Annotated in this window: 49 protein-coding genes, 15 tRNA genes, 1 riboswitch and 1 other annotated feature (1 of these 66 running past the window's edge); of the genes, 13 read left to right on the top strand and 51 right to left on the bottom strand. The window is 36.6% G+C overall.

Annotated features, from left to right (window positions below):
• The 10 genes from dnaI to ytpR all read right to left on the bottom strand — a co-directional run.
• Nucleotides 1–871, bottom strand: partial view of a primosomal protein DnaI gene (dnaI, locus tag IV87_RS06100; RefSeq protein WP_057806425.1) — the 5' portion only. The gene continues 56 nt to the left of window position 1, outside the view; only the first 871 of its 927 coding nucleotides appear in the window; its start codon is at nucleotides 869–871; its stop codon lies beyond the left edge, outside the window.
• A 2-nt stretch (nucleotides 872–873) separates the two neighbouring features.
• Nucleotides 874–2,259: a replication initiation and membrane attachment family protein gene (locus tag IV87_RS06095; protein ID WP_057806423.1), complete on the bottom strand. Its 1,386-nt coding sequence runs from the start codon at nucleotides 2,257–2,259 to the stop codon at nucleotides 874–876.
• Entirely contained in the window at nucleotides 2,259–2,768 is a 510-nt protein-coding gene (gene nrdR, locus IV87_RS06090) for a transcriptional regulator NrdR (RefSeq protein WP_057806421.1), read from the bottom strand. Before nrdR ends, IV87_RS06095 begins: the two co-directional genes overlap by 1 nt.
• Before the next feature lie 20 nt (nucleotides 2,769–2,788).
• Nucleotides 2,789–3,388: a dephospho-CoA kinase gene (gene coaE, locus IV87_RS06085; protein ID WP_074693898.1), complete on the bottom strand. Its 600-nt coding sequence runs from the start codon at nucleotides 3,386–3,388 to the stop codon at nucleotides 2,789–2,791.
• Nucleotides 3,388–4,227, bottom strand: coding sequence for a bifunctional DNA-formamidopyrimidine glycosylase/DNA-(apurinic or apyrimidinic site) lyase (gene mutM, locus IV87_RS06080; protein WP_057806419.1), 840 nt, complete (start codon nucleotides 4,225–4,227; stop codon nucleotides 3,388–3,390). Before mutM ends, coaE begins: the two co-directional genes overlap by 1 nt.
• A 22-nt stretch (nucleotides 4,228–4,249) precedes the next feature.
• Complete coding sequence (gene polA / locus IV87_RS06075; RefSeq protein WP_057806417.1) at nucleotides 4,250–6,913, bottom strand: DNA polymerase I; 2,664 nt, start codon at nucleotides 6,911–6,913, stop codon at nucleotides 4,250–4,252.
• Nucleotides 6,914–7,058: 145 nt separating this feature from the next.
• A complete protein-coding gene (locus IV87_RS06070) occupies nucleotides 7,059–7,760 on the bottom strand; it encodes a Bax inhibitor-1/YccA family protein (protein ID WP_057806415.1) in 702 nt (233 codons plus the stop codon).
• An 88-nt stretch (nucleotides 7,761–7,848) separates the two neighbouring features.
• Entirely contained in the window at nucleotides 7,849–9,180 is a 1,332-nt protein-coding gene (murC, locus tag IV87_RS06065; RefSeq protein WP_057806413.1) for a UDP-N-acetylmuramate--L-alanine ligase, read from the bottom strand.
• 65 nt (nucleotides 9,181–9,245) lie between these two features.
• Nucleotides 9,246–11,216, bottom strand: coding sequence for a DNA translocase FtsK (locus tag IV87_RS06060; protein WP_057806412.1), 1,971 nt, complete (start codon nucleotides 11,214–11,216; stop codon nucleotides 9,246–9,248).
• Nucleotides 11,217–11,234: 18 nt separating this feature from the next.
• Complete coding sequence (gene ytpR, locus IV87_RS06055) at nucleotides 11,235–11,882, bottom strand: YtpR family tRNA-binding protein (protein WP_057806410.1); 648 nt, start codon at nucleotides 11,880–11,882, stop codon at nucleotides 11,235–11,237.
• A gap of 99 nt (nucleotides 11,883–11,981) precedes the next feature.
• On the opposite strand from ytpR, the gene IV87_RS06050 reads away from it, so the two are divergent.
• Nucleotides 11,982–12,305 (top strand): PepSY domain-containing protein, encoded by a 324-nt coding sequence (locus IV87_RS06050; RefSeq protein WP_057806408.1) that lies wholly within the window; start codon nucleotides 11,982–11,984, stop codon nucleotides 12,303–12,305.
• Here IV87_RS06050 and trmB read toward each other — a convergent pair.
• From trmB to IV87_RS06035, 3 genes are all read right to left on the bottom strand, one after another.
• Nucleotides 12,302–12,940 carry a tRNA (guanosine(46)-N7)-methyltransferase TrmB gene (gene trmB, locus IV87_RS06045; RefSeq protein ID WP_057806406.1) on the bottom strand — a complete coding sequence of 213 codons (639 nt, stop codon included), beginning with the start codon at nucleotides 12,938–12,940 and terminating at the stop codon, nucleotides 12,302–12,304. The two genes, IV87_RS06050 and trmB, sit on opposite strands and share 4 nt — an antisense overlap.
• A 66-nt stretch (nucleotides 12,941–13,006) precedes the next feature.
• Nucleotides 13,007–14,224 carry an ABC transporter permease gene (locus IV87_RS06040; protein ID WP_057806404.1) on the bottom strand — a complete coding sequence of 406 codons (1,218 nt, stop codon included), beginning with the start codon at nucleotides 14,222–14,224 and terminating at the stop codon, nucleotides 13,007–13,009.
• The gene (locus IV87_RS06035; protein ID WP_057806402.1) at nucleotides 14,217–14,957 is read right to left on the bottom strand and encodes an ABC transporter ATP-binding protein; all 741 of its coding nucleotides are present in this window, start codon (nucleotides 14,955–14,957) and stop codon (nucleotides 14,217–14,219) included. The genes IV87_RS06040 and IV87_RS06035 overlap by 8 nt, the downstream gene beginning before the upstream one ends.
• 145 nt (nucleotides 14,958–15,102) lie before the next feature.
• Here IV87_RS06035 and IV87_RS06030 point away from each other — a divergent pair, with 145 nt between their 5' ends.
• From IV87_RS06030 to IV87_RS06020, 3 genes are all read left to right on the top strand, one after another.
• On the top strand, nucleotides 15,103–15,546 hold the full coding sequence (locus tag IV87_RS06030) for an HIT family protein (RefSeq protein WP_057806400.1): 444 nt from the start codon (nucleotides 15,103–15,105) through the stop codon (nucleotides 15,544–15,546).
• A gap of 3 nt (nucleotides 15,547–15,549) precedes the next feature.
• Entirely contained in the window at nucleotides 15,550–15,903 is a 354-nt protein-coding gene (locus IV87_RS06025) for a hypothetical protein (protein WP_057806398.1), read from the top strand.
• 122 nt (nucleotides 15,904–16,025) lie between these two features.
• Nucleotides 16,026–16,910 carry a peptidylprolyl isomerase PrsA gene (locus IV87_RS06020; protein WP_057806396.1) on the top strand — a complete coding sequence of 295 codons (885 nt, stop codon included), beginning with the start codon at nucleotides 16,026–16,028 and terminating at the stop codon, nucleotides 16,908–16,910.
• Between the two features lie 66 nt (nucleotides 16,911–16,976).
• Here IV87_RS06020 and IV87_RS06015 read toward each other — a convergent pair whose 3' ends face one another.
• The 14 genes from IV87_RS06015 to asnB form a co-directional block, all read right to left on the bottom strand.
• Nucleotides 16,977–17,936: a 3'-5' exoribonuclease YhaM family protein gene (locus tag IV87_RS06015; protein WP_057806394.1), complete on the bottom strand. Its 960-nt coding sequence runs from the start codon at nucleotides 17,934–17,936 to the stop codon at nucleotides 16,977–16,979.
• A 16-nt stretch (nucleotides 17,937–17,952) separates the two neighbouring features.
• A complete protein-coding gene (locus IV87_RS06010) occupies nucleotides 17,953–20,589 on the bottom strand; it encodes an ATP-binding protein (protein ID WP_057806393.1) in 2,637 nt (878 codons plus the stop codon).
• Complete coding sequence (locus IV87_RS06005) at nucleotides 20,570–21,799, bottom strand: metallophosphoesterase family protein (RefSeq protein WP_057806390.1); 1,230 nt, start codon at nucleotides 21,797–21,799, stop codon at nucleotides 20,570–20,572. Before IV87_RS06005 ends, IV87_RS06010 begins: the two co-directional genes overlap by 20 nt.
• 100 nt (nucleotides 21,800–21,899) lie before the next feature.
• Nucleotides 21,900–22,244, bottom strand: coding sequence for a YlbF/YmcA family competence regulator (locus tag IV87_RS06000; protein WP_057806389.1), 345 nt, complete (start codon nucleotides 22,242–22,244; stop codon nucleotides 21,900–21,902).
• A gap of 84 nt (nucleotides 22,245–22,328) precedes the next feature.
• On the bottom strand, nucleotides 22,329–24,482 hold the full coding sequence (locus IV87_RS05995; protein ID WP_057806387.1) for a PBP1A family penicillin-binding protein: 2,154 nt from the start codon (nucleotides 24,480–24,482) through the stop codon (nucleotides 22,329–22,331).
• A gap of 199 nt (nucleotides 24,483–24,681) precedes the next feature.
• Entirely contained in the window at nucleotides 24,682–25,143 is a 462-nt protein-coding gene (locus IV87_RS05990) for an arginine repressor (protein ID WP_057806385.1), read from the bottom strand.
• Nucleotides 25,144–25,212: 69 nt separating this feature from the next.
• Nucleotides 25,213–25,899 (bottom strand): Crp/Fnr family transcriptional regulator, encoded by a 687-nt coding sequence (locus IV87_RS05985; protein WP_057806383.1) that lies wholly within the window; start codon nucleotides 25,897–25,899, stop codon nucleotides 25,213–25,215.
• A 98-nt stretch (nucleotides 25,900–25,997) separates the two neighbouring features.
• Nucleotides 25,998–27,119 (bottom strand): aminotransferase, encoded by a 1,122-nt coding sequence (locus IV87_RS05980; RefSeq protein WP_057806381.1) that lies wholly within the window; start codon nucleotides 27,117–27,119, stop codon nucleotides 25,998–26,000.
• A gap of 167 nt (nucleotides 27,120–27,286) precedes the next feature.
• Complete coding sequence (gene argS, locus IV87_RS05975; protein ID WP_057806379.1) at nucleotides 27,287–28,975, bottom strand: arginine--tRNA ligase; 1,689 nt, start codon at nucleotides 28,973–28,975, stop codon at nucleotides 27,287–27,289.
• Between the two features lie 216 nt (nucleotides 28,976–29,191).
• Nucleotides 29,192–29,262: transfer RNA gene (locus IV87_RS05970), tRNA-Gly, on the bottom strand.
• A gap of 96 nt (nucleotides 29,263–29,358) precedes the next feature.
• Nucleotides 29,359–30,072, bottom strand: a complete 714-nt coding sequence (locus IV87_RS05965) for an aspartate/glutamate racemase family protein (RefSeq protein ID WP_057806377.1) — start codon at nucleotides 30,070–30,072, stop codon at nucleotides 29,359–29,361.
• 5 nt (nucleotides 30,073–30,077) lie between these two features.
• On the bottom strand, nucleotides 30,078–31,334 hold the full coding sequence (locus IV87_RS05960; RefSeq protein WP_057806375.1) for a carboxylate--amine ligase: 1,257 nt from the start codon (nucleotides 31,332–31,334) through the stop codon (nucleotides 30,078–30,080).
• Entirely contained in the window at nucleotides 31,334–32,878 is a 1,545-nt protein-coding gene (locus IV87_RS05955) for a UDP-N-acetylmuramoyl-L-alanyl-D-glutamate--2,6-diaminopimelate ligase (protein WP_057806373.1), read from the bottom strand. Before IV87_RS05955 ends, IV87_RS05960 begins: the two co-directional genes overlap by 1 nt.
• Before the next feature lie 19 nt (nucleotides 32,879–32,897).
• Nucleotides 32,898–34,778 (bottom strand): asparagine synthase (glutamine-hydrolyzing), encoded by a 1,881-nt coding sequence (asnB, locus tag IV87_RS05950; protein ID WP_057806371.1) that lies wholly within the window; start codon nucleotides 34,776–34,778, stop codon nucleotides 32,898–32,900.
• Between the two features lie 289 nt (nucleotides 34,779–35,067).
• On the opposite strand from asnB, the gene IV87_RS05945 reads away from it, so the two are divergent.
• Nucleotides 35,068–36,210 (top strand): MFS transporter, encoded by a 1,143-nt coding sequence (locus tag IV87_RS05945; RefSeq protein ID WP_057806370.1) that lies wholly within the window; start codon nucleotides 35,068–35,070, stop codon nucleotides 36,208–36,210.
• A gap of 82 nt (nucleotides 36,211–36,292) precedes the next feature.
• Entirely contained in the window at nucleotides 36,293–38,119 is a 1,827-nt protein-coding gene (locus IV87_RS05940) for a heavy metal translocating P-type ATPase (protein WP_057806367.1), read from the top strand.
• Nucleotides 38,120–38,188: 69 nt separating this feature from the next.
• On the opposite strand, the gene IV87_RS05935 is transcribed toward IV87_RS05940, so the two are convergent.
• A complete protein-coding gene (locus IV87_RS05935) occupies nucleotides 38,189–38,848 on the bottom strand; it encodes a deoxynucleoside kinase (RefSeq protein ID WP_057806366.1) in 660 nt (219 codons plus the stop codon).
• 569 nt (nucleotides 38,849–39,417) lie between these two features.
• Between IV87_RS05935 and IV87_RS05930 the strand changes: the two genes are divergently transcribed.
• Nucleotides 39,418–39,501, top strand: a tRNA-Leu gene (locus tag IV87_RS05930).
• A 50-nt stretch (nucleotides 39,502–39,551) separates the two neighbouring features.
• Here IV87_RS05930 and IV87_RS05925 read toward each other — a convergent pair.
• The 5 genes from IV87_RS05925 to IV87_RS05905 all read right to left on the bottom strand — a co-directional run bounded on the left by IV87_RS05925 (nucleotide 39,552) and on the right by IV87_RS05905 (nucleotide 42,728).
• Nucleotides 39,552–39,830, bottom strand: a complete 279-nt coding sequence (locus IV87_RS05925) for a hypothetical protein (protein ID WP_057806364.1) — start codon at nucleotides 39,828–39,830, stop codon at nucleotides 39,552–39,554.
• Between the two features lie 12 nt (nucleotides 39,831–39,842).
• Nucleotides 39,843–40,064, bottom strand: coding sequence for a hypothetical protein (locus IV87_RS05920; protein ID WP_057806362.1), 222 nt, complete (start codon nucleotides 40,062–40,064; stop codon nucleotides 39,843–39,845).
• A gap of 22 nt (nucleotides 40,065–40,086) precedes the next feature.
• Entirely contained in the window at nucleotides 40,087–40,902 is an 816-nt protein-coding gene (locus tag IV87_RS05915) for a Cof-type HAD-IIB family hydrolase (RefSeq protein WP_057806361.1), read from the bottom strand.
• 89 nt (nucleotides 40,903–40,991) lie between these two features.
• A complete protein-coding gene (locus tag IV87_RS05910; RefSeq protein ID WP_057806359.1) occupies nucleotides 40,992–42,101 on the bottom strand; it encodes a glycosyltransferase in 1,110 nt (369 codons plus the stop codon).
• Nucleotides 42,102–42,269: 168 nt separating this feature from the next.
• Nucleotides 42,270–42,728, bottom strand: coding sequence for a universal stress protein (locus IV87_RS05905; RefSeq protein WP_057806357.1), 459 nt, complete (start codon nucleotides 42,726–42,728; stop codon nucleotides 42,270–42,272).
• Between the two features lie 131 nt (nucleotides 42,729–42,859).
• Here IV87_RS05905 and IV87_RS05900 point away from each other — a divergent pair, with 131 nt between their 5' ends.
• Nucleotides 42,860–43,687 carry an NAD(P)H-hydrate dehydratase gene (locus IV87_RS05900; protein WP_057806355.1) on the top strand — a complete coding sequence of 276 codons (828 nt, stop codon included), beginning with the start codon at nucleotides 42,860–42,862 and terminating at the stop codon, nucleotides 43,685–43,687.
• Nucleotides 43,688–43,873: 186 nt separating this feature from the next.
• Here IV87_RS05900 and IV87_RS05895 read toward each other — a convergent pair whose 3' ends face one another.
• Nucleotides 43,874–44,599 carry a pseudouridine synthase gene (locus IV87_RS05895; protein ID WP_057806352.1) on the bottom strand — a complete coding sequence of 242 codons (726 nt, stop codon included), beginning with the start codon at nucleotides 44,597–44,599 and terminating at the stop codon, nucleotides 43,874–43,876.
• A gap of 9 nt (nucleotides 44,600–44,608) precedes the next feature.
• Complete coding sequence (locus IV87_RS05890) at nucleotides 44,609–46,288, bottom strand: putative polysaccharide biosynthesis protein (protein WP_057806350.1); 1,680 nt, start codon at nucleotides 46,286–46,288, stop codon at nucleotides 44,609–44,611.
• 235 nt (nucleotides 46,289–46,523) lie between these two features.
• On the opposite strand from IV87_RS05890, the gene IV87_RS05885 reads away from it, so the two are divergent.
• Nucleotides 46,524–47,198, top strand: coding sequence for a helix-turn-helix domain-containing protein (locus IV87_RS05885; protein WP_057782594.1), 675 nt, complete (start codon nucleotides 46,524–46,526; stop codon nucleotides 47,196–47,198).
• On the top strand, nucleotides 47,195–48,088 hold the full coding sequence (locus IV87_RS05880; RefSeq protein ID WP_057806348.1) for an IS3 family transposase: 894 nt from the start codon (nucleotides 47,195–47,197) through the stop codon (nucleotides 48,086–48,088). The genes IV87_RS05885 and IV87_RS05880 overlap by 4 nt, the downstream gene beginning before the upstream one ends.
• A 90-nt stretch (nucleotides 48,089–48,178) precedes the next feature.
• On the opposite strand, the gene leuS is transcribed toward IV87_RS05880, so the two are convergent.
• Nucleotides 48,179–50,596: a leucine--tRNA ligase gene (gene leuS / locus IV87_RS05875; protein WP_057806346.1), complete on the bottom strand. Its 2,418-nt coding sequence runs from the start codon at nucleotides 50,594–50,596 to the stop codon at nucleotides 48,179–48,181.
• Between the two features lie 53 nt (nucleotides 50,597–50,649).
• Nucleotides 50,650–50,862 (bottom strand) — a binding site (T-box leader).
• 97 nt (nucleotides 50,863–50,959) lie between these two features.
• On the opposite strand from leuS, the gene IV87_RS05870 reads away from it, so the two are divergent.
• Together IV87_RS05870 and mnmM are read left to right on the top strand one after the other, a co-directional pair.
• The gene (locus tag IV87_RS05870) at nucleotides 50,960–51,604 is read left to right on the top strand and encodes a phosphatase PAP2 family protein (protein ID WP_057806344.1); all 645 of its coding nucleotides are present in this window, start codon (nucleotides 50,960–50,962) and stop codon (nucleotides 51,602–51,604) included.
• Nucleotides 51,601–52,167: a tRNA 5-(aminomethyl)-2-thiouridylate-methyltransferase MnmM gene (gene mnmM / locus IV87_RS05865; protein WP_057806342.1), complete on the top strand. Its 567-nt coding sequence runs from the start codon at nucleotides 51,601–51,603 to the stop codon at nucleotides 52,165–52,167. Before IV87_RS05870 ends, mnmM begins: the two co-directional genes overlap by 4 nt.
• A gap of 44 nt (nucleotides 52,168–52,211) precedes the next feature.
• Here the strand turns inward: mnmM and IV87_RS05860 are convergent, their stop codons facing one another.
• Nucleotides 52,212–53,678: an MDR family MFS transporter gene (locus IV87_RS05860; RefSeq protein ID WP_057806340.1), complete on the bottom strand. Its 1,467-nt coding sequence runs from the start codon at nucleotides 53,676–53,678 to the stop codon at nucleotides 52,212–52,214.
• 64 nt (nucleotides 53,679–53,742) lie between these two features.
• Entirely contained in the window at nucleotides 53,743–54,930 is a 1,188-nt protein-coding gene (gene metK / locus IV87_RS05855) for a methionine adenosyltransferase (RefSeq protein ID WP_057806338.1), read from the bottom strand.
• Nucleotides 54,928–55,012: riboswitch (SMK box riboswitch) on the bottom strand. (Overlaps the previous gene by 3 nt.)
• A 217-nt stretch (nucleotides 55,013–55,229) precedes the next feature.
• Here metK and IV87_RS05850 point away from each other — a divergent pair.
• Nucleotides 55,230–55,952 (top strand): hypothetical protein, encoded by a 723-nt coding sequence (locus tag IV87_RS05850; RefSeq protein WP_057806336.1) that lies wholly within the window; start codon nucleotides 55,230–55,232, stop codon nucleotides 55,950–55,952.
• Nucleotides 55,953–56,457: 505 nt separating this feature from the next.
• Here the strand turns inward: IV87_RS05850 and IV87_RS05845 are convergent.
• The 13 genes from IV87_RS05845 to IV87_RS05785 all read right to left on the bottom strand — a co-directional run bounded on the left by IV87_RS05845 (nucleotide 56,458) and on the right by IV87_RS05785 (nucleotide 57,637).
• Nucleotides 56,458–56,532 (bottom strand) — tRNA-Asp (locus tag IV87_RS05845).
• Between the two features lie 4 nt (nucleotides 56,533–56,536).
• Nucleotides 56,537–56,610, bottom strand: a tRNA-Met gene (locus tag IV87_RS05840).
• Between the two features lie 18 nt (nucleotides 56,611–56,628).
• Nucleotides 56,629–56,701: transfer RNA gene (locus IV87_RS05835), tRNA-Glu, on the bottom strand.
• Between the two features lie 9 nt (nucleotides 56,702–56,710).
• A tRNA-Ser gene (locus IV87_RS05830) sits at nucleotides 56,711–56,798 on the bottom strand.
• Nucleotides 56,799–56,800: 2 nt separating this feature from the next.
• Nucleotides 56,801–56,875: transfer RNA gene (locus IV87_RS05825), tRNA-Ile, on the bottom strand.
• 12 nt (nucleotides 56,876–56,887) lie between these two features.
• Nucleotides 56,888–56,958 (bottom strand) — tRNA-Gly (locus tag IV87_RS05820).
• 16 nt (nucleotides 56,959–56,974) lie between these two features.
• Nucleotides 56,975–57,047, bottom strand: a tRNA-Phe gene (locus IV87_RS05815).
• Between the two features lie 5 nt (nucleotides 57,048–57,052).
• Nucleotides 57,053–57,127 (bottom strand) — tRNA-Asp (locus IV87_RS05810).
• Nucleotides 57,128–57,131: 4 nt separating this feature from the next.
• Nucleotides 57,132–57,205: transfer RNA gene (locus tag IV87_RS05805), tRNA-Met, on the bottom strand.
• Nucleotides 57,206–57,215: 10 nt separating this feature from the next.
• Nucleotides 57,216–57,305: transfer RNA gene (locus tag IV87_RS05800), tRNA-Ser, on the bottom strand.
• Nucleotides 57,306–57,358: 53 nt separating this feature from the next.
• Nucleotides 57,359–57,432 (bottom strand) — tRNA-Ile (locus tag IV87_RS05795).
• A 21-nt stretch (nucleotides 57,433–57,453) separates the two neighbouring features.
• Nucleotides 57,454–57,527, bottom strand: a tRNA-Met gene (locus tag IV87_RS05790).
• Between the two features lie 36 nt (nucleotides 57,528–57,563).
• Nucleotides 57,564–57,637: transfer RNA gene (locus tag IV87_RS05785), tRNA-Pro, on the bottom strand.
• Between the last annotated feature and the right edge of the window lie 34 nt (nucleotides 57,638–57,671).

Here is a 57,671-nt window from a genome sequence, read left to right as displayed (position 1 = left end):
TTCTTTCCATCAAACGTTTAGCCTTCAAAGGTTCTGATTCCCCACGTTGATTGACCTGAAGATGTTCTTTTTCCAATTGATCCATTGAAAAATTAGAGCTGAAAAACGTTGGTAATTCATTTTGCATACGATATTCTAAAATAACTCCTAATACTTCGTCACGCACCCAGCTAGACATTGCATCAGCCCCTACATCGTCTAGCATCAAAATGGGTGCTTTTTTAATGGCATTCAATTTTTCCGTTAAATTATTCTCACCAATTGCATTTTTCATTTCAACTGCAAAACTAGGAAAATGAACTAAAGTAGACACAAATTCCTGTGACGCCAGTTCATTAGCAATCGCACCTAACAAATAAGTTTTTCCAACACCAAAACTTCCTGATAAATATAACCCCTTATGAAACTGCTGTGGGTTTGCTTCATAGGCTTGAACAAAATCCAACGCCGCGTTTAGAGCAGATTGACGATTGGCATCTGGATAAAAATCTTCAAATCGTGCCCGTCGAATCATTTTAGGCATATTGACAGACTTTATGCGTGAATTAAATGCACGCTGTTTTTCATCTGCCAACAGCTGTTTACTCGGTCGATATGAAACCTCAATTAAATGATTATTTACAATCAAAATCGGCTGGTATCCTGGCATCAAAGTTGGTTCATGACGATCATATTTATTTCTTTCCTGAACATATTCATATAGCTTAGATGCTGAACGAGCCACACTATCAGGTGATAATTCTGCTTTGTGTTTCTGACAAAATGCTAAAACATCGGGATCCTCATACACAGCAGACATCAGATCCTGAAACTTAGTATCTAGCTTACGTTTGCTCATAAGTTCTTTTAATACTTCGCGCACATTTTCCATGTCTACTTGTCCTCCTTGTGTTGTTTTCGAAGTGCATTTAATCGTTGATTTAACCGTTCTTGATCATTCTTGTTAATGGTCGTTGTCTGCGTAGATTTATCATTTTTTGCCCAGTCAGGTAAGGTCTCTTTAGTCACTATTCTGCGTGCATTTGCCTGTTTTCGCGTTGTTGCTTTAGCTTTTGCAAAGTTTTTAATCTGTAATACAGCCGCCTCTGGAGTTGTGACATGGGCCCGGCTCCAATTATTTGCCATTGTATCAACAAGTTTGTTAGGTAATGTTGTAATTTCACGATCAACCACAATATAAGAAATCAAAATATTAATTACACTAACCGGAAACAAATTACGATCGATTAAATCCTTTAACAATTGTCTTTCACTGTACGTCACATAACCGCCATGAATTGAAAGTTTTAGATTTTCCAAATAAGTTGCCGGTGCATACGCTTTAGCAGCTTTAATTAGTTCTTGATCTTCCTTAGAAAGCTCAGACTTATCCTCTTTACTGACAATTTCTGGTTGCTCGGCTCCGGCAACATACTTCTGTGTTTCCGTACTATGTGCTGTAAAGTCCTTTGAAATCTGCAATTGCAGTTTTTTTATGTTCAATTTATTGGAAATCAAATCAGTGGCCTGTCCAATTTGACGAGCCATTTCAACCTCATCAATTCCATATAAAAGATGCTCACTTAAAATTAATTTTTGCGCCTCATCTACGGAACTCCACTGGGTAAACCCCTTGCTTACCAACTCTTTTAACAGTTTGAAATCAAAATTTGTATTCTTTAAACTTATCTCTGTTGCTTGATTGGTTTGACTAGCTTTTTTAAATTCTGCCTGAGTTTCACGAATTAAAGAATTAGGTTCTTTAAGTGTTTGTTCAGAAATATGAAAAGCCGTTAAAAAATCAGTTGAAACGTTTTTAAGATCTTTGGTATTAGTTTGAATCAATTTAAAATGATCTGCCAATTCTGAAAAACGTCGCTCGCCAACTGCTTCAAGCAATAGACTGCTTAACAAAGCATCTTTGAAAAAACTATCTGGAAACACCGGTTTATCAAGTTGATAAACAAAAAAGTGTCCAAGTGAATCTTCTCCCTCAAACGACTTTAGCAAACCAATTCCTTCAAGTTTTTGACGGCTTGCATAAAATTCTGGTAAATCACAATTTAGAATATCAAATAATTCTAAATGAGATTTTCTTTCTGAACGGATCCCCATTGGATTCATTTCTGTCCAAAGTGTCAAAAACAAACTAAAAGCCTTTGCTCCTATGATTGGCTGATACAAATAAGTCAGTACTTGTTGATCAAAATTACTCAGATATGCTTGTTGGGTAACTAAAAAACCATCCTTGGGACTTAAATTTGCCCACCCTTTGTTCATTACGCTTCGCCACCATCGTTTTTATCTTTGCCTGTGGTTGTCTTCTTTGTATCTTTTTCTTTTGCCATCATATCTTTTAGTTCTTTCATAAAGACATTCATATCTTTAAATTGGCGATAAACACTAGCAAAGCGAATATACGCAATTTCATCTACTTTTGCGAGCAAATTCATGACGTACTCACCAATAATTTGACTTGAAACTTCATTTTCACCTAATCCGCGAACTTTATTTTCAACTTCATCAACAATCTTAGACATTTCATCCGCGCCAACTGGTCGTTTCTCAGCAGCTCGAATAAGCCCACGAAGAATCTTCTCGCGATTAAATTCTTCTCGGGTACCATTTTTCTTAATCACCAATAACGGTGATGCTTCAATACGTTCAAACGTTGTAAATCTAAATCCACATGCTTCACATTCTCTTCTCCGTCGAATAACACGACCATCATCTGTTGGACGGCTATCGACAACACGTGAACCATTATGGTGACAGTGTGGACATCTCATGGGCTACTTACCTCCACTTATTAACGTAACTTACTATTGTCAAGCCATTTTAACACTTGCCGGTGGGTTTCTTCAATAGACGTACTGTTGTCAATAACAACATCAGCCATCAATCGTTTCTTCTTTTGCGACCATTGACTCGAAATTCGTGCTTGTGCTTCTTTCATTGACAACCCATCTCGTTGTCGTAACCGTTGTAACTGAACTGTTGGTGAACTTACTACTACCATAACCTGATCAACCAAGAATTGATAGTTCTGTTCTAAAAGTAAGGGTGCATCCAAAACAATCAATTTTTTTGAACTTTTTTTCAGTTTCTCAATTTGCCGAATAATTTCGGTTTTAATTGCCGGTTGCATTATTTCATTTAGTTTTTTCATATTTTCGGAATCAGAAAACACTAATTGACCAAGTTCTTTTCGATTAAGCTCATCATTATTATCAAATACTTGATCACCAAAAGTTTGTCGCAATTTTTGTGTGGCGATCATTCCTGGCTTCACAACTTCACGGGAAATTAAATCAGCATCAACAACTGGAAAACCCAATTTTCTTAAATACTGACTAACTGTAGACTTTCCTGTTGCAATACTGCCTGTCAGACCTAATACTTGCACCATTAGTCATCAACCTCAACTAATTTTTGACAAAACGGGCAAAAATGAGTTCCACGTTGAGAAACTTTAATTCTTTCAATGGGTGTCCCACACCGTTCGCACGGTTGGCCAGTTCGTTGATAAACGTGTAGTTGATTCTGGAAGCTCCCTGCATGTCCGCTAGCATCTAAATACGAAAAAACTGTCGTCCCTTTGGCGCGAATCGCCAAATCAAGTTCATCAAAAATCTTTTGTCTTAGAATTGCAATTTTATCAACTGGTACTGTATTGGTTGGTTGTAATGGGTGTATTTTGGCTAACCATAAGACTTCATCGCAATATATATTGCCAAGACCAGCAATCATATTTTGATCAAGTAAAAAGGACTTAATCGCCTTATGATGTTTTTTCATCGTTGTTGTTAAATAATCAAGACTCAAAGTTGCTGGTGTTGGTTCAGGTCCAATTGTTTTTAAACCGGCAACCGAATACTCTTCACCAGTTGGTACTACTACCATTCGACCAAATTTTCTTGTATCGTTATAGCGCAACTCTGTTCCATCAGTAAATTCAAAAACAACATGATCATGTTTATTTAGGGGCATTTCATGAGAATGAACAGAGTACTTTCCCTCCATTCGCAAATGAGAAACCATTGACACATCTTGGTCAAAATGAAAAATTAAATATTTACCTCGACGTTCAATTTCTTGAATTGTCCTATTTGTTAATTGTTTAACAAACTCGGTTTCATTAGGCAATACCATTTTAGGATAATAAACATCAATTTTTTTAATTTTTTTACCAGTTACAAGCGCTGTCAATCCACGTCTAACTGTTTCAACTTCAGGTAATTCAGGCATAGTAATTCCTTCTTATTATTTACTATTTAGCATTGTACCAACTTTTTCCAAAGGCACTTTCTACTTTTAAAGGGACATCAAGTTTTATTGCTGAATCCATTATACTTGGAACCAATTTTTTGATTTCTTCTAATTCGTCATTGGGCACTTCAAAAATTAATTCATCATGCACTTGCAACAACATTTTGGTTTTTAGCTTGCGTGTTTCTAATTGTGCCTGCATTCTAATCATCGCAATTTTAATAATGTCTGCAGCGCTTCCTTGAATTGGCGTATTCATTGCCGTTCGTTCCGCAAATGCGCGCTGATTGTGGTTACTTGAATTAATATCTGGTAAATAACGGCGACGGTGGGCAATCGTTTCAACGTAACCCTTGTCACGTGCGCTTTGTACAATATTTTCAATATATTTTTTCACACCCGGAAATTCTTGAAAATACGTATCAATAAAGGCCTTCGCTTGTTTACGCGAAATACCAATATTTTGCGATAAGCCATAATCACTAATGCCGTAAACAATTCCAAAATTAACCGCTTTAGCCTGACGACGAATATTAGGTGTCACCTCAGAGGCATCTTTTAGGCCAAAAATTCTTACTGCTGTACTAGCATGGATATCCTCATCGTTTTTAAAAGCCGCTTGCAGATTTTTATCACCCGTAATGTGAGCCAAAACACGCAGTTCAATCTGAGAATAATCAGAAGAGAAAATTTGTGAATCTGTTTTACTGGGAACAAAAGCTTGACGAATTTTTCGCCCTTCTTCTAGTCGAATGGGAATATTTTGCAAATTAGGATCAATTGAAGACAACCGTCCCGTCTGTGTTAAGGTTTGCAAATAGGTGGTGTGTACTTTTTGATCAGTTGAATGCACCACCTTCAACAAACCTTTTACATAGGTGGATTGAATCTTAGAAATTTGTCGATAAACTAAAATGTTATCAATAATTGGTGCTTGTCCTCGCAATCCTTCCAAAACACTAACTGCAGTTGAATAACCCGTTTTTGTTTTTTTAGAACTTGGTAATCCAAGCTTTTCAAACAAAATCGTCCCCAATTGCTTAGTCGATTTGATATTGAAGGTTTCACCTGCTTCGTTATAAATGGTTTGCTCAATTTCACTTAATCGCTCTGTAAACTCACTTTGCATTTGCTCAAGGCGATCAGTATCTACCTTAATGCCAGCAATTTCCATTTTTGCCAAAACCAATGCTAGTGGCAATTCAATATTGGTGTATAAATCGAGTTGTTCGTTTTGCTTCAGTTCAACCTGAAGTTGAGGAACCAACTGCTGAATTGCCCGTAATTTAGTTGCCAAATGTTTAAAGAAACGTGAATCATCCTCAGGAATATGACGTTTCACGCCAGTGCCATAAACTTCTTCATCAGATTGAATATCCTGATAACCATGGCGGTGTGCTAAAGCACCTAAATCATTTGAATTATCGTTGGTATCCAATAAATATGATTGTAATAGAATATCATTTTTTCCATTTGTAAATAAAACACCTAATCGATTTAAACCCACATAAGTCCGCTTCAAATCAAAAACATTAATTTGTTTTTGAGAATCTGAAAACAGTTGTTTGAAAGTGGCATCTGACAATAGATCTACATTTCGTGAAACATACCATTTTTCATCGCATCCAATTCCAAATCCCGCAAAACTCGACGTATGGTAATTCTTATCAGGCATCTCAAGATAAAACGAAAGCTCACTTGGTAGTTTGGTTACCTCGATTAAATTTTTGGGTGTCAATTCTACGTATGAAATTTCTTGAACTGTTTGCTGATCTTCAAAGCCTTCTGTCGAACGCATTTGTTTTAGAAAAGACTGAAAATTCATTCGTTCATAAAAATCAACCAAAGTAGCCGTATTTTTACCCGAATACTGCAAATCATCTAAAGTTACCTTGATTGGTGCTTGACGATTAATTGTGGCTAATTTTTTACTCAGAAAAGCATTATCACGATCTTCAACAAGATGCTCCTTAAGCTTAGAAGGTTTCATTTCATCTACGTGCTCATAAACACCTTCAACCGTATCATACTGTTTCAAAAGTTTAATTGCCGTTTTTTCACCGACTTTAGTGACTCCAGGATAATTGTCAGACGTATCGCCGGCAAGTCCCTTCATATCGATAATTTGTGCTGGTCGTAAACCAAGCTTTTCTTGCACATGAGCTGGTGTATAATGTTCAACTTCGCTAACACCCTTGATCGTCACCGAAACGGTCGTCTTATCACTGGATAACTGCGTCAAATCACGATCCCCAGTAACAACTGTAACTTCATAACCGGCCTCTTCACCTTGTTTAGAAAGTGTGCCAATAATATCATCGGCTTCATAATTAGCTAATTCATAGGTTTTAATGCCATAGCCCTTTAACAATTCCCGTAAATACGGCATCTGTTCGGAAAGTTCGGGTGGCGTTTTCGACCGTCCTCCCTTATAGTTATCAAACATTTCTGTTCTAAAAGTTGTCTTGCCAGCGTCAAAAGCAACTAATGCATCAGTCGGTTGCACAATTTCTAAAATATGATCCAGCATTTTATTAAATCCATATATCGCATTGGTATGTAACCCATCTTGATTTGTAAATTTACTTAGCGCATTATGCAACGCAAAAAACGCCCGAAAGGCCACACTATTTCCATCAATCAAAAGCAATCTTTTATCGGCCATTGTATTCTCCTTTTGTATTCATAATTCCATTTTAACAAATTCCGGACGTTTATTGTGACTATTCGTTTCATAACTTAGATTGGTCAACTCTTTGTATAAAAAAACTAACCTGCAATAACTGCAAGTTAGTTCTAGTAAACCCTATTTAGTCACGGCTGCCAAAGCCACCAAAGATTTGCAATAAGAATTGGAACAAGTTCAAGAAATCCAAGTACAATTGCAATGCCCCTTGAATAGCTAAGCCGCTCATAGAAACCTGATCACCATATTGTAAGTAAAGAGCCTTCATTTTGTTGGTATCAGTCATTGACAATCCAGCAAAAATTATAACACCCACAAAAGAAAACAGATAGTTAATCATCGCACTTCTTAAGAACATATTGACGAGCATAACAACAAACAAAGCAATCAAAGCTGCAAAAAGTTGATTACCAATTTTTGTCATATCCTTGTGAGTTGTGGCTCCAATCACCGACATCGACACAAACGTAATGGCAGCTGATACAAAGGCTGAGGCAATCGTAGGCAAATTAAACGTTAAAAAGATAAACGAAAATTCTAATCCAAAGAACAAGGCAAACAACGTCAGCATCAGAAACCCTGTACTAGCATCCTGAAGTGCTTTTCTGCTTGCCATTCCACTGAAGACTAATAAGCCAAGTAAGACAATCAAAAAGATAAACGGATGTCCTGAAAGGATTGGCATAACCTGTGCTCTAAACACGACACCACTCAAATAGGCAACAATTGCGGAAAGTGCCACGGCATATCCCATAAATCCATACATTCTCGTCATAAACGTACTGAGACCAACCTCAGTATTAACAAGATTTCGCGGTTCTTGCATACCAAATTCCTTCTTTCATTCAATTTGAATACATTCTATCAGATTAAAAAAATGAATCAAGGGAAAAGGTCAAAATTAGTCAGTTTTTTTAATTATTTTTAAAACTTAAATTACTAAGTAGTTCTTCGTATGACTTTTCATAACGTTGAACATCCCCAGCACCCATGAAAACAACTACAGCATTATGATAATCCAAAAGTGGTGACATATTATCTGCCTGGAGAATTTCGCCGCCCTTATTAATTTTAGCTCCTAAATCAGCTGATGAAACTTTGCCGTTCTTTTCTCGAACTGAGCTGAAAATATCAGTTAAATAAACTTTATCAGCTAAATTCAAACTTTTCGCAAAATCATCTAACAAAGCAATGGTGCGACTAAACGTATGGGGCTGAAAAACAGCAATGATTTCTTTTTCTGGATACTTTTGACGTGCTGCATCAAGTGTCGCCTTAATTTCAGATGGATGATGCGCGTAATCGTCAATAATAGTCATATCTGCAACTTTCTTTTCAGAAAAACGACGCTTAACGCCCTTAAAGTCTAATAATTCATCTTTAATTTCGTTTAAATCAACCTTTTCAAAGTAGGCAACTGCAATAACTGCCAAACTATTCAACACATTATGTTCGCCATACAAATGAATTTGATAATGACCCAGAAATTCATCTTCATGATAAACATCAAATTCTGAACCTAAAGTTGTTCGTTTAATATCACGCGCCTGAAAATCATCATTTTTACCAGTTCCGTAGTAATAAATCGGTACATCAGCTTTTAAGCGACGTAAATTAACATCATCACCCCAAGCAAAGATTCCCTTTTTAACTTGTTGCGAAACATCTTGGAAAGCATGGTAGACATCTTCAATTCCGGTATAGTAATCAGGATGATCAAAATCAATATTCGTCATTATCATATAATCTGGATGATAGGCCATAAAATGACGGCGGTATTCATCTGCCTCAAACACAAAGAAACGTGCATTTGGCGTGCCTTTTCCGGTTCCATCTCCAATCAAGTAACTGGTTGGTGCGACACCGCTTAAGACATGCGAAAGTAATCCGGTTGTGCTTGTCTTTCCATGTGCCCCAGCAACACCAATACTGGTATAACCTGACAACATTTTACCCAAAAATTCATGATATCTAGTGACTGGTAAGCCCATGGCACGCGCTTTTTTTATTTCGGGATGATCATCTGTAAAAGCATTACCTGCAATGACAGTTAAGCCTTCTTTAATATTGTTTTCGTCAAATGGTAAAACTTCAATTCCAGCTTGCTCTAATCCACGCTGAGTAAAAGTATATTTATCAATATCGGAACCCTTTACTGTATAACCTTCATCATGAAGAATTAATGCCAATGAGCTCATTCCAGAACCTTTAATACCTATAAAATAATATGTTGTCTTGTTATCCAATTTTCTCTTCCTCTTTATCAGTTTTGTTAATAGTTTACCACAATAAAAAAGCGTTTTTACCGAAATTAAGGCTGTTCATCATGAATCTTTTTCAAATCTGTTTGAGTAAAATAAACTTCACGTGGTTTTGATCCACGTGCCGGCGAAACGTAATTTTGATTTTCAAGTTGATCAATAATCGTTGCGGCATGATTATAACCAATTGAAAACACTCGTTGTAACTTAGAAGTTGATATCGTATCTTCATCAGCAAGGTACTCTAAAACATCAGGTAATAAATCATCCTGTTCATCAATTTGTTCAACCTGTTTTTTTAACGAATCTGGATCAAATTCGTAATGTGGTTGTGATTCTGACCTAATAAAATTCGTGATTTCGTCAATCTCACCATCTACGTAAGACCCTTGCAGACGAATAGGCGTACTGGCACCATTACCAAGAAACAGCATATCACCGCGACCAAGTAACCTCTCTGCCCCACTGTGATCCAAAATTGTACGTGAATCAATTTGACTTGAAACCATAAAGGCAACTCGAGTTGGGATATTATTCTTTATTAATCCGGTTACCACATCAACACTTGGTCGTTGCGTTGCGATAATCAGATGAATTCCCGCTGCTCTTGCCTTTTGTGTGATTCTTACAATATAATCTTGCACTTCGGATGAAGCCACCATCATCAAATCCGCTAGCTCGTCAATGACAACCACTATATAAGGCAAATAATCAGCAGCATGTCCAGTATTTTCAGCCTTTTGGTTAAATTGTTCAATATTTCGAACACCGGCAGCAGCCAATTTTTCGTAACGTTCATCCATTTCATTGGTAACCCATTTTAAAGCAGCAGATGCTGATTTGGGATCCGAAATAACTGGTGCCAATAAGTGAGGTAATTCATTATATGGAGCTAGTTCAACGGTTTTAGGATCAATTAAAAGTAATCTGACTTGCCGTGGTGTTGCTTTATACAGAATCGAAATTAATAGACTATTAATAAACACACTTTTACCAGAACCAGTAGCACCTGCAATTAGTCCATGTGGCATTTTCCTCAAATCATAAACTCTTGGCTGCCCAAACAAGTCAACTCCTAAAGCAATGGTCAACGGTGATTGACTTTCTTTAAAAGCAGTTGAATTTAGCACTTCCGAAAGCATAACTGGCCGTGACTTAAAATTGGGAACTTCAATTCCCACAGTACTTTTACCTGGAATTGGAGCCTCAATTCGAATATCCTTTGCCGCTAATTGCAGTTTTAAATCATCCGTCAAATTAGTAATTTTATTGACTTTTACGCCGCGTCCCAGTTCAATTTGAAACTGTGTTACTGTGGGGCCCACTGTCCAGTCTACAACTTTAGCATCTACCCCAAAAGCGTTCAGGGCACTATTCAAACTCTGAACTTGAGATTTTAGCCATTCTGATTGTGAACTTGCATCTAGTCGTACTGGTGGTTTTAACAAATCAACGGAAGGAAATTGATATCCTTGAGTACTGGTATCTGAAGATGCAATTACGGGATCCGTTTGACTGGTCGTGGCTTTTTGACGAGACTCAAACTGTCGTTCACTTGAAAAAACTGGATCAGCCTCCACATCAATTTTTGCGGAAGAAACGTTGGCTAAGTTTGCGCTTTGAGAACTTGCAGATGCCCTTTTTGTGACTGCTTTAGTTTCAGATTTAGCTGAACTAAAAGCTTCTGTTTCAAAGTCATCTTCATTGGATTTTGAATAAGATGCTTCCGCCAATGAAGACAAGGAGATCGCCGCACTCTTTGCTTCACTACTTGCCGCACTAGATTCATTTGCCTGATTTTTTACTTCAGCCATCGACTGTAAGATTACTCGTTTATCCAAGTTATGAGGCTGCATTGCAGTAATATCAGGCTTAGTCCGCTCACTATCTAAAAATGGCACATTCGTGTGCGTTTGCTTCTCAATCAATGGTTTCCGTCGTTTTTCGCGTTTTTTATTCACTTGTTTATTTAGTGAATCCTGATCTTTTCGAAAAAAAGCAGGACCATCATAGTGTTTCATAATTCTATTCACCCAACTTTATTTTGTGTTAAATAGTTTTGCACCCCGGACAAAATCAAATGGTGTTCCAATTTTAAAATCATCATTTTCAGGTAAAATTAACGCACCTTTTTTCTGTGGTGCATTTGGTAACTGCAATTCTCTTCCAGAACAAATCATACCAAAACTGTCGACACCACGAAGTTGGCCTGGCCAAATTATTAAACCATTGGGCATCATGGCACCCACTTTGGCCACAACCACTTTAATTTTAGCCTTCATATTAGGAGAGCCACTCACAATTTGTACCCTTTTGTCTTGATCCACAATCGTCTGAGTAATCAACAAATGATCTGAATCAGGATGGGGTTCAGCCGTTTCTACAAAACCAACAATAAATTTGCTTTGAGTGTCTGGTTCAAGTTCTGGTGAAAATTCATTTTCTTTCAAATAGTCATTTAATTTGGCAACCTGTTGAGCGGTCAAAACAATTTGGCCGTTTTTAGTCAGTTTGCCAAGTATCTGAGAAACTTCTTTGAAATTAAACCCTAAAGTAACATTAGTCTTGGAATCAAAAATACGTGTCACGTTTCCTTTTGTTTCTATTGATTGTGTTTCTGAGTCCGGATTTAAAATACAAACTAAAACATCGCCCAGCTCTGTGGGATTATAACTACTGATTAACATGGTTGTTTCCTTTCTACTTTAACTCATTCTGATATGTTATTTTAAGTGATCTTGTTATACTATAACTATAAATAAGATCTTAAAGAGGAGTGATTCATAATGTCAAAACCAGAAACCACCATTACACAACTCACGATTGGCTCTCTTGGGCTAGCCACTGGTGTTTTAGCAAGTTGGTTTTTATTTCATAAAAAACATGTTTCCGCTAACGATATTTTAGAAACCGTTCGGAAAGCATTTCTAAAAGAAGGTCCAATTGAGGGCTCTTGGATTGAGATGAAACAAGCTCCGTTACAAAAATTCGCCATCAAAACCACTGTTTATTACGGTGGAATCACTCGCTATGAAGATGGTAACTTGATTCAATATGAATTTTTGGCAGACGCTAAAACTGGCACCATTATTGATATTTACCGTCTCTAAAAGTGTCCCTTTAATTTATAAATTCGTTGACCTTTTTCACTAAACTTATGTTCATATTCTGTTTCGACATTTTCAAGCGCCTCATCACTATGATGAAGATCCAAATAAACACCATCAAAAATAATTCCAAAATTATTCATACTCAAAAGCGAGTATTCGAATAATCTCTGATTATCTGTTTTTAATTCAATAACACCGTGTTCAACCAAAATTGTACGATAAACCTGTAAGAAAGTTTTATAGGTTAATCGTCTTTTTTCATGTCTTGTTTTTGGCCACGGATCTGAAAAATTCAAATAAACTCGATCAATTTCACCGTTGTCAAAATACTCATTTAAATCTGCGCCATCAGCTAGCACCAGTTGAAGATTGGGTAACGTCTGTGGTAACGCCTTTTTTAAAGCAATAGCTGCTACAGATCGTTGAATTTCAATGCCGATAAAATTTATTTCTGGGTACTTCAAAGCCATTTCAATAATAAAGTGGCCTTTTCCCATGCCAATTTCAATTCGAATGGGTTGAACCTTTTTAAACCGTTTTTGCCAGTTACCTTTGAATTTTGCAGGTTCCGTAATTATCATTTCTGGATGAGCTTCAATCAGTGGTTCTGCCCACGGTTTGTTTCTAACTCTCATTATTTTTCCTCAAATTTTCTTTCAAATTCAGTTACCAATTAATTCTATAGATTGTCCTTAACCCCGTCAAGAATTCATTTTTTTGATTCGGCCAGGAAAATAAAGTTTAATTAAAATCCAAATTTCCACCCCGCCTAATAACAAACTTAAAATAGCTTGAATTAGTGAAATATTAGAAATTCCAACTACTACTGCAAACAAAAGCGACGTCGCAATCAGTAATCTTGCGAGTAACCAGTTAAAACCAGCAATTTTAATTGTATTTTTTATTGGATACAAGTGTGTAAATACATTTTCATTATAATTGACCAACAGTGGAAGTAATTGAAAGCTAATCAGATAAATAAACACCACTTGTAAAAATAGTGACAAATAAAGATTAGGCACAAAAACTAAAAGGAGCATTCCTAGAAGTGTCAAGCGAAAATATAATCCACTGTACACGGTACTACGGAGCAAAGCACGAGAGAACAGATACACATATGTGTTATTAGATCGCCGATTAATCATTGCCAAAATTCCATCCAAGTATTTACGACGATGCACTGTTCCATGCACATTGGGAACATCAGTAAATAAATTGAAGAATCGATAAATTCGTAACATGCGTTGTTCTTCAATCGTAACCGCTAAATGCCAATTCAATGATCTAGTTGTCCACTGCCGGTTTTCTTGAAAAACTTCTATAAAGCTTTGTACTAATGCAAGAATAACTGTCAGCCAAACATTTACATAAATGCCCACAATAAACCAACAAATTGGCAACAACCATCTAGTTCCGACCCATAACCACCAAATAAAGGCATGATTTTGGTACAGTTGATTAAGTTCAATTGAAAGTTCACCAAATTTCAAAATAATCAAAGCAAGGCCTAGACCAGCAACCTGCCAACCAGAAAAATGAAACGCAATCACAATAAAAGGAAATAAAATTGCTGTCCCCAAAATTTCGATGCAGATACCGAAAAACAAACTGTGCAATCGTGCTTGCTTTAAATAAGCATGCATATCGTGTTCACGTGGCAACAAGAAAACAGGATCCGCTTTTTTTAACAGACTCGCTAAACGACCGATTTGTAAAATGATCACTAAGAAAAAAATGATAAGGGGGCCGGCCCACCAACTCGTAGTATGAAAAGTCTTCAAAAAATTTGAATACCCATAGCCAAGTCCACCAACTAAAAACATTAAAGCAATCACAAAATGGTCATTTAAAACGTATCTTAAATATTTCAACATTTCCAGAAAATGAGCATGCTGTCTTCTTTTCCAAAGATCACTCATGCGTTTCACCCTCTCTTGCCAAGCCAAGATAAATATCAGTTAGTGATTGTCCTAATGAAGGATTTTGTTTTCGTAAGGAAGCCAAGTTTCCTTGTGTTTGAATCTTTCCATTATGTAATAAAATGAAACGATCACAATACTTTTCTGCAGTATCCAAAACGTGAGTTGACATTAACACAGCAGCTCTATGTGATTTTCGTTCGTCAATCAGTTTCAATAAATCATCAGTCGCTAACGGATCTAGACCTAAAAATGGTTCATCAATAATATATAATTTAGCCTCCGTCAAAAAAGCACAGACAATCATTACTTTTTGTTTCATTCCTTTAGAAAAATTATCCGGAAACCAATCCAATTTATTAGCAAGCCGAAAAGTTGTCAAAAGCTCATCTGCACGTTGCCAAGCTTTTTTAGCATCTAATCGATAAGCCATAATAGTCAGATCGATATGTTCCTTCAAAGTTAATTCAGGATATAAAACAGGGAGTTCTGGAATATATGCAATTTGTTTTTTATAGGCGTCGCTATCTTGATAGATAGTTTTATCATCAATTGTAATTTTTCCCTTTTGTGGTGTTAGCAAACCAATAATATGATTGATGGTAGTAGACTTACCGGCTCCGTTTAGCCCGATTAGACCAACTAGTTCACCTTCGTGTACTTCAAAATTAATTTCTTTTAAAACAGGAATTTGTGAGTAACCGCCAACCAAATGTTCAATTTTTAAAACCATTTTAGTTTCTGCCTCTTTCAATACTTGATTTGAATTGATTATATCATGAACTCCTTGTTTTCACAGATTTCATGAGCAAGGTTCTTTTGGGCTTCCCCTTAAATATTGGTATAATGAAGCTAATTAAGAAAAAGAGGTAATGAATATGACCAACAAACGTGATGCATCTTGTGTTTTTTGTAAAATTATTGATGGCGAGATTCCAAGTTACACAATATATGAGGACGAGAACATTAAAGCTTTTTTAGACCTTTCTCAAGCTACACCCGGACACACACTGATCGTTCCTAAGACACATGTAAAGGATATTTTTGCATATGATTCAGAGCTGGCAGCTAAAACATTTGCAAAAATTCCAATGATTGCTCAGGCTATTAAAGCTAGTAATCCCAAAATTATTGGCATGAATATTGTCAATAATAATGGTTCAGTAGCTTATCAATCAGTTTTTCATTCTCATTTTCATTTGATTCCCCGTTATTCAGAAACCGATGATTTTAAAATGATTTTTGGTGATCACACAGATTCTTATTCACAAGCACAACTTGGTGAAATTCAAAACGAAATCAAAGCTAATTTAGGAGCGTAAAAAATGGCAAAAAAAAATAAACATCGTTTACTTAAACTTACCTTTCTATCCATCCTTGGATATCATAGTGGTAAATATGTTTTGTCACACCCTAACCTTTTAACTAGTATTCAACAAAGTTTTAAAGAAACCATAGAAAGCATTCGTCAGTTTAGTCGTGCCACTGCCAACCTTAAAAAAAGTACTGAAAATTTACAACAAACAATTAGTGACAGTCAGCCTACCCTAAATGCCATCCAAAAAGATGTGGATCATTTTCAATATAAATTACAACCACGGCTTGACCGCATTGAACAACTAACCCAAGATATTAATAATCAACTAGATTCAGTTGGCAATGAAAAAACTAACAAATAACGATTCGTGAATATAGTTTGAATTTTTATTAAAGATTCATACAGACTTATAAAACGAACTGTTTGTATGTTATGATGGGAATTGAAGTTTTTTCAAACAATTAAGTTAGGATGTGTTTATGGATGAAGAAATGGTTAATTGCATTAGCCAGCGTTTTCATGGCAGTGACTTTAGCTGCCTGCGGTAACAAAACCGTTGCAACAACAAAGGGTGGAAAAATTACTGAAAGTGCTTATTACAGTAGCTTGAAGTCAACTTCGAGTGGTAAACAAGTCCTTCAGCAAATGATCCTGAATAAAGTCCTTGAAAAGGATTACGGTAGTAAGGTCTCTAGCAAGACGGTAACTAAGCAGTACAATGCTTACAAGACCCAATATGGTAGTCAATTCAAGAGTGTATTAACACAAAACGGAATGACAACTTCTAGCTTTAAAGAAGAAATTCGTTCTAACTTGCTTTTGAAGGAAGCCGTAAAGGATAATGATACGATCACAACGGCTGATTTGAAGAAAGAATGGAAGACTTATCAACCAAAGGTTACGGTTGCTCAAATTCTTGTTTCAAAGAAATCAACTGCAGAAACGGTCATCAAAAAGCTTAAAAAGGGCGAAAGCTTTACTAAGTTAGCTAAACAGTATTCTACAGATAGTTCTACTAAGAACAAAGGTGGAAAGCTTTCAGCATTTGACGATACAAACACAACTTTAGATTCAAGCTTTACTAAAGCTGCCTTTGCCCTTGACGAGGGTAAGTACACAACAACTCCTGTTAAGACTACTTATGGTTATCAGGTTATTAAGATGCTCAACAAGCCTTCTAAGGGCAAGATGAGTGATCATACTAAAGCTCTTAAAGAACGTATCTGGGCAGCTGATATGAGCAGCAGTTCTAAGTTAAAGAGCGTTGTTGCTAAGGTTCTTAAAAAAGGTAACGTTTCAATTAAGGATAGCGACTTGAAGAATGTTCTTTCGGATTATCTTTCAAGCTCAAGTTCTTCATCTAATTAGTTTCATTTCATTATAAAAAGCCCGCTGCTTTCATTTTTGAAAGCAACGAGCTTTTTTATTATCTCTTTATTCCGTTTGATGGCCAATTCGTTTATAGAAGTTACGACCATCCATTCCAAAAATACGTTCCGAAAAAGTACCATCTTTCGTATGACTTAATGCTCCTGTAACCATTTGAATAGAGGCATCCAGATCATCTAAGGCATGCAGGACCACCGCTTCTAAAAGCAATGGTTCGATTGGTGAACCATATTCTTTTAAGCCATGGTGAGAAACGATCATGTGCCGCAGTAACAAAATATCTTCACTACTATCACTTATTTTGAGTTCTTGGCAGGCCTTAACAATCTCACCATCCATAATTACAATATGGCCCAGTAAATTTCCTTCAACAGTGTACGTTGTCGAAACAGGTCCTGATAATTCAATTGTTTTGCCAAGATCATGTAGTATAGCTCCCGCATATAATAACGAACGATCTACTTGCGGATATTGATCACTTACATTCTTTGCCAATCTTAAAATAGAAAGCGTGTGAAAAGCCAATCCACCTTGAAAAGCATGGTGATTCGTTTTCGCCGCTGGGTAGGTATAAAATTGTTGATCATATTTCTGAAGCAAAAAGCGAACCACGCGATTCCAATTAGGATTAGTAATATCAAAAAGAAGTTTACTGATTTCTTCTTTCATATCTGCTACCGTCATCGGTGCTTTTTTTGTGTACAAGCTCGGATTATTGGGCTCAGTTTTGGTAGCCAGTCTCATCCCTAAGATTTTAATCTGAGGAGTTCCCTTATAATTTTCGCGTTTACCATTTAGGAAAATAACCTTACCAGCCTCAAAGTTTTGAATATCTTGTGTATTGGCGTCCCAGAATTTCCCACCAATATCACCAGAACGATCTTCAAACACCATAGCCAAAAAGTCTTTACCATTCTTTGCTACCCGAACCTCTGCACTTTTGATCAAAACAAAAATGTTTAAGGTTTCATCAACCGCAAAGTCAAAAAGTTTTCTATTATCCATTTTTAAATGCTCCTTATCAATTTAGACGAATTATTTGAGCTCCTGTATTTGAATTATCACTTTCATCATCCGCGGTAAAGTAAATAACTTGATGCTGTTCACTAATTTGGTCGAGAAGTGTCATCACATTTTGTTTTCGAACTGAATCAAAATTCACAAATCCATCATCAATAATAATAGGTAAATCAATTAAATCTGCCATAACTTTGACAAATGCTAATCGAATTGACACGTATAACTGCTCGGCGGTTCCTTGAGACAGCTCTCCCACTTCATAATTCTGATGGTTTGCATCAAATACAACAATTGTTTCGTCATCGAAACTAATCTTATTGTAACGTTTATTAGTTAACAAAGAAAAATATTGTTCTGCGTTCGCCATAATTCTAGGTAGGCGTCCCTGACTAGCCACCGATAATGTTTCATCAATCCACTGAGCAGCAAGTTTTTCGGTTAACCAATTACGAGTTTGAGCTAAAATTTCCGCTTCCAAATTGGCCTTTTGCTGTTGTAAATTAGCATACGTTTCATCGTTTGCCAATTGTTGCATCTGTGTACCTAAAACTGTTTTTTGTTCAACTAATTTTTCTTGTTCAGCTCTTAACTGACTTAAAAGTTCTTCTTGCGCATTCAGTTGCTTCTGAATCTCTTCTTGAGTATTAAATTTTTGTAGATCAGTCAGGGTTACTTCTCCAAGTTGTTGTTTCAACTGTGCACATTGAGTCTCAAGATGATTTTGTTCAAGTTGCAAGTCTTTGGCAGTTACAAAAGAATGCCAATCTGTTAAAGATAACTTTTGTAATTGGTTGGTTTCTAAATCCTGATTTTTTTTATTTTCAAGTTTCAATTGATTCAACCGATCTTGATAATACTGCAAGTCTTGTTTTGTTTTTTGAAATTCTTGTTGATCATTAGTAATTTCTTTAAAGTAAGTATCAATATTTTCTATTTGTTGATCAATCGTACCCGTTAAAACGACCCAATCTGCTAATAATCTAATTTTTTTAGTGAATTCTGAAATTGTTTGTTGATTTTTTTTAATTTGAGATTCATTTGTTTGCTCTGATTGTGTTAATTGTTTAAAACGTGTTAAATCATTTTGCATGGCTGGCCATGTTTGCGGGTCACTTTGTTCAAGACCCTTTTCCCCTCCAATTTCAGTGATTTGGTTATTCAAATCATTTAATTGCGCCATGATTTCTTGTAGTTGTTTTTTTAAACTTTCCAGTTGTTCATTTAAATCAGCATTCGAAGCTTGTTTCTTATTAGCAAACAAAAAGTGGCTGCCAACAACTCCTAACAAACCTAAAACTAATAATCCCAGTTTTATACCCAAAGAAAGGTTAACTAACCAAGGTACAATAATGACTAGTATACTTATTACTAAAAATATACTTTTAGGTTTTCCGGCGAATTGTCCTTCCCCACTGTTATTGGTCTGCAATAATTTATTTTGTAACTCAACAATTTGTGCCTGGATAGTTTGCTTTAAATGATCCTTTTCATTCTTTTGTTTTAAATCAGCTTGAAGGTTCATAAATTCAGTGTTATCAAAAGGTTCAGGAACTCCTTCCTTGGTACCTATTTGAAGCTGAATTTGAGCTTTTTCCTCGTCAATTTCAGACTGTGCTTTTTTCAAACGGCTAGTTTGTGTTGAAGTATTTTGAATACTCGTTAAATTTTGCTGAATCTCTTTGAGTTGCTGTTGATGACTCCTATAAAATAAGATTCGCGGATTTTCTTGTTTTTCTTGTTCTAAATTATTAATTTTTTCTTGTAAATTTTTAATTACTTGCCTAGTTTCTTCAAGTTGTTGATGCAGATGCTCAATCGTTTCGATTGAATCTGATGGCATTTTTGAAAACTTCACATCCAATTTAGAAGAAATTTCTAAATAGCGTTGATAAGCTTCCCAACCAGATAAATCGTGTTTTAACTTATCTAATTGCGCATTTCTTTCGCTGATTTCTTTCTGCAGTTGAATTAGTTTAGTTCGATTTTCATTAACAGAGGCTAACTGACTTTTATATTCCGCTGTCTCTTTGGCAGCTGTTTGAATTTCCTCGCTAAGAGTTTCGTACTTCTTTAATAATTTATTTAAAGGACGGACTCTTCCTTTGGGGGCATAAATCTTATCAGCACTCTTTTCAAAGGAGCTTTGAAGACCAATCCACTGATCACTTCCAACTGCACCAATTTTTAAAACTCTTTTCCTAAATTCATCTCGATTTAACTGACGAACTTCAGCTAGTTCAGTTTGACTAAAACTAAACATTTCGTTAAAAAGAGTCTCATCAACTGGCCCTAATAAGTTTTCTAAGGTTTCATTAGGTAACACTGCCTGCGCTTTAACGTTTGTAACAGTTAATTTTCCTCCACTTTTTCCTTTTACTCGCGTTATTAAATACTGTTGACCCTGAGCTTCAATTAAAAGTTCACCACCGTATTTTGAACCATTTTTGGGTTCATACCTTAAATAACGGTCAGCACCTCTTTTAGTTCGAAACCCAAATAAAACACTTAAAATAAACTGACGTAAAGTAGATTTTCCAGCTTCATTAGGTCCCGAAAAAACGGTTAAACCAGAGGTCAGATCAAATTGTTGATCCTGCCATTTACCAAATCCATATACATTAATCTTTAATATCTTCATCGTTTTGCTCCTCACGACCACCATTTTCAAGTAGTAAAGTTTCCGCTAATTCTTGAAGTTGCGTATCCTGAGATTCATCATCCAGTGCTTCCGTAATGAATTTATAGTTCAACAACTTTCCCGCTGTTTTATCTATATTTTCTGCAGTAAAAACTTTTTTACGACTCTGCTCCCAAAATTCGCTATCCAATGCACTTAAATTAGAAATTTCATGTGTCGGTACGGGGGCAATTTCATAAACCCAAGACGAACTGCTTTTGAGTAGTTTTTGTTGAACAACTTCTAATAAACTGTCATCTTTAATTCGTATTAAAATCGAGTTCCCTAAGTCTTGCGCATTTTTGATTTTGACATCAACAAAAGTAGGCTTCTTATCAAATAGGTTTTCAATTGCGTTCAAAATCTTTTTAACAATATTATCAAACGAATCTTTTGCTTCGGCATCAATTATTACCGTTTGCCAGTCAACCACTGAAGCTGCAATAAATTCAGGATTAAGCTTTTGGCCTTCGCTTGAAACTAAGTAAAAACCCTTTGCACCCGGTTCATTTTTATGTCGTCCCTGTAAGTTACCAGGGTAGATAATGGCTGGATCTTCATTCAAAATCTGACGTTTATGAATATGTCCAAGTGCCCAATAATCATAATGTAACGCTAATAGTTCACCTTTTGAGAAGGGCGCATAGTTTGCTTCAGGAGCATTAAGGGTGTCCAAACTACCATGAACGGTACCAATTTCAAAATCGGTTTGACTTCTAGATGGAAAACCACCCACAACATCTTCTTTAACTGCCTGTTTATCATAACTAAAGCCAACAATCGTAACGGTTGTACCATCTTTTAAAGTTAGGTATTCTTCTTGAGGTTGCTTTGGAAACACGTGAACATTTTTTGGATAATCAATAATTTCGGTATTTTCATTCAAATAATCATGATTACCATAACTTAAATAAACCGGAATTTGCTGTTGATTCAATCTTTCAAACTGATCATTAACAAACAAATCTGCCCGAATACTGTGTTGAACCTGATCAAATAAATCACCAACAATTAAAACAAAATCAACGTTCTCATTGATTGCGGTGGATACCATATTAGCAAACGCATGGTAAGTTGAATCATGGATCAGATTCCAAATTTGATCTGGTGCTTTGCGCAACCCTTTAAACGGACTGTCCAAATGAATATCTGCTGCATGAATAAATTTCATAAAAAATACCCCTTGATTCATAAAAAAGGGTCAGAACAAATCGTCATCATTTGTCTAACCCTGTTTGTATTAAACTACGCCATATAAAATGTGTTCAATCTTAATCTTGATACAATTCTTGTATTGGTTTAGTGATAATTTGATTAATGTCATTTAATAACTGATTTAAACTACGTTCTTTATCCATCAAAGTTTTAATCACATCAACATTGCCAACTTCACTAGCAATTTCACGCGCATGCTTCATCTCATCATCAGTTAGATCTTCACCGTTCATTTGTTTCTGCTGTAAACTAACTTGAACTTCTTGAAAATCTTTAAAAAGATCATATGCTTTAGGATCTTTTTTCATTTCAGCATATGCTGCAACCAAATTAGTATACTCAGTTGTTTGACGAAGCTCTTCTTCCATTTCGTTTGCAGTATCGTAAATATTAACAGCCATTGTCTTCCTCCTAGATGTTTACGCCTTTTATTATACTGATATTGTATCATACCAAACTTGTTTTGATACCTGCATTAATGAACTTTAGTTCCCACCAAGAAAACTTTTGGCTTTATCTACCCATTCACTAGCTTTTTGTTTAAATGATTCTGTTCCCTTTGAAAAACTCTTTTCCGCACTAGACGTTCCATTTTGAATACTATTCCAGATACCCGACCCGGAGCTGGAACTTTCAGCCGTTGCCAAACTGGAAGCATTACTTGTATTAAAACTAGTGCCAGCCGTATTAGGTAAAATACCTTCCATTTCCGACTTGAACAGAGAACTCAATCCAACACCACTTAGATTCTCCAAATGATTTGTCTTGGTCGTGTCATCAAAGCCTTCCCAAGTTGCCACTACCATGTCTGGCGTATACCCAATCATCCACTCATCAGTTGTGGCGTCACTACTTGAAGAACCATCTAACTCGGTACTTCCTGTCTTACCGGCAATTGTATAACCAGCTGGTTTAGCGTTTACGCCAGTACCATATGAATCACTATAGACCCCAATCATCATACTGGTCATTTCTTTAGCTACCTTTTTGGAAATCACACGCTTAGTTTGCGTCGTATTATTTACAATTGTTTTACCGGATGAATCAACTATTTTTCGAATAAATCCAGTTTGCGCTAGTTCTCCTTCATTAGCAAAAGCTGTATAGGCACTGGCCAATTGATAAGGTGAAATTCCAGTGGTCAATCCACCTAAGGCGAGTGCCAAATTCTTGTCACTTTTATCGACATTTAAACCAAATTTTTGTACCGATGCATAACCTTTTGCAACTCCAATTTTATTGAGTAACCATACTGCCGGTGCATTGCGACTTTCAGCTAATGCCTGATACATTGGTAAAGAGCCGACGTACTGATTATTGTAATTTTCGGGACGATACTTATTTGTTCCATATGACTGTAATTTATCGGTTACCGTTGAATCATAAGAATAGCCACTGGACAATGCCGGTGCATAAACCGCAATTGGTTTGAGCGTCGATCCCGGTTGTCGCTTCATTTGTGTGGCACGGTTAAATCCTCTAAAAACATGTTTGCCTCGGCCACCAACAACGGCAGCAACCCCACCTGTCTTGGGATTAATCGCTATTGAAGCCGCCTGCACTTTCGTCCCATCAGAAGCGTTTGAAGGGAAATAACTGGAATTTTTGAACTTGTTTTGCATACTGGTCTGATCACTTTGATTTAAATACGTATAAATTTTATAGCCGCGATTCATAATATCAGACTCAGTTAGCCCATAGCGACTAATTGCTTCGTTAATTACAGCATCAAAGTAATAAGGATATTTATAATCACTCGTATCTGCATAAGCGTTGCTAGTGATTAAAGTTGTTTTTTGATATGTTTTTGCTTGTGCTGTGGTCAATTTTTTGTTTTCAGCCATTAAACCTAGTACCACATTGCGCCGTTGCTTTGATGCGGCTGGATGATCCACTGGGTTATAAGCACTTGGTGAAGTCAACATACCTGCCAAGACGGCCGCTTGTGGTACTGTCAATTGACTTGCAGAAACTCCAAAATACCGCTTAGAAGCATCTTGTACGCCCCATATACCATTACCAAAATAAGCATTGTTTAAATACATTGCCAGAATTTCTGATTTTGTATACACATTCTCTACTTCAATTGATAAAAATAACTCTTTTGCCTTTCGTGTAAAGGTTTGTTGTTGCGACAAGAAGGCATTTTTAACTAATTGTTGGGTCAATGTACTACCGCCACCACTAATATAGTCACGACCTAAAACTTTGTTCATGCCATATAGCAGCGCTGCTCTTCCAATTCCCTTGACTGAGAAACCGTACTCTTTATAAAATCCTCGATCTTCTGTAGAAATAACCGCATTTTGCACATTTATCGAGATTTTATTTAAACTGACCCAGGTTCCTTTTTGAGAATAGAGCGATCCTGCCTTATTATTTTTAGCATCATAAACGGTAGTTGGTTTTTCGAGTGCACTTTTCAAATCACCAACATTAGCCGTTTTGGCTTGGTAGGTTAAATAGGCACTCATCACAAGAAAGAAACTTAAAAAGAGGATAATCAACCAACGTGTTAACTGAAATCTTCGCCAGTAACGTCCAAAAAATCTACTAGCTTGATGCCAGTATGGTGCTAGAAAATGACCAATTTGTTTAATTATCTTCATAACCGAAGAAAAGAAATTATTAGTTTTCATAAAAGTCTCCGTTTGAAATTGAATGTTAGCTGTATTGTATCACAGTTTAAGAAGCCTTTTGAAATTCTGACCACGACTTAAAAGACCCTTAAAAATCATTCTTTTGTTTTCAAGACAACAAAAACAGAGTAAGACATCAATCTTTTAAGTTAGATAATCATCACTTAAAATTCGATGTCTCACTCTGTCCTTATTAACTTTAGCCTTCTGTAGATAGATACTTACTTAATTTTTGATGCAATTGCGTTGCTAATGTTTCGTTAGGACTAAAAACGACAATCGTATCAAACCCGGCTATGGTGCCAACAATTTCAGTCATTTCAGTGTCATCAAAAACGGCAGCCAGTCGATTTCCATCATTTGGCGTTGTTTTTACAATATTAACAAATTGAATTTGATCAATCTTTTGTGCCGTTTGCTTAAAAGTTTTAAAAAGGATTTCTGTTGGATCCTCATCATTAGTCTCAAAAATCATGTACCGTTGATTTCCCTCATGATCAGCACCCTTAACAATGTGCATTTCACGCATATCACGGGAAATGGTTGCTTGTGTTGCCACAACATCACGGGCCTTTAACAAAGTCATTAAATCATCTTGTTTAGTGACTAATTGATTGACAATAAGATCCTTAATAATATTTTGACGTTCACTTTTTTTCATAATCGCACTTCACTTCCGTATTGACTCTCTCAAGTATAGCAAAATTTAAAAACGCATAACAGTCTGTCCTTAATCAGATTCACTGGACGGAAAGAAAAAGTATTTACGCGAATACTTAAGAACATCTTGTGCAATCAAGTCATGAATTACTTGACCAGCAGTTTCACGAGTTGTTCCGGCAATTGAAGCAATTTCTTTAATTGGCAATGGAAAGGGAATTTTTCTGCCAACCTCTAAATCAACTCCGTGCTTATCATTTAGATTGTATAATACCTGAATAACGCGTGTTCTGGCAGACGAAGTAACTGTTTTTTGAATAAAAATTTCATTTTCCGACATAACTTCTTGCATTTTTCTAATAATAATTAATGAAAATTTATGGTTACTTTGTAATAAATCTTCAAACACTTTGGTTGGAATATAAAGCACCTCAGCATTTGTCAACGCCGTAACCGTATAACAATAAAGGCTGTCCACAAATGTGCCCCTTAAAGGAAAAAGTCTATTGGGACTAAGAAAACTAATATAAGACGACTCTTCATCGGCATCAAACGATTTAATTTTCAGAAATCCTTTTTTTAACATAAAGGTATAATTTCGATCATCATGCTGATCAATGAGATTTTGTCCCTTGGCGACTTTTTTATAACGAAGATTTTTCATAACATTCTTATATTCAGAATTTTCCAAAACATGACAGCCAGGGACATGAGACAAATAATGTTCATATTTCTTTTGTTGCTTGGGGTTAATCATAAAGTTAGCCTCTTTTCAAGAAAATTATAATGTTCCCATTATCCCAGAAACAAGTATAAAAACCAAGTATTATTCTCAAATAAGCTTATTGTTTTATCTTAAGCACACTTTTTAAGAAAATCGGCTAATTTTTGAAGTCCCATCTCTAAAGTCTTAGTATCTGTACAATAACCAACCCTAGCATGACCCGGCATATCGAATCTTGAGCCAGGAACAAGCAACACACCTGTTTTCTTTAACAACTGTTCACAAAAATCCTCATCACTCATTTTAATATTGAGTTTAATACAAGCTGTTGAAACCTGTTCTGGCATGATAATTTCCACTTTAGGCTGTGAAGCAACCCACCGCTTTAAAATTTCATGATTATTTTTCACTAATTTTCCGTTACGTTGTAAAATCGCCTTACGGTTTCGTAAAGTTATACATGCTAAAGTATCGTTAATGACGCCACCTGAAATCATGGTATAATCTCGATATTTTCTGAATGTATCAGCAAGCTTTTCTGATTGAGTTGCAATCCAACCAATACGTAGCCCAGGAACAGAATAGGTTTTAGAAAGACTGTTCACAGAAATTCCTTTTTCATATAAATCGGCGATGTTGGGAAACTGATCGATTTTATCAACTGGCTGATAGACTTCATCCGCTAATATATACGCATCCACTTTTCTTGCCAATTTAACGACCTGTTCTAATAACGGCTTGCCGAGGAGGCTGCCTGTGGGATTTTGTGCATTATTTAGACAGATCATTTTTGTTTTTGGCGTGATCAGACGCTGCAGTTGATCAAGACTTGGTTGCCAGTTTAAATCTTCTTCAAGATCCCATTCATCCACCTTTACACCTAATGATTTAGGCAAATCGTAAAGTTGCTGATAACTTGGATACAAAGAAATTATGTGATCCCCCGGATTTAACAAACTAAACAATGTTAAAAAGTTACCACCGGTTGCGCCATTTGTTTGCAAAATATTTTTACTGTTGACGCGTTTATACAACTGTGCGACTAACTGCTTAAATTCAGGTGAACCTTCAATCCAACCATAATTTAATTTTGTATTTAAATATTTTGTGAATGCTTCTGTTGAATCTTGACCATCAAAGTTAAGTAATTCCCCCAAAGTTAGTGAACTAATTGTACTTTGTGAAATATCAAATTGAGCCGCTTTTTCATTTTCATTTAGCCATTCTTCAACACCGAAGCCTTTAATTTCCATGGTTATTTCCTCCTCAAACTATGATTCGGCTCAATTAATACCTCAACAATTATATTGTATCAGGTCTAAACTTTGCCTGCTTCTTGATTTCGTATTTCAAAATGCGAAATATTTCACATTTTATCTATATTAAAAGCATGAGAAAAAATTTCCCATGCTTATTGAATTTACATTTCTGATGGTGCTTGTACTCCTAAAAGATTTAATGCAATTTCCAACACAATGCTGACACTTTGAACAAGTGCCAAACGGCTGTTCAACTGATCATCTTTCACTAACACTTTAGAATTTGCATAGTACTGATTAAATGATTTTGCAAGATGAAGTGCATATTTCGCAATAATTGATGGTTCATATTCTCTAACTGCTCGCAAAACAGTTTCTGGAAATGCTTGTAAGAATTTCAAAGTTTCCCAAGCATTTGGATCCGATAACTTCAGATCAGCAACTGTTACTTTGTGATCTGCTTTTCTTAAAATACTTTCAGCACGTGCACGTGTGTATTGAACATACGGACCTGTTTCACCTTCAAACCGAACAACTTCATTCAAATCAAAATCAAACGAATTCATGCGTTCATTTTTTAAATCATGAAAAATGACAGCACCAACACCGACTTCATGAGCAACTTGATCAGCATTTTTTAAATCAGGATTCTTAGACTGAATTTGTTGCTTGGCCAAATCAATGGCATCATCTAAAACTTTATCTAATAAGACAACTCGCCCAGAACGAGTAGATAGCTTTTTACCATTTAAAGTAATCAATCCAAATGGAATATGATGAATATCATCCGACCAATCAAAACCCATTTCTTTCAGTACTGCTTTGAGTTGCTTAAAATGATTAATCTGTTCTGCGCCAACCACATACAATGATTGAACAAAATCATAAGTACGTTTACGGTAAATAGCAGCCGCCAAGTCACGCGTAATATAAAGTGTTGCTCCATCCGTTTTTTTAATCAGTGCAGGATTTAAATTATATTTATCAAGATCAACAATTTCTGCACCCTGACTTTCTTTTAATAATTTTTTATCTTCAAGAATTTGAACAACTTCATCCATCTTATCATTATAAAAGGCTTCACCCTTGTATGAATCGAAGGTAATACCTAATTTATCATAGATACGTTTGAAAGATTGTAAAGAAACCGAACGGAACCACTGCCAAAGCTGAATAGCCTCGTCATCACCGTCTTCAAGTTTTTTAAACCATTTGCGCGCTTCATCATCCAGTTCTGGGTGATCTTTATCTTCTTTATGAAAACGAACATAATATTCAAGTAATTTATTAATGGGATCTGCTTTGACTTCTTCTTCGCTTCCCCAAAGTTTGTAAGCTTCAATCAACTTTCCAAATTGAGTACCCCAATCACCCAAATGATTAATTTTGACTGGTTGATAACCAGTTTTTGTAAGCAAATTAGCCAAAGAATTTCCAATCACTGTTGAGCGTAAATGGCCCATTGAAATGGGTTTCGCAATATTAGGTGAAGACATATCAATAGGAACTTTTCCATTATTTCCAACTGTAGCGTCACCATAATGACTATTTTGCGTTAAAACAGTTTGTAAAACTTCATCACTAAACGTATTTTTATCTAAGAAGAAATTAACGTATGGTCCTGCCGCTTCAACTTTTTCATAATTAGTTTGATTGATCTGATCAACCAAATCCTTTGCGATCATTTGTGGTGCCTTGTGTAAGGTTTTAGCTAAGATAAATATTGGAAAAGCATAGTCACCTAAATTTACGGTTTTAGGTACTTCAATTTTTTCATAAACAGCCTGTTCTTCTAACTTATCATCCAAAGCTTTGACAATACTTTGTGCAATTTGTTTCTTATAATCCATTTTTAGTTCCTCCATTTGTAAATTCAAAAAAAGTCTCTTACAAATAAACATTGTAAGAGACGAGTTAACCCGCGGTACCACTCTAATTGATTTTTAAAATCCACTCAATTTTTTAGTTTTAACCATAAAAGCACGTTCGCTAATATTTTCTATTCGGCTTTCACCATTCCGAACTCGCTAAAAGAAAAAGACTTAGGTACTACTCTCTTACGAAAAAGCGGGCAACGGGAATCGGACCCGCGACGCAAGCTTGGGAAGCTTGAATTTTACCACTAAACTATGCCCGCAAACACAAAAGTAAGTATAGCATAATGCCCAATTTTTGTCATGACTGATTTTTGCCTGCACAACTACTTATCCGCCACTTACCTACTTACTTAAAATTAATTATTTTTTCTTAATTTGGTTGCTAATTCGATCGATTTATCAACCAATATCGATTGAGAATCAGCAATTGGTATCTCTAGTTCAGGAGCTAATTCCTGGGCATAAGACAATTCTGTGCAGCCTAAAATCACAACTTCCGCACCTTGTTTTTGTACCATTTGTTTAACAATTTCATGAAAAAGTTCACCATCAACGTAATTTTGGTTCTTAATATCTTCAAAAATCAATTTGGTTGTCAACTTTTGAATTTGATCAGTTGGCTTGATAACCTCTAAATTTTGCTTAATCAGTTCACGATCATAAATGCCATCAGTAGTTGTTCCCTTAGTCCCAATAACCCCGACCTTTTTAACATTAGGATATTTTTCCTTGATGTATTTAACTGTCTCGCGTGGCATATGCACAATCGGTACCGTCGTCACCGCTTGTAATTCATCATAAAAATAATGTGCCGTATTACATGCAATTACAAAGAAACTAGGGTTTAGTTGGCTTTGTTGTTTAATATCTTCCAACAAATCCGGTAATGGACTAGGTTGCGTATGGTCCATTAAATAAGTCGAACGATCCGGAACCGTTGCATGATTTACTAAAACATAATTGAAATAATCTTGATCCTGATGAGCAGGGGTTCGTTTATTTAATAAACGTAAATAACTTTCCGTTGCCGGTGTCCCCATACCACCAATAATTGTAAAGAAATCCTTCATTTAACTCATCCCTTATTCTCTTCAAAATAACGATCGAAGTTTTTAACATAATTATGATTCATCCAGGTTAACAACGCAAATCTTTTGAGATTCATATCTTTTTTATCAAAAGCAGTCATCCCATATCGTTTTTGTTTGATTAGTTGTAATGCAGTTAATTTATCACGATTGTTACGTGCATATTTTTTAAATACTTTGATCGGAACACCTAACCATAACTGATGCGTGTCTTCTGATCGATTAGCATAAACAGTTGGTTTGTTTTTTAAATCTTCACTTACATAATCTTTGACAACCCACTGAGCTAAATTATAACCATTCAAAGTGACAAAGAAACTACTGCGTCCTTGACGTAAATTAATTTCGAACAATTTAAACGTTTGATCACGTGAATCATATTTCAAATCAAAGTTTGCATAACCTGTAAAATTAATTTTTTCTAGAAAATCTTGAATTGTTTTATAAATGGTTGAATTATACTCTGGCAAAATAGCAACATAGTTACCAATTGCCGCTGGAGCAACATCTTCTAGTAATGGATGTCCCAAGCACATCATCTTAACATGATGATACTGATCCACATATGCATTAAGGACACGCATATTACTATCATCGCCCGGAACAAAATCCTGCAAAATTAAATCCGAAGTATAGCCATTATCATAAATTTTCCCGACAATTTCATCAAATTCCGCACGCGATTGAATGCGAAATGCTTTTTTTCGTCCTTCAAAATGAATATCAAGCCATTCAACGCTATTGGCAGGCTTTAAAGCAACTGGATAACCAAATGGTTCTTCAATTTTATCAGAACTCTCATACTCTGCTTTGGTAATAATTCGTGTCTTCGGATAAGGCAAATCGAACTTATCACAAATTTCATAGAAACGCTCTTTGTTATTGAGTTTCCTTAATAGCGTATAATCCACATAAGGGCAGATAAAAGTCTTGGCAAGTTCATCTTTATGCTTTGAGATTAATTCCGCATAGCCATCGCCCATTCCAAGTAAAATAACTTTTTCAGAACGATTTTCATAGCGTTTAGCAATCTTTTTCATTGTTTCGAAAAAAACTGGATCTTCTGAAAAACCAGGAATTAGTTCCAAATCTACAATTTTTGTAAATCGCGTCGGTGCTAATTCTTTTTCAGCAAATGCTTTAACTTTTTTTCCGGTCATTTTGTAAAATGAACGGGCCATTCCATAAGCATTAAAATCACTACCTAATAACACAGGAATATAATCATTTTTTGAGTTTTCCATTACGCCAATCCTTTCAAAACTTCTTTAGCAACCTTCATATCAGTTGGCCATGGCGTATTAACACCCCTAACTTTCTGATAGGGATCCTCCCCCTTAGCCGCTAAGATCACAACATCCTCTGGACGACTAATTGTAATTGCCTGCTTAATCGCTGAATAACGATCAACAATTTTTTTAACCTGCACTTTTTTATGATCAATATAACTATCAATCACTTCTATAATCGCATTAGGATCTTCGAAACCTGGATCATCGGTTGTCAAAATTGCGATATCCGCATGTGCCGTCAATGCTTCACCAAATCCTTTTCGCCGAGAAATTCCTTTATCACCGGGACTTCCTACAACTACAATCAAACGACCATTTGGATACTGACTTCGCAAAAAACTAAGTAAGGCATTCATGCTGGCATAATTATGCGCATAGTCAACGTAAATAACACCGTGATGTTTCGAAACAATTGATTCCATTCGACCAGGAACTTTTATTTTCGTTAATAAGTCGTGTGTTTGTTCATAGGTTGCACCGGCTAATCCCGCGGCAATCAGAGCACTAGTTGCATTACTTTGGTTATAATCTCCCGGCATACTTAAATCATATAGCCCGTCAATATGTAACGCCTTAGCTTTTGGACTAACCTCTTTAACTTCTATTTCAGTCAAACGCAAATCATCACGATCATTGTAATAAACAACGTCAATTGGAACCGCTAAATTAATTTTAGCATTCGCCTGTTTAAATAAATAAATTTTTTGAGGATCTGTTGTTGCTTTAGCTGCTTGATATATTTCTTCAAGATGAGCCGTTTGTGCGTTGATAACACAAACATCTGAGTTAACCAATAATTGCATTTTGCAATGCAAATAGTTTTCAAAAGTTGGATGTTCGTTCCGACCAATATGATCTGGGGTGATATTTAAAAATATCCCTACATCATAATGTAAGCCATATACACGATTTCGTAAATAGGCTTGAGAAGATACTTCCATAACAAGTGAATGCATCCCATTGTTAACTGCTTCACGCATATCGTGAAACAAATTCAGAGATTCTGGCGTAGTTAAATCAGATTTAAACTCTTGGTCTGGTTTTGAACCAGTAATACGATCAATAGTTGAAAATAGTGCTGCCTTATTTCCAGAAATTGATTTTAAAATATGGTGCGTAAAATATGCGGACGTTGTTTTTCCCTTAGTGCCAGTAAAAGCAATGATAAATAAGTCGTTTTGAGGATAATCATAAAAAGCAGCACCAATCAAAGCCATTGCTTTTGAAACATTTGTCACTACGATGCCACACATCTTAGGAACTTCTTCAAATTGCTGTTCTGCAATATAGACCGTTGCACCATTAGTCTGTGCAACTTTTAGATAAGCTGGTTTAAAATTACCCTTACAGAAGAAAAGATCGTTGGCAACTGTGTGACGTGAGTCATATTTAACTCCCGTAATTGTTTGATGATCGCCTTTAACATTATTTACTACCTGTTTTAGCAGATGATGTTCTTTCAAAATCATGGTAATTTCGGCAATCTCGAGTGCCATATTTTCCATCTCCAAAATATTAAACTTGTGTGCGATGAACTAACTTACTTGTTGTGGCTGTAGTATTTTCTGGAAAATAAACTTCATACCACAGAATAAATGTATAAATTGTAAAGATCTTTTGCATACTTGACTTTCCGTTTATATGTTCATGCAAGATATGCATCAAAGCTTCCGGTTTAAAGAAACGTTTAGCAACATCTGAATTAAATGCCGTCTCAATGCGTTTACGATATTTATCCTCTTTAATCCAACTAGCGATTGGGGATGGAAAGCCCATTTTTTCTTTCTTAGCTACTCGTTCCGGAAGTTCACTTTCGGCAGCAGTTCTCAAAGAAATTTTGGTTTCATCTTTATGAATTCGTGTTTTGATTGGCATAGTTGCCGCGAATTTAGCCACTTCTTTATCAACCAATGGTGTTCGTACTTCTAACGAGTTACACATACTCATTCGATCAGCCTTATGCAAGATATCAAAAGGTAACCAAGTATTGATATCAAAGTATTGCATTTGTGTCATTTCATCTTTGCCTTTAACTTCATCAAAGATATGTTTTGTGTAAGCACCAGAATCCACGTTTATACTTGGATCACGTAAGATTTCGTCACGTTCATGCTTATTGAAAACATAGTTAACACGATAATAGCGCTCACTTAATGGCTGCGCACCTCTGACTAAGAAACGTTTGCCATGAAATCTAGGCAAATTTTGAACTAGTCGTGCTAAACCAGTTCGAACAAACTGAGGAACCCACTTTTGATAACGTTCAAAAGGAAAGGCTTCCAAATAAGTATTATAGCCTCCAAAGAACTCATCAGCCCCTTCACCAGATAAAGCAACCTTAACATGTTCTCTGGTTCCTTTGGAAAGGTAATAAAGTTGCATTGCTGAAGGATTAGAAAGTGGTTCATCCATGTAATACATGATCGTTGGCAAGATATCAAAATAATCATCGCCGTCCATTGTTAATGGCGTGTTTTGTTGATGAATTTCTTTAGCAAACTCGGTAGAATAACTTAATTCACTGTATTTGGAGTCATTAAAGCCAAGAGAAAACGATTGAATTGGTTTGAGTTTAGCTGCTTCTGCCAAAACATAGCTTGAATCAATACCACTTGACAAGAAACTTCCCACTTCAACATCAGCTATCATGTGTGCTTTAACGGAATCTTTAACAATTCCACGAATCTTTTTAGCATCTTCATCAATTGTTTGTGATTCGTCAATATGGTCGTAGTTGAATTTGAAATACGTATGGGTTTCCGTTTTACCATCTTTATGCAAGAAATAGGTACCAGGTAAAAGTTTATAAACATTTTTAAACATGGTTTCTTTTGAAGGAATAAACTCAAAACTTAAATGAATTGGTAATAGCCGTTCATTGAATTTCTTATGAAAATTAGGATGCTCTAAAAATGCCTTAATTTCAGATCCCCACAGGAATGAGTCACCATCGTCATAATAATAAAGTGGTTTAATGCCAAAGTGATCACGAGCACCAAAGACTTCTTTTTTCTGGGTATCATAAATTACAAATGCGTACATACCTCGCAACTTCTGTAAGAGATCTGCACCCCAAGCATCATAACCATGAATTAAAACTTCCGAATCCACGTCTGTTTGAAATTTGTAACCTAATTTTTTTAATTCTTCGCGAATTTCTTGATAATTATAAATTTCACCATTAAAGGTTAAAACCTTCGTTTTAGTTGAGTTTAGCATTGGTTGCTTACCATGTGCCAAATCAATAATTGAAAGACGTCTGAACCCTAAAGAGGCTCCTTCATCTTGAAAGTAGGCTTCATCATCTGGACCACGATGTTTAATTCGGTCCGCCATTGATTTAATGACATCAGTATTGACGTCATTTTGGTTAAGATACCCCACAAATCCACACATTTTATAAACTCCCTTTTTTTAAATCAATTAGTTATGTTCAGTAGATAATTTTGAAAATAAAAATGCATTATGAAAAATCACCGTAACACGAATTATTTTACCAAATTTAGCACTAAAATTCTACAGGCAGTCTAATGGTAAAGTTGCCATCTCCTTCTAATACTAAGTCTAAATTCTATTGTCTTAAATGTAGTTTCTGAAAATCATTGAAAATTGCTGGTCTATATGTAATAGTTAGATTAATAAACAATGAGAAAACGATGAGCCAAAAAGAAAGGCGTTAATTTACATGCAAAATAAACCTGTTTTAATCACTAATATGTTAGTTAATATGGGAATTGGTCTTATCATGCCAATTACCACGCTTTACATTCATGGTACGTTGAACAAAAGTCTGGTAACTGCTGGTTACGTTCTTTTTTGTTTTTCTGGTGCAATGATGATTGGTAATTTAATCGGCGGCAAACTTTTTGACAGTTGGCAACAAAAACCACTGATGTATTTAAACGGAACTGGGGTTGTCATTGCTTTATTTTTACTGGGGTTCTTTCCTCAATGGCCAATTTATCCAGTCTTAATAACTTTATATGGCCTTTTCTTGGGTGGCTTAAATTCTTCAATCAACGGCTATATTGCTTTCTTGCAGGTTAAAGATCCAAATATCTTCAATAATGGGTATTGGTTTGCTAGTTTAGGAATGGGCTTGGCCACTTTTTTGTCCGGAATTTTATTCGGTATCAGTATTCGCGTTGTGTTCTTCAGTTCAGCGATTTTATTTCTGCTGACCACTTTACTCATAAAACTAACCTTTCACACTCTCCAAAAACAACCTGTCATGGCAAAAAAAAATGATAAGCAAAAGAAATCAAATCATGCTTTTATGAGTATCCTTTTAATCTGTGTTGTGATGATTATTATTTGGATTTGTTACGAGCAATGGAACAGTAATGTTTCAGTTCTAATGATCGCCAAACATATTTCAGTGCCTAAGTATAGTCTCCTTTTTACGATCAGTACGATAGAAGTTGTTTTAGTTCAGCCATTTATGAATCGTTTCTTTAAACCCAGTTTCAAATCAGAAAAAATGCGAGTTGTTTTAGGACTCCTTTCATTTGCATTTTCTTATTTAGCTATTATTAATACAGGAAGTTACTGGCGTTATGTTTTAGGTATTACACTGGTAACTTTTGGCGAAATGTTGGCACTTATTGCTATTCCAGCCATTCTAAATCGTTTTGCCGATGATCAAAATCGGGGCACAATTCAATCTTTAGGTAGTTTTGCCGGTTCAATGGGAAGAGCACTAGGTCCGTTATTTGGAGGATACTTTATCACCACTTTTAACTATAATTGGACCTTTTTTGGAATGTTTATTATGCACTTGCTCCTTATTTTACCGATCTTTACGCTTAAACTTGGCAAAGCAAAATAGCTTTTCATTTTACTGGTAATTCACAGCAACTTCATCTATAATGTGTTTAGAATCATTCTAAATAAGAAAGAAGTTGCACTGTATGAAACATACGACAAAATTCGCCTTAGTTGTTCTTCTTGGTGTTTTAGCACTTTTTCTAGAGTTTTCATTTCATCTTCATTTAGCCGCTCAGATTATTATCACGGTGGTTGGCATCTTCATTTCAATCACAATGTTAATTGAAATGATCAAAACTTTGCGATCTGGCAAATATGGAGTTGATTTACTGGCAATTACCGCCATTGTTGCCACATTGGCAGTTGGTGAATATTGGGCAAGCATTGTGGTATTGATCATGCTTACTGGTGGTGATTCCTTGGAAGACTATGCTGCTCATAAAGCTGGCAAAGAACTACAGAATCTTCTAGACAATTCTCCTCAAAAGGCCCATGTTTTATCAGATGGACACCTAACCACTAAATCTGTGGAAGCAGTTCAAGTAAACGATCAAGTGGTCGTTAAACCCGGTGAAGTGGTACCCGTTGATGGGATTGTCTTATCCGGATCATCAATCTTTGATGAATCCTCACTAACAGGTGAATCAAATCCAGTCACTAAATCGATCAGCGATGATCTTATGTCAGGTTCCATAAATGGCGATGGTGCAATCACCATGAAAGTTACAAAAATTGCGGCTGATAGTCAATATCAAACCATCGTTAAGTTGGTTAAAGCTTCTGAAGCTCAACCAGCTCATTTCGTAAGACTAGCTGATCGTTATGCTATTCCATTCACGCTCATTTCTTATTTAATTGCTGGAATTGCCTGGTATATTTCCAAAGATCCAGTTCGTTTTGCAGAAGTTCTGGTTGTGGCTTCCCCATGTCCTTTGATTTTAGCAGCTCCAATTGCGCTTGTTTCCGGCATGAGTAGTGCTAACCGTAATGGTATTATTATCAAAAATGGCACAACCATTGAAAAATTTGCGACCGCCAAAACAATCGCTTTCGACAAAACAGGAACTTTAACAAAAGGAATTTTGGCTCTTGATCAAATTAAGAGTTTTCCTCCCTACTCAACTGATCAGTTGTTAGCAATTGCGGCTAGCGCAGAACAACAGTCAAGCCATATCTTGGCACGTTCGATTGTAAATGCGGTTGATAAAAATATTCTTTTACCAGTTTCAGAAATTCAAGAAGTGACTGGGATGGGAATTACAGCTCAAGTTGATCAACATCACGTTAAAATTGGTCGAAAGAAATTTGTCACTACTGAAACATTGGAAACGCCTAAGCAAACCGCCATCTATATTTCAGTAGATGATAAATTTGCAGGTTACATTACCTTTTCTGATCAAATTCGCCCAGAAGCCTCAATTACAATTACGCAATTGAACGAATTAGGCATTAAAAATACATTGATGATCAGTGGCGACCAAAAAGCGACTGCAAACATGGTTGGTAATCAAATTGGGATTGCCAAGGTTTATTCCGAATGTTTACCCAAAGACAAAATCGCCGTTTTAAAAGACCAAGAGAATCATCTACGTCCGGTTGTCATGGTTGGTGATGGGGTTAATGACGCTCCTTCTCTAACAGTTGCCGATGTCGGAATTGCCATGGGCGCTCGCGGCTCAACTGCTGCAAGCGAATCGGCCGATATTGTTATTTTAAAGGATGATCTAGGTCGAGTCGCTCGTGCTTTGAGCATCTCTCAATACACAATGAAGATCGCCAAACAATCCGTATTAATAGGAATTTTTATTTGTATTGGCCTAATGTTAATTGCGGCCACCGGGATCATTCCTGCTCTAATCGGGGCACTCTTTCAAGAGGTAGTAGATACCGTCACTATTCTTTGGGCACTATTGGCTCATCGAGATAATGCTGATTTAAAACAGTTAATTGCTCAACAAAAAAATATTTAATCAATTACAAAAGACGCGGAACAAAGGATTTAGTAGTTATCCTTTACTCCGCGTCTTTACTTTATTTAATTACATTGCTTCTTCAACATCTTTAGGTTGACGAATTTTTGCCAAGGCAGCATCAATTTGTCCCAATACTATTTCTACATTCTTTGGATTTTCCAAATCATATTTTTGTAAATCAATTTTAATTTTTGGACTGGCATCATAGTCACGATACCACTCTTTATATGCTGTCCACATTTTCAGATAGTAATCTTCAAGTTCTGGATTATTATCAAACTGTTCATAATCACGGCCACGTTTTTTAATTCGATATAAAATCGTGTCAAAATCCGTTTCTGCATATACCATCAAATCAGGTGCTTTTTTAGGAAGATCATTTAATTCGTTCATCATATTATCAAGAAGGTTTAAATAAACACCAAATTCAGTATCTGTAATATTACCCTCTTTATTATTTTCTCGAGTAAATAATGCGTCTTCATAAATAGAGCGATCCAAAACGTTATTATCGTCAGAAAGTGCTTTTTTAATCATCGCAAAACGTTTATTTAAGAAATAAATTTGTAGCAAAAAACCATAACTCTTTTGATCAGAATAATATAATGGTAAAACCGGATTGTCTCCAACTGGTTCGTAAAAAGCTTTTGAACCATAATGACTTGCAATCTTGCCAGTTAACGTCGTTTTCCCAACACCAATCATTCCTGCTGTAATTATCACCATACAAGGCCCCTCTTTATCTTTAATCAAGATTTAGTATAGCATATATTTTTAGCATACAACATCTTGCGTTTTAATTAAATTTATGCAGTACTTCTCTTAAAATTTTCAATCCCGTTATTATGCAATTTAAACAAATTAATTTTGATACAAATAACCAATTTGGTTAAATTAAATTAATATAAAAAGCTCTACTGCAAAACACAAAAAACCAACGGCATCAACTGACAACCAAAAACAATATTTTTTTGCTTTTTCAGCTGAAAGTAATTTAATTTGATATTTTTCTTGAATTTCAACAGATTGCTTATTCCAATAATCATGTGTTATTTTGAAATTACTTTTTGTTTACTAAAGGTTTCGTGTCAGTCGATTAAGTGTAATTTAGTACTTTCAAACTTTCATTTTCTAATTTCAGCCATTAAGCATAAAAAATAGGCATGAACTAGCATACCATATTTCAAGTCAATTTTATTTTAACAACGTGTAACATTTTTTATTTTTAAAACTTCAAAGCTTGGCTTAGTCTTTTAATTTTTAAGAATATAGTGTAAAATAATTACTGTTGTTTAGCCCCAGTGGCGGAACTGGCAGACGCGCAGCGTTCAGGTCGCTGTATGGGCAACCATGTACAGGTTCGAATCCTGCCTGGGGCACTAAAAATAAAAAACAGAAATGCGGATAATTTGAAGCATTTCCGTTTTTTTTATTTGTCCAATTTAACCACAGTTCCATATCCAACTACAATTAGAAACTTAGGTGCAACACCTACATTGGCAACCTCTGTATTAAAATGAACGCCAATTAAACCATCACCATCTTTGAGTTCAGCTCTTTTTGTTAATTTCTTTTTGGTTTCTTCAATAAGCTGATCAAACATTTGATATTGATCAATTTCGTCAGCTGCCAGCATAATCCGACTTGTTGCTGAAACAATTCCCACAATTGTGTGACCCACATTGATCTCTTCCGTAGACATAAACATAGCGATCCCTCTTTACTTCTCAGATTTATCTTTCTTTGCCTGGGCCTCTTCTTGCCGCTGCATGGCAAGTAATTTAATTTTAAGCTCAACGACGGTAACTGTAATCATGGCAACTAAAAAGCCAACAATCCAAAGGACAATGATGAGCCAAAATGGTAATTGTGTAAATAACGTAATTAACACAAGCGCTACTGCAATCAAACCAGGAACGCCCACTAATGTAGCCTTTAACATTTTGTTCCTCCATCAATTTAAATTAAAGTACAAACTTGTCAATTGCTTCAGCCACACCAGTTAAATAATTATTTTTGGTCACATATTTGGCTAAGCTCTTTGCTTCCTCGGTACCGTTGGCTACAACCACTGGCATCCCCACTTTACGTAACATTGGTAAATCATTACTATTATCTCCTAGAGCTAAAACTTCATCTTTCTTAATGCCTAAAGACGCTGCCAGTTCCAAAGTGGCGGTACCTTTATCAGTGCCCAAATGATTAAATTCGGCGTACATTCCGGAAGAATAGCTGGCATTTAACTGGTTATCAAAAGCATGCATCACTTCATCATGAACCGGCTCTAACTTTTTTTGATCAGGATTCATCGTAATAACTTTCATGATTTTATCATTTTTGAAGATTGAAAAATCATTATTTTCCATAATCTGGTATTCAACATGACGAGGTTTTAAATACGCCAAATCTTCCTCACGAGGATTGTAGATATACAGCTTATTTAAAGTATATACGTGCGTATCATTATGGGGGTACTTCGATGTAATATCAAATACCCCCTTTGCTTCTTCAAAAGTCATTTCATTAGTTTGGAGCACTTTATTGTTTTTGTTTTCAATAATGGCTCCTCCATTATATGAAATGACAAATTCATTAGGTTCTTGATATAAGCCTAATTTTTGTAATAGAACTTGTACCGATGCAAAGCCGCGACCAGTATTAGGGACAAACTTGACTCCCTTTTTTGAGGCGGCCTTAATAGCTTCAATATTCTCTTGGGAAATTTTTCCATCGCCACCAAGTAAGGTTTCATCTAAATCACTAACGATTAATTTATACACTTTTGATCATCGACTTTCTTATTTACTAACCCTACCATATCGAAAATTGAAGTCGTTTTCAATGTTATTTTTAATATTTAGTAATTCTTTTATTTGGTAGCAGCTGAATTCGAATCGCTTTGCGTCAAAACTGCTAACCATTGTTGTATGACTGTTTCAATTTTAAAAGATTGAATCCGTTCCAATGATTTTTGCGCATAAGCATGTCGCAAAGGTTCACTTACCATAAGCTTATTAAGTCCTCTCACAAAATCTGGCACGTCTTGTGCTTTGGTTAGCAAACCGTACTGATTATGTCCTAAGAATTCTGCTGAACCCGTATTTTCCATTGCCACAATGGGTAACCCAAAGGCCATCGCTTCCCCAATTACAAGAGGCATCCCCTCCCAGCGTGAAGTGGAAACGAAAATCGAAGCCGTTTCGTAATGAGCTTGTAAAGCACTATCTTTCAGCGCACCTCGATAGATAATCTTATCCGCAACATCAAACTTTTCAATTAACTGGCGAAACAACGTCATTTGTTCAGGTACACCTTGTCCTGCAATGGCAATTTTCCAATCAGTTGGTAAAAACTGTGCAGCTTCCAGTAATAAGTCGATTCCCTTGTGTGGAATCGCTATTCGCGCCGTAAACGCAATTAGATGAGATTTTAAATCAGATTGTTTTTCTGGCAATAAGGTTAACGGATTATATATTTTGACCGTGTTGGCATTAAATTGACGATAATTATTTAGATCTGAGTTTGTTAAAACAACAACCGTGTCTGCTATCTTCAAACCACTAACAAATTCTTCACGCATCCGTTGATAATACTGTGTCATGTACGTTTTGTAATTATTGTGCATCCAAACAATTATTTGAAGATTGGGAACCCGCTTTTTTATCAGTGGCGCAAAACTGGTTGTTAAACCAGCAGCCAAAACGACACTTTGAAAGTTTCCATTCTGAATGAAATCACACAAATCCTCAATTTGTTCACTGTATTTTTCATAAGGTTTTTCGCCAAAATAATTCAATACATGTCCTGGAGCAGGACGTTTGGCCACAACTAATTTTGCCTGTAATTCATAGTATGGTGTCACATCTTTCAATGAATAATACGTCACATCAGCATGTTCGGTTAATGCATTGCCCATCACAGTAGCAGCACGTTTAACACCATCCATGACAACATTTTCAAGAACAATTAATATTTTCATAGGTTAGATTACTAAGGACCCTTTCCCCTAGTCTCTCCTCTCCATAATTATTTTTAAACTAGTTAATGCCATAATCTTTTATTTTAAAAAAACTAATGGCGAAATAGTTATTTGCCTATTTTAAACAACCATTCCGCCATCATAAACTAGTTTTCTTCATTGCATTATTTATCTAACTACCATTACATCTGCTAAAGAATGCTCTAAAATATAAGTGGTATTCGATCCTAAAAACATCTGTGCCACTCGGTTTGCACCAGTTGCACCAATATAAATCAAATCGATTTTTTCGGTTTGCTGAATATTTCTGGCTAATTCTTCGCGTGGACTACCAATTTTAACAATGCTGGTTACGTCTTGTACGCCTTTATCTTTTGCCTGAGCTACCACGTCATCTAAAAGTACTTTTTGTTCTTTTAAACGACTTTCATCATCTATATCTGTTTCCACAACGCCAAATCCAATAGAAGCTCTTCCAACCGTTGATAGCTGTGGTTTTAAAATTTGAGCGATATACAACTTTGCCTTATTTCTGATTGCTGCATCGATTGCCTTATCCAAGGCATGCATTGACGTTTCAGAACCATCAATTCCGACTAAAATGTTTTGATATTGTTGACTTTCCATGGTACTCATCTCGCTTTCTGGTTTATCTAGTTTTATTGTAGCAAAAGCTTATGAATTCTAATAGTAAAAGGACCTTCTGATTTAAATATTCAAAAAATTTCGTTATACTAATCACATGGAGGATTAACCTTATGAAAGTAATTACGCAAGCCATGGTTGCAGCAACCATAAAAAAAAGAGCTGTGGAAACTCACAAAGGGTCGTTTGGAAAATTATTGGTAATTGGCGGCAATGCACAGTATGGTGGTGCCATCATTTTAACTAGCAGTGCGGCCGTTTATTCAGGATGCGGTTTAGTCACTACCGCTACTCATCCAACTAATTTTGCCAGCCTTCATGCTCGGCTTCCTGAAACGATGGTGATTGACTTTCAAGAAAATAAAGCATTAATAAAAATGATCAAAAATGTAAACACAGTTGTGGTCGGCCCTGGTCTAGGAGAAGATTCAGTAGCCTTAAAAATATTACATACCGTTTTTCAAACTATTCAGACTTCACAACATTTAATAATTGACGGCTCTGCCATTGATCTTGTTGCTACCCATAATTTGAAATTACCAGATGCTAAAATTATTTTCACACCACATCAAATGGAATGGCAAAGACTATCGACTATCCCAATTTCTGACCAAACAGAAAATAAAAATAAACTGACTCAGCATAAATTGCACGCCACCGTTGTTTTAAAAAAGCATCACACTGAAATCTATACCGATCAATCTGTTTATCAATTACAACTGGGTGGCCCCGCAATGGCTACTGGTGGGATGGGAGACACACTTGCTGGTATGATTGGTGCGTTTGTCGCGCAATTTTCTGATCAAGAGGCTGCTGTTATTAGTGCAACGTATTTGCATAGTTTTATTGCTGACAACTTGGCTGAATCGCAATATGTTGTCCTACCTCATCAAATAATTAATCAAATTCCACAAGCAATGTCTCAGTTTGCGCGTAAATAATTAAAGTATCGCTTGCAATTGAATAAACAAAAATTGAGAATGAGGAAGACAGCTTCCCAATTCTCAATTTTTTTATTTGTGGACTTGTTATCTAAAAAGTAGGAAACAAGGTAGATTTCTTCGATTGGTTTCGTTTGAAATCTAAATACCTTATTTCCCACTTTCATTGTCCATATATTTCAGATTTTATTTAGTTAGCTCCAGTAATTCATCCACTTCTTTTTGGCTTAATTCCCGATAATTTCCGGGTAATAAACCTACATCAATTGCCAAAGTTCCCATTTTAATGCGTTGCAAACGAACCACTTTTTGCCCTACTGCACCAAACATACGCCGTACCTGGTGATATTTACCTTCTTGTATTTGAACGTGCACACGCGTCGTGTTTTCAAGCTTGTTATAATTCAAGATTTCAAGCTTGGCCGGATAAAGCTCTGTGCCGTCTTTTAACGTAATCCCATCAGTAAACTTTTGAATAACTTGCTCATCTAATTTACCAGTTACAGTTGCCTCGTACGTTTTTTTGATATGATGCGCTGGCGATAGGAGTTTATGTGCTAAATCACCATCATTGGTAATCAAAAGCAGCCCTTCCGTATCCTTATCAAGCCGACCAACCGGAAAAAGATCTGGGCGATAATCCGATTTATTAAATAAGTCCATCACCGTTTTTTGATGTTTATCCGTAGAGGCTGAAATAACGCCTAAGGGTTTATTGAGTAAGTAATAATAATGAACTTGATACTGTATTTCGCGTTCACCCAATTTCACCAAATCTTGCCCTGGTTTCAATTGCGTTTTACCAGAAACTACTTGACGCGCGTTCAAAGTGACAGCTCCCTTTTTAATCAGTTGGGTAATTTGACTGCGTGTGCCAATATTCATCTGATGCAAAAATTTATCAATTCGCATAATTACTCCTTAATGAATTCGTAAAATTCGTCGAATGCGTTCTACACGGCTTCCTAACATCATATCTGCAAGTCGAGTTCTTAATGTGGCATATAGATACATGAATCCGCCTAAACAAGCTGCACCCACAGAAACGAATACTGACATGAACTTACTATTAGGATTCAATACTAAATAACTTAAATGAACCGTCGCAAACGCCACAATAAACGTTAAAAGACTAAAAATAAGAATGCCAGCAAATGGTTTGCTGATCCGTTGAAAACTAATCCCATACTCACGATTTAAATGTCGTAAAATTAGCCAACTCACCACACCAAAACCAATTCCTGTTGAAACTAAGGGTCCCATTACCCCTAAATAAGCCACAAGTGGGTATTGCAAAGCTAATTTCACTACCACGCCAATGGCAAAATAACCAACTGCCCGAACGTTTTCAGAAATTCCCTGCATAATTGCCGAAATAACCGTAAAAAGTCCAAGTATCACAGAAACATACGATGACACTTGTAAAACCAATGTCCCCACAACATCATAATGATAAAACAGTGTGTTAAGTGGCTGGGCAATGGCTGCCATGCCCAATGCTGAAGGAATCATGAAAAACGAAAATAGTAACAATGCATCGGTAACTTGATTGTTAATTTCGCGTTTATCCCCTCGTGTTTTGGCCTCCGAAAGCATTGGCACCGCTGTAATTGCCATTGCTGAACCTAACGAAACGACAATCATAATTAGTTTATTGGAGTTAAATGCAAAATCCGCATAAAGAGTATTCACAACACTGTTTGAATAATTAAATGCACTCTGCATAATATTGAAAAATGTGTACTGATCAATCAATTGAAAGATGGTAATGGCAGAACCGATAATAATAAACGGCGTTGCCTGAGCAATAATTTCCTTATAAAGCTGTTTTGTGGGAATAGCCAGTTCTTGCTTACTATTTTCGGCCAGTTCTCGCAATCGTGCTCGATGCCGAAAGTAATACCACACAAGCACCAGCATACCACCGATGGCGCCAATAAAAGCTGCAAAGGTCGATTGTGAAACGGCACTAACCCAACTACCATGATGAACCTGCATGATTAAAAACGCAGTAATCAACATGTACGCCACACGTGCTAACTGCTCAACAAATTGAGAAATTGCCGAGGGTGCCATTTCTTGATAACCCTGGAAAAAGCCTCGCGTTAAACTCATGGTTGGAATAATTAGCACCGCCCAGGCCAACGAATGTAATATTGGAATCACATTGGCATCATTGTTAGAAAGTGCTGGTGCACCAAAGTATAAAATTAGTGCACAAATAATTCCAGTAGCACCTGATAGCAGTAATCCACGTTTAAACAGTCGTTGTCCCACCGCAAACTCATTAATCGTATTGTAATGGGCTACTTGTTTGGCGATGGCTGAAGGTATCCCGGCAATCGCCGCAATTAAGAAGAAGCTGTATATGTTATAACCTTTTGCAAATAAAGCATTGGCCTCATCACTCATGCTGCCAAACCAAATTACCCAAGGAATAATATAAACGGCTCCTAATAAGCGAGAAAAAATACTCCCCGCCGTCATCCAGGCCGAGCCCTCGATCATTTTATCTTTTGAAGTAGATTCTTTATTTATTTGTCTCAGCGGTTGAAAACCCGCTTCATTTTCCTGTGTTTTGTTTTGAGGCGTCTCAGCCATAATTTATCGCCCTACTTTCGAATACTCAATCTTAACCATTTTATCATGACTACGAGGCAATTCAAATTAAAATTCAATTCATAAGAAAATATAAAGGATTACAAATTATTCAATAAATCTAATTTTCACTTTTTAAAATTATAACAAAAAAGCAATTAGTCAGTTGCGATAATCCCTTTGTGGTTGTCAGATGAAATAATATAAATCATCTGATAATCATGGAGGGATTTTTATTATGCCCAGATCTAAATATACAGCATTGGAAAAACTAGCAATTCTAGAAGAGTTCAAGCAAGCCAATACATCTTATGCAGCATTTGCGAAAACATTTAACATTGGCGCAAAGTCGTTGAAGCGTTGGCAGACTCGGTATGAGCGTGATGGTATCGAAGGGCTTGAAGAAGCACGCCAAAATAATCATTACTCTAAAGAACTTAAACTAACAGCCGTTCTGGCGTACTTGGCTGGAGAAGGAACTCTTGAAGAACTAACAATTAAATTTGGTTTACATTCACATACACAACTACGTAACTGGATTTCTAGGTATAATAGGGATAAAACTGTGACGGTGTCACCGTCTAGAAAGCAGGTCCCTACTATGAGCCGTAAGACTACCTTTGAAGAACGGATTGAAGTTGTAGAGTATGTTACTAAGGACAAACACAGCTATTCTGAAGCTGCAGAACATTTTCAAGTATCTTATCAGCAAGCTAGATTGTGGGTACGCAAAGCTGAGTCCAACGGTTATCCAGCTTTAATGGATAATCGTGGACATCGAAAGCAACGAGATGAACTAACGGAAAATGAACAGTTAAAACTTGAAATTCGCCAGCTTAAGGTCCAGCTCAAAGAGAAAGAAATTATAGAGAAATTCGCAAAAAAATTGCAGGAACTTCAGCACAAGGGGTGAAAAAACAACATCGACTGGCCTATCAAGCAATTAAGGATGTCAGTCAAGAGGATCGGGGCTCGTTATCGGTACTTTTAAGAGTTATTGGTGTAAGCCGCCAGGCCTATTATAAGGGGCTCAACCGTGAAGAAACAATTTGGGAAGGCCACGATAAGAAACTCAAAGAACGTACCAAATATTGGTTTAATTTTCATCATCAGGGTATTGGTGCTGGAAATCTTCTGACTAATCTACAGCAAGACGAAGAAATTGACTTTTTAGTGACCTTTAAGATGGTGCGGCGGGTCATGCGAGAACTTGGTATTCATTGTCAAATTCGAAAGAAAAAACACAATCGTATCAAACAAAACGAGCAATATATTCAAGACAATTTACTGAACCAGGATTTTGAAGTTAGTGCACCAAACGAGGTTTGGTTGTCTGACTCGACAGAGCTTTCGTATGGCGTGAATGGTGAATATAAAGTACGTTTAAGCGGCGTATTAGATCTCTATGGGCGTCGATTACTGTCGTACAATCTCAGCGATACCGAGACTAGCTCAGCTGAAATACAAGTCTTTCAGCGGGCGTTCGTAGCCGCCGGTAACGTTCATCCACGCATTCATACAGATCGTGGGTCAGCTTATACATCAGGAGCGTTTAACAATTTTTTGAACCAATTTGAAGTAGAACGAAGCATGTCTCGGCCAGACACACCATATGACAACGCTCCAATGGAACGTTGGTGGAATGAGTTTAAGCTTCGCTGGATGGATCGTCATCCAATGGCCAAGACGTATAAAGAGCTGGTGAAACTCGTTGAAGATGGAATTAAATATTTTAACCATCAAAATCGTTCGGCACAAAGAAATGGCCTCACTCCAGATGAATACTGGAATGAAGCCATTTAGGTAAAAACCAAAAATTTATATTATTTCAACTGTCAACTTGACAGGGCCTAGTGCAAGTACTTCAACTAATCACTTTTAAAATACTTTGATTTAGTTAGCAACCACATTCACAATTTTATTAGGAATAGCAATCACTTTTCGAACAGTTTTACCATCCAACCACTCTTTCATGGTTTCATCGGCTAAGGCTAATTTTTCAAGATCAGCCTTGTTTGTATCCTTAGCTACCTTCAAATGTGAGCGAACTTTTCCATTCACCTGCAATACGATTTGAACGGTGGCCTCTTCCAATTTGCCGGCATCAAACTTTGGCCACTCCGCGTACGTAATGGTTTCGTGATGTCCCAATAGCTGCCATAATTCTTCGGCGACATGAGGAACAACTGGTGATAACATTTTAACAAAGCCTTCCATATATTCTAATGGTAATGCCTCAGCTTTATAACTTTCATTAACAAAAACCATCATTTGTGAAATAGCAGTATTAAAATGTAATTGCTCGAAATCTTCAGTAACCTTCTTAACTGTCTGGTTATAAACTTTATCAAGTTTACCATCATTAATAGTGGTTACCCGATCACGCAGATGGTTGTTTTCATCAATCAATAGACGCCAAACTCGTTCAATCCATTTCTCACTCCCGTGAATGCCATCTTCGCTCCATGCGACTGATTCCGTAAGGGGACCCATAAACATTTCGTATAAACGTAAAGTATCGGCACCATATTGATCCACAATATCATCAGGATTAATGACGTTGCCTTTAGATTTGGACATTTTTTCATGGTTATCGCCTAAAATCATCCCTTGATTAACTAACTTCTGGAATGGCTCTTTAGTTGGTACCACACCTAAATCATACAAAACCTTGTGCCAGAAACGTGCATACAATAAATGCAAGACCGCATGCTCGGCACCACCAATATAAAGATCAACTGGTAACCACTCTTTTAAAAGATCCTGATCGGCAATTTGTTTTGAATTGTGAGGATCAATATAACGTAAATAGTACCACGAACTACCAGCCCATTGTGGCATGGTGTTCGTTTCTCGACGGCCCTTACGACCGTTTTCGTCAACAACGTTAACCCAATCTTTTAAATTAGCTAATGGACTTTCACGGGTACCAGAAGTTTGCAAATCTTTGGCAGCTGGTAATTTTAAAGGTAATTCGTTTTCCGGAACTAAGGTTGTTTCCCCATCTTCCCAATGAATAACAGGAATTGGTTCACCCCAGTAACGTTGACGTGAGAAAATCCAGTCACGCAACCGGTAATTAACCTTTTTCTTGCCAACTTTCTTATCTTCAAGCCACGTTAACATTTTATCGATGGCTGTTGGTTTATCCATGCCATTTAGGAATTCGGAATTAATGTGGACACCATCTTCAGTATAGGCAGCATCTTCAACGTTACCACCTTCAATAACTGGTTTAATAGGTAGATCAAATTTCTTAGCAAAGTCCCAATCACGTTGATCATGCGCTGGTACCGCCATGATTGCACCAGTTCCGTAAGAAGCAAGCACATAGTCAGCAATCCAGATTGGCAATTTTTCACCGTTTACAGGATTAATTCCGTAAGCACCGGTAAATACACCAGTTTTATCTTTATTTAAATCCGTTCGCTCCAAATCAGATTTAGTTTCGATCTTCTTTTCATAGGCCTCTACAGCGTCCTTTTGAGCCGCTGTGGTGATCTTCTTAACTAACTTATGTTCTGGTGCAATAACCATATAGCTTGCGCCAAACAACGTGTCAGGCCGTGTTGTGTACACCTCAATTTGTTCGTCTGTTCCATCCACTTTAAAATTGATGCTGGCACCGGTTGAGCGACCAATCCAGTTACGTTGCATCTCTTTAATGCTTTCAGGCCAATCAATCAAATCCAAATCATCCAATAAACGATCTGCATAGGCAGTAATTTTCAACATCCATTGCTTCATTGGGACTCGATAAACTGGGTAACCGCCGCGCTCAGTCTTACCATTCACAACTTCTTCGTTAGCAACCACGGTTCCACCCATCATGTCAGGAGCCCAGTTAACAAGGGTTTCCTTCTCATAAGCTAAACCTTTTTTGTACATTTGTTCAAAAATCCATTGCGTCCATTTATAATAATTTGGATCAGTTGTATTGATTTCACGATCCCAATCATATGAAAAACCTAACGAACGAATTTGACGCTTAAAGTTTTTAATATTTTGCGCCGTAAACTCACGAGGATTATGACCAGTTTTTAGGGCATACTGTTCTGCTGGTAATCCAAAGGCATCCCAACCCATTGGATGCAAAACTTTGAATCCTTGCATGCGTTTAAAACGAGCCATAATATCTGTAGCCGTATAGCCTTCTGGATGGCCAACATGTAATCCTTGTCCAGACGGATAAGGGAACATATCTAAAACATAGTACTTAGGTTTCTCTGAAGCCGAATTTGTTTTAAATGTTTTATTTTCACGCCAGTAATGTTGCCACTTACGTTCAATTATTTCGTGATTATATGCCAATTTATCTACACCCTTTCTATATAAAAAAAGCCTATAAGATATCAAAAAATATCTTATAGGACGAATTTTCCGCGGTACCACCTATATTTACGATTGAATTACTCAGTCGAACACTTCAATTCTTAACGCGAATTCACGTTACAAGCTACTAATTTCACCAGTAAATATCAAAAGATGAGTTCGGTATAATTCCAATCTATACTCACATTATCCGTATAGTTTCTGAAAAAGGTTCTACACTTACTACTTCTTTTCAACAATTATTAATGGACTAATCCTATCAAATTAACTCTAAAAATGCAAGAAACCTTTTAAAAATCTGATATACTAGAAGCGCATTACGAAACGACAAAGGAGTCATTCATGCAAACTAGCAAACAACATCGAAAATGGTTAGATCTAAGTTTACTTACTGGTATTTTTTTCATTATGATCTTAATTTTAGTTGTAACCAACGCTAACTTAATTCACACGTTTGATCACATAATTGCCGAACTTGTTCAAAGTAACCGAACCGCAAGCAAAACACACTTTTTCGTGTTTATAACGACCCTTGGTAATCCCCTTCCTAATATTGGCTTCACGCTTATTTTGGTTGGCTGGTTAGTTTACAGCAAATATTATCGACTTTTAAGCTTTGCTGCTCTCAGTATTTTACTTGGAACTTTAGGAAATTCAGCCATTAAGCTACTTATTCAAAGACCTAGACCATTACATAAATTAATTTCAATTGGTGGTTATAGTTTTCCAAGCGGTCATTCAACGAGTTCAATTATCCTGTTAAGTGTTTTGATGATCATTACGTCAAATTTAGTCAGGCACAAATGGCAGCGCATTTTAATTGATCTTTTGGCCATTATCATGATTTTATTAATCGGTTTATCAAGAATCTATTTAAATGTGCATTACCCTAGTGACGTATTGGGCGGTTATCTATTTGGCATAACGATTGTCTTAATAACGAATTATTTAATTTTACCAATCAAAACGGAGGACGAAAATAAATGAATTTAGAATCTGCATTACGTTATAGTCATACTTTACTTGACCAGGTGGTTCAACCGGGAGACACTGTGGTTGACGCAACAGTTGGTAACGGAAACGACACTATTTATTTGGCAAGCGCCGTAGGTAAAAATGGGCGTGTCTACGGATTTGACGTGCAAGCTGCCGGTTTAGCAGCTACCAAAACCCAACTTGTTTTAACTGGTTTAAGTTTGCAAACTAGCCTCATTCACGATGGCCATGAACATTTATTAAAACATCTCCCTGAAAATACACAAATTTCGGCTGCTATCTTTAATCTTGGTTACTTGCCCGGGAGTGATAAATCTATTATTACCCATGCCAAAACTACCATCTCTGCAATCAAACAATGTCTGCAAATCCTGCAACGAGGCGGATTAGTAATTTTAGTGAGTTACTATGGTCATCCGGGTGGCAAGGACGAACTAAGAGAATTACAAACCTTTTTACATCAAATACCGCAAAAACAGTTTCAAGTTTTAAACTATCAATTTATTAATCAGCAAAATGATCCACCAATTTTATTTGCCATTCAAAAACGTTAAAAAATTGCCTTCTAAACACCGTTTAAGTGTTCAGAGGGCAGTTTTTAGATAGTTTGCTTTTTTCGATGATCCACTGCATTAATCACAATGGCCAAAATAATCAAACAAACTCCGGCTAAATAAATATTATGCAGTGCTTGATACAAAATAGTTCTTAACGTTGGTAATAGTTTTGCTGGTAATGATGAGGCTGTTTGTGGATTAATTAACTTGTTCATCATCCCTAAATTCAAATTATTATGTTGCGCAATACCACTGTTCATTGTGCCATTCATGATAATACCAAAAATAGACATCATTATAGTCTGTCCCAGTGTTCGTGCAAGGGTATTAAAGGAAGTGGCAACCCCCATATCTTTAGCTTCAACCAATCGTTGTGACGTAACTGTTGTTGAAGTAATGGTAATTCCGAATCCAACACCTAACACAGTGGAAATCACAAAGAACAGCCAAAACGGCGTAGTCTGTGGTAACAACGCCAACCAAGAACTACCAATCAGTAATAAAGCCAAACTAATCATCAAAGTCTGTTTAGGGGTAAGTTTGAGAATGAATTTACCTGCTAAGAATGAACCGAAAATCCACATTACTGAACTTGGTGTTACTGCAAAACCGGCTAACGAAGCTGGTAATCCCAGTAACCCTTGTGTCCAAGTTGGAATATAAACTTCAAAACCGATTAAAAAGCCTGATACTAACATGGTAGCCACATTTTGAGTGATAAACGTGCGATTCTTAAATAATTTTAACGAAATAATTGGATCATCTGCTTTTTGTTCTCGTTTAATAAATAGAAAAATAGCAATAACAGTTACTGCAAAACAAGTTTCAACCGTTTCCCATGTAAAGTTAGTTTCACCAAGTACTTGGAACCCGTACATTAAGCTAAGCAACGCAATTGTCAGCCAAAGTGTCCCTAAATAATCAATTTTAGCTGAAATTGTTCGTGCATCTTCATGAAGATATAGCGCAATCATGGCTACAGTTATCAAGCCAATCGGAATATTAATAAAAAATACCCAGTGCCATGTTAATTGATCAACAATAAAACCACCTAATAATGGTGCCACAATAGCTGCAATCCCCCATGCTGCGCCATTTAATCCCATGACACGTGCACGTTTTTCAAATGGATAAATATCAGCAATAATGGTGTTAGCAACTGGCATAATACACCCTGCGCCAACCCCTTGTAACGCTCGCCAGCCAATCAGTGTTGGCATTGAATTGGCGGTTCCACTTAAAGTTGAACCAATAATAAAAATAAGAATACCAATGATAAATATTCGCTTGCGTCCAAAAAGATCTGCCAACTTTCCGTAAATTGGTGTGGCAACCGCATTTGTTAATAAATAAATTGAAACTATCCAGTTCATTAAATTAACGCCATGAAGATCACCAACTATTGTTGGCATTGCAGTCGAGACAATGGTTCCCTCTACGGCCGTTAAAAATGTTGCTACAAAAATAGCAATTGTGACCAACGTAACGTTTGTTTTTTTCGCTGTCATTATCCACTCTCCATCTAAAAAATCTCTTCCACTTAATTTGCAGAAGAGATTTTATTCATCATCATTACTTCAATAATGCTTTTAATTCATCAACTTTATCAGTGTGTTCCCATGGTAAATCAATATCCGTACGGCCAAAGTGTCCGTAAGCGGCTGTTTTCTTATAAATTGGTCGTTGTAAATCTAACATTTTAATGATTCCAGCCGGTCGAAGGTCAAACACCTTTCGAATAGCAGCAGCAAGTTTTTCCTCAGAAACACTTCCTGTCCCAAACGTATCAACTGAAACTGAAACCGGTTGAGCAACGCCAATCGCATAAGCTAATTGAACTTCAACTTTATGAGCAAAACCTGCAGCCACGATATTCTTGGCAATGTAACGAGCTGCATAACTAGCAGAACGATCAACCTTGGTAGCGTCTTTTCCAGAGAAGGCACCACCACCATGCCGTGCAAAACCACCATAAGTATCTACAATAATCTTTCGTCCCGTTAATCCGGCGTCACCTTGTGGACCACCGATGACAAAACGACCCGTTGGATTAATAAAATATTTAGTTTTATCATCAAGTAGGTTCGCCGGAATCACAGGTTTAATAATATGCTCAACAACATCTTTTCGAATTGTCTCCAACAACACATTAGGATCATGTTGTGTACTTAGAACAACGGTATCAACACGAACTGGTTTTTCGTTATCATCATATTCAACGGTAACTTCAGCCTTTGCATCAGGTCGTAAATACTGTAGCTCGCCAGATTTGCGAACTGAGGCTGTTTTTTGCATCAAGTGATGACTTAACATAATTGGTAATGGCATTAGTTCAGGTGTTTCATCGATCGCAAAACCAAACATAAGGCCCTGATCTCCAGCACCAATCTTGTCTAATGGATCTTCATCGCCTTCACGATTTTCCAAAGAATCATCGACACCTTGGGCAATATCTGGTGACTGTTCATCAATTGCAACCATAACGGCACAATTATCACCATCAAAACCATATTCACCATCTTTATAGCCAATATCTTTGATAGTTTGACGAACAGTTTTTTGAATATCAACGTAAGCTGTCGTACTAATCTCACCCACAACAACTACTAAACCAGTTGTAACGGTAGTTTCGCAGGCAACGCGGGCCTGTGGATCTTGTGCTAACATCGCGTCTAAAATTGCATCACTAATTTGATCCGCAATTTTATCTGGATGCCCTTCTGAAACTGATTCAGAAGTAAATAAATGTCTTTCTTGCATGTGAAAATTTCCCCCTTATTAATAACGGTTACAAGGCATCTTTGCTATAAAAGCAAATCCTTTCGGGAACAAAATTACGTTTGTTCGATTGTTATAACCCGTGCTTTATAACTCTCAAACTTTCCATGATCGCTTTATTATTAGACTGTAATCATTCTGACAATATTCTTGATCACGAAAAATTTGAAAGCCATCTTAACAATTTTATCACAAATGAAAATCCTTTAAAAGTCGGATTTTAGTTGACGTTTAACAAAACTTTGTTTACGATTGAAGTATTTCACATAGGAGAACTAACAATGCAAAATATACGTTTAACTAATGTAAATAAACAAACATTGTTTCCATTGATTCTTACGGCAGTTCAAACATTCATAACCTGGTTTGTACCGACTCTTTATAGTCACCAGCTCAATACAAATATACAGCATACCGTTAGCAATCAAGTTTTAATTGTACTGTTTGTTTTTATGTTCAACTTTCTTATCTTTGATCGTTTTACAAATAAAATATCCGCTCCAATTTTTTTAGGCATGTCCGGAATTGCCGTTTTAATTGCAGCCTTAGCCTTTTCAAGCATTTCACCAACAATTAGCCTATTACTTTTTTTGAGTTTACTTACGCTAGTAACGTTTTTTCTCTCTTTCAAAACTAACTGGGCAGGGTTAATTTTATTTACGGTCAGTTCGGCATTTATCTTGCCAGAAATTTTGTTTTATATACAGTGTGGCTTTTTATCTACGAATTTTCTATCAATTTTAAGTATTCCAACTTTAAGTTTTGCTTTTTTCTTCCTGCCGCAATTTATTAAGGATTCTAACTATAGTATAATTATTCGCTTGGTTTTAGGCGTGCTGTGCATCCTTCTTTTATTAATGACCCATTTCACCACATTTGGATTGGCTTCAATGGCACTCATTATTATTTCTGCAATTTTGCAACAATTTTTAAAACAACGAAAACTTCAGCTCATTATCAACGTTTTTTTAAATTTAGTTTTTAACCTACTATTCTTTCTGTAATCCATAGCTCACTAACGGTTTTTTATCATCGATAGTGAGTTTTTTTCTTTCTATTTTTTAATTTCTTCATAAGATTTAATTAAATAATTCAGACTCTCTCAATATCATCCGCTGATCCGGAACTCGCACCCCGTTCCAGATCATGCGAGCCGCAGAACGGCAGTTAAACTATTTTTTGAAGTCTAAGTCATTTAACAGCAGTTATTGAAGTGATTGTGATACTTTCAACCTTTACGTTCCAGTTCAAATTTGCTGGAAAACGGCAGTTTAATCTAATTTTGTTACCCTGATTGTTTTTATATCAGGCAACGAGATGTGTTCTTGTAGTTTTAAACTTTAGATTTTCAATGGTATTCTCTCTATAATGTTTGGCTCTATACTTTTTTTCTGTTGATAGATTACCAATATGATAATCCAGTAACAGAATTTTTTTGTAAACAAAAAAACCGATATGATTTCTCATATCAGCGTAAATTTAACAGTTAAGAACGATCACTTTGCGTGACGGTTCCAACGAGACTCGAACTCGTGATCTCCTGCGTGACAGGCAGGCGTCCTAAACCAACTAGACCATGGAACCATAATTGCGGGAGCAGGGTTTGAACCTGCGACCTTCGGGTTATGAGCCCGACGAGCTACCAGACTGCTCCATCCCGCGATAATATATAAATGAAAATGACCCGTACGGGATTCGAACCCATGTTACTGCCGTGAAAGGGCAGTGTCTTAAACCACTTGACCAACGGGTCATAAAACAACGGAGAAGGAGGGATTTGAACCCTCGCGCCGCTTACGCGACCTATACCCTTAGCAGGGGCACCTCTTCAGCCACTTGAGTACTTCTCCAATGGGCCTAAATGGACTTGAACCATCGACCTCACGCTTATCAGGCGTGCGCTCTAAACCAGCTGAGCTATAGGCCCATCATATAAAAAAGCGGGTGACGAGAATCGGACTCGCGACAACAGCTTGGAAGGCTGTGATTTTACCACTAAACTACACCCGCAGAACTATATTAGAGATGGCGCGGGACGGAATCGAACCGCCGACACACGGAGCTTCAATCCGTTGCTCTACCAACTGAGCTACCGAGCCATTAACGGTTCCAACGAGACTCGAACTCGTGATCTCCTGCGTGACAGGCAGGCGTCCTAAACCAACTAGACCATGGAACCATAATTGCGGGAGCAGGGTTTGAACCTGCGACCTTCGGGTTATGAGCCCGACGAGCTACCAGACTGCTCCATCCCGCGATAATCAAAAAGGAGGATGAGAGATTCGAACTCTCGCGTGGTTTGACCCACCTGACGGTTTTCAAGACCGTTCCCTTCAGCCAGACTTGGGTAATCCTCCATTACAATATACGGTTTTCATTGTCCACTAATATATCTTTAAAACACATTAGATGGACCTTGTAGGACTCGAACCTACGACCGAACGGTTATGAGCCGTCTGCTCTAACCAACTGAGCTAAAGGTCCAAGTTCGTATATTAAAACCTATCGCGGCGGGGGGGATCGAACCCTCGACCTCCCGGGTATGAACCGGACGCTCTAGCCAGCTGAGCTACACCGCGATCTAAATTGACTTAAATGCATAAAAAAACATTTAATCGGGAAAACAGGATTCGAACCTGCGACCCCCTGGTCCCAAACCAGGTGCTCTACCAAGCTGAGCTATTTCCCGAAAATGCACCCAGTAGGAGTCGAACCTACAACCT

Source organism: Pediococcus ethanolidurans, from assembly GCF_001437405.1.
Taxonomy (GTDB): Bacteria; Bacillota; Bacilli; order Lactobacillales; family Lactobacillaceae; genus Pediococcus; species Pediococcus ethanolidurans.
This window is presented reverse-complemented; position numbering and strand designations above follow the sequence as displayed.

Coding starts and splice junctions, on each gene's coding strand:
- IV87_RS06035 (WP_057806402.1), bottom strand. CDS start 14,957: ATGGTTTTAAAAATTGAACATTTGGTTGGCGGTTACTCACAAATTCCT.
- IV87_RS05935 (WP_057806366.1), bottom strand. CDS start 38,848: ATGGTGATAATTACAGCAGGAATGATTGGTGTTGGGAAAACGACGTTA.
- IV87_RS05960 (WP_057806375.1), bottom strand. CDS start 31,334: ATGGAAAACTCAAAAAATGATTATATTCCTGTGTTATTAGGTAGTGAT.
- IV87_RS05920 (WP_057806362.1), bottom strand. CDS start 40,064: ATGTTAAAGGCTACATTAGTGGGCGTTCCTGGTTTGATTGCAGTAGCG.
- IV87_RS06095 (WP_057806423.1), bottom strand. CDS start 2,259: ATGAACAAAGGGTGGGCAAATTTAAGTCCCAAGGATGGTTTTTTAGTT.
- IV87_RS06070 (WP_057806415.1), bottom strand. CDS start 7,760: ATGCAAGAACCGCGAAATCTTGTTAATACTGAGGTTGGTCTCAGTACG.
- IV87_RS05900 (WP_057806355.1), top strand. CDS start 42,860: ATGAAAGTAATTACGCAAGCCATGGTTGCAGCAACCATAAAAAAAAGA.
- ytpR (WP_057806410.1), bottom strand. CDS start 11,882: ATGTTAATCAGTAGTTATAATCCCACAGAGCTGGGCGATGTTTTAGTT.
- mutM (WP_057806419.1), bottom strand. CDS start 4,227: ATGCCTGAATTACCTGAAGTTGAAACAGTTAGACGTGGATTGACAGCG.
- IV87_RS05870 (WP_057806344.1), top strand. CDS start 50,960: ATGCAAACTAGCAAACAACATCGAAAATGGTTAGATCTAAGTTTACTT.
- IV87_RS05940 (WP_057806367.1), top strand. CDS start 36,293: ATGAAACATACGACAAAATTCGCCTTAGTTGTTCTTCTTGGTGTTTTA.
- IV87_RS06005 (WP_057806390.1), bottom strand. CDS start 21,799: ATGAAATTTATTCATGCAGCAGATATTCATTTGGACAGTCCGTTTAAA.
- IV87_RS05980 (WP_057806381.1), bottom strand. CDS start 27,119: ATGGAAATTAAAGGCTTCGGTGTTGAAGAATGGCTAAATGAAAATGAA.
- IV87_RS06060 (WP_057806412.1), bottom strand. CDS start 11,216: ATGAAACACTATGATGGTCCTGCTTTTTTTCGAAAAGATCAGGATTCA.
- argS (WP_057806379.1), bottom strand. CDS start 28,975: ATGGATTATAAGAAACAAATTGCACAAAGTATTGTCAAAGCTTTGGAT.
- IV87_RS06050 (WP_057806408.1), top strand. CDS start 11,982: ATGTCAAAACCAGAAACCACCATTACACAACTCACGATTGGCTCTCTT.
- IV87_RS06040 (WP_057806404.1), bottom strand. CDS start 14,224: ATGAGTGATCTTTGGAAAAGAAGACAGCATGCTCATTTTCTGGAAATG.
- IV87_RS05860 (WP_057806340.1), bottom strand. CDS start 53,678: ATGACAGCGAAAAAAACAAACGTTACGTTGGTCACAATTGCTATTTTT.
- IV87_RS06030 (WP_057806400.1), top strand. CDS start 15,103: ATGACCAACAAACGTGATGCATCTTGTGTTTTTTGTAAAATTATTGAT.
- asnB (WP_057806371.1), bottom strand. CDS start 34,778: ATGTGTGGATTTGTGGGGTATCTTAACCAAAATGACGTCAATACTGAT.
- IV87_RS06010 (WP_057806393.1), bottom strand. CDS start 20,589: ATGAAGATATTAAAGATTAATGTATATGGATTTGGTAAATGGCAGGAT.
- metK (WP_057806338.1), bottom strand. CDS start 54,930: ATGCAAGAAAGACATTTATTTACTTCTGAATCAGTTTCAGAAGGGCAT.
- IV87_RS05995 (WP_057806387.1), bottom strand. CDS start 24,482: ATGAAAACTAATAATTTCTTTTCTTCGGTTATGAAGATAATTAAACAA.
- IV87_RS05910 (WP_057806359.1), bottom strand. CDS start 42,101: ATGAAAATATTAATTGTTCTTGAAAATGTTGTCATGGATGGTGTTAAA.
- IV87_RS05990 (WP_057806385.1), bottom strand. CDS start 25,143: ATGAAAAAAAGTGAACGTCAAAATATTATTAAGGATCTTATTGTCAAT.
- IV87_RS05965 (WP_057806377.1), bottom strand. CDS start 30,072: ATGAAGGATTTCTTTACAATTATTGGTGGTATGGGGACACCGGCAACG.
- polA (WP_057806417.1), bottom strand. CDS start 6,913: ATGGCCGATAAAAGATTGCTTTTGATTGATGGAAATAGTGTGGCCTTT.
- mnmM (WP_057806342.1), top strand. CDS start 51,601: ATGAATTTAGAATCTGCATTACGTTATAGTCATACTTTACTTGACCAG.
- IV87_RS06020 (WP_057806396.1), top strand. CDS start 16,026: ATGAAGAAATGGTTAATTGCATTAGCCAGCGTTTTCATGGCAGTGACT.
- IV87_RS05985 (WP_057806383.1), bottom strand. CDS start 25,899: ATGATTAACCCCAAGCAACAAAAGAAATATGAACATTATTTGTCTCAT.
- IV87_RS05885 (WP_057782594.1), top strand. CDS start 46,524: ATGCCCAGATCTAAATATACAGCATTGGAAAAACTAGCAATTCTAGAA.
- IV87_RS05850 (WP_057806336.1), top strand. CDS start 55,230: ATGCAAAATATACGTTTAACTAATGTAAATAAACAAACATTGTTTCCA.
- IV87_RS06015 (WP_057806394.1), bottom strand. CDS start 17,936: ATGGATAATAGAAAACTTTTTGACTTTGCGGTTGATGAAACCTTAAAC.
- IV87_RS05905 (WP_057806357.1), bottom strand. CDS start 42,728: ATGGAAAGTCAACAATATCAAAACATTTTAGTCGGAATTGATGGTTCT.
- IV87_RS05890 (WP_057806350.1), bottom strand. CDS start 46,288: ATGGCTGAGACGCCTCAAAACAAAACACAGGAAAATGAAGCGGGTTTT.
- nrdR (WP_057806421.1), bottom strand. CDS start 2,768: ATGAGATGTCCACACTGTCACCATAATGGTTCACGTGTTGTCGATAGC.
- coaE (WP_074693898.1), bottom strand. CDS start 3,388: ATGGTGCAAGTATTAGGTCTGACAGGCAGTATTGCAACAGGAAAGTCT.
- IV87_RS05925 (WP_057806364.1), bottom strand. CDS start 39,830: ATGTTTATGTCTACGGAAGAGATCAATGTGGGTCACACAATTGTGGGA.
- IV87_RS06000 (WP_057806389.1), bottom strand. CDS start 22,244: ATGGCTGTTAATATTTACGATACTGCAAACGAAATGGAAGAAGAGCTT.
- trmB (WP_057806406.1), bottom strand. CDS start 12,940: ATGAGAGTTAGAAACAAACCGTGGGCAGAACCACTGATTGAAGCTCAT.
- IV87_RS05945 (WP_057806370.1), top strand. CDS start 35,068: ATGCAAAATAAACCTGTTTTAATCACTAATATGTTAGTTAATATGGGA.
- IV87_RS06025 (WP_057806398.1), top strand. CDS start 15,550: ATGGCAAAAAAAAATAAACATCGTTTACTTAAACTTACCTTTCTATCC.
- IV87_RS05955 (WP_057806373.1), bottom strand. CDS start 32,878: ATGGCACTCGAGATTGCCGAAATTACCATGATTTTGAAAGAACATCAT.
- IV87_RS05895 (WP_057806352.1), bottom strand. CDS start 44,599: ATGCGAATTGATAAATTTTTGCATCAGATGAATATTGGCACACGCAGT.